The following is a 56,936-nucleotide window of genomic DNA, read 5'->3' as shown; positions in this document are numbered from 1 at the left end:
ATCCGATGTTCTCCGGGCTCTGCGGCTATCGCAGAGTGGCATGAATCGGACATCGGAACCGGTTTTCCAGCCATTTGCCGCTCGGATCGTTACCGCTCCCACCTGCGATGAGGTGGGCACACGAGCGTTTGCTGAGACGGTTGTCAGGTGTTGGTGCGGCGTTCACGAAGGCGTGTGGCGAAGTTACTCATCGGTTCCGTGTCTAAATGGTTGCCATCGACGGCGTAAGTCCATATTGTCAATGCCGTGCCGAACCCCGCTGCCAGCCGTAGCGCCACGCCGAATGTCGCCGACCGCGACCGGCTGGTGCTTCTTCCGCTCACCGCGTTGAAGGCTGCCGGTCGACTTCTCGTAGTTCTCCGCCGTAGCGGGGTCTGATTCGGACCGGCCCCCCGCTGCGGGTCGTACAGAACTTTCTGCTTTGCGCTGGTCCCCTCTGTCATCGAACACGACAAAGCCCTGGGAAGACCTAGTCAAATGACGATCACCATAGATGCACATGCCTTCATCGCCGCCGCCCCGAAGGGTCTGCGGACCGAGAGCGCGGGGCTGAGTCCCGCCGAATTCTACGACCGATACTGCGGGCACACCGGCCCCGTCAGGCTCGGTGAATGGGCCACGACCGGGCAGCAGGAGCTTCCCGCCGGGTACACCGCGACGCTCGAGTTCGGAGGCCGCCTCCGGACCGTGGTGTCGGCGGGCAACCCGGTGGCCGCGCTGACCTCGGCCCTCTACGAGGAGGGGTATCCGGTCGAGATCCTCCAATTCCACCAGCGCCGCACCGGCGACGGCACCGCCACCTTCGTCCAGTGCGAGTGCAACGGACATCGGAGCTGGGGCGCCGCAGTCGCCGACGACAGCGCCGAGTCCAGCATCCGCGCGATGATCGCCGGGCTCAGCAGCCTGTCCTGAGCCGCCGCGGCGGCACCCGCCGAAAGCAGCGCCGCACCGGATCGAGATCCGGTGCGGCGCAAGGCGGTTCGTTCGCGGTTACTCCGCGGCGCGGGCCCGCCCGGTGGGCTCCTCGGCGCCGGACTGCTCGGCGAGTTGCTTGCGCACCTCGGCCATGTCGAGCGCCTTCACCTGGGTCACCAGGTCCTCGAGCGCGGCCGGCGGCAGCGCGCCGGGCTGCGCGAAGACCAGTACTCCCTCGCGGAACGCCATGATGGTCGGGATCGAGCGGATGTTGGCCGCGGAGGCGAGGCCCTGCTGGTCCTCGGTGTCGACCTTGCCGTAGACGACATCGGAGTGCTTCTCGGACGACGCCTCGTAGGTCGGTGCGAAGGCCTTGCACGGGCCGCACCAGTCGGCCCAGAAATCGACCAGTACGACATTGTTTCCGGCGACGACCTCGTCGAAATTCTGCTCGGTCAGCGTCTGCGTAGCCATGGGGTCCTCTCGTGTCGGTGGGCTGACCGGTGCAACGCCGGACGACCCGGTTATCTTCCGTACCGGTACGTGACTGCTATCGTGCCTCGTCCCGGTCGGCGACGGGCCAATCACGGCGTCGATCGCCGTCCCATCGCCGGATACCCACAAATGTTGCCGGAAAATCGCGATCGGTGGCGACCGCATGCACGGCCTCACCGATCTGTTGTGGTTTCACCCTTCTGGCCAGGGTGACATGCGGGGTCCAGGCATCCGGCCGGACATTGGCCGGGACGCCCGGACAGGGTGCGAGCACCGAGAACACCCGCTGATGCAGATCCAGCAGCGCCTCGCTCGGCACCACCGAGCGGACCAGGATCGGATTGCGCGCGCCGAACACGAGCAACCCGCCCAGCCGCGCCGGAACCGGCCGGAACTCCAAGGCGCCCAACGCCTGTTCGATCCGCGGCCAGATCTGCCGGGCGACGCCGAGCGTGACGTGCGGTCGATGATCCGAGGCCGGGCTGTGCACCCCGGCCTCGGCGAGCAGTCGCCACTGGCGGCGGACCTCGGCCTCGGCCGCGTCGTCCAGCAGCAGTTCGACGGACTGAACCATGATCGTCGCAACATATCCGGTCGGACGGTTCCCCGCACGGATCGGGCCATGAGTGAGAATGACTCGGTGACCGGAAACGACAGCGGATTGCGGTTGGGTCTCGTCGAGGGCGACGGCATCGGCCCGGAGGTGGTGCGGGCGACCCGGGAGGTGGTCGACGAGGCGCTGGCGGCGGCCGGCGCGCCCGCGGCCGACTGGGTGCCGTTGCCGATGGGCGCGGCGGCGATCGCGGAATTCGGCGATCCGCTGCCGGAATCGACGCTGCGGGCGCTGGCCGAACTCGACGCCTGGATCCTCGGCCCGCACGACAACGCCGCCTATCCGCCGGAACACCGGCTCGGCCCGCCACCAGGCGGCGTCATCCGCAAACACTTCGGGCTGTACGCCAACATCCGTCCCGCGCGCACCTTCCCGGGGGTGCGGTCGACCGCCGGCGACATGGATCTGGTGATCGTCCGCGAGAACAGCGAGGGTTTCTACGCCGACCGCAACATGTTCGCGGGCTCCGGCGAATTCCGGCCCACCGAGGATGTCGCGATGTCGGTGGCGGTGGTGACCCGCCGGGCCAGCGAACGGATCGCGCACGCCGCCTGCCGGCTGGCCGCGAGCCGCCGCAAGCGGCTGACCATCGTGCACAAGGCGAATGTGCTGCCGATGACCACCGGCCTGTTCCGCGACGTCTGCCGGGCGGTCGCGGCCGAGCACTACCCGGCGGTGGTGGTGGACGACGAGCACGTGGACGCCACCGCCGCCCATCTGGTCCGCGCCGCCGGTGACTACGACGTGCTGGTCACCGAGAACCTGTTCGGCGACATCCTGTCGGATCTGGCCGGGGAACTGAGCGGTTCGCTGGGTATCGCCGCCTCGATCAACTGCTCGGAGACCACGGCGATGGCCCAGGCCGTGCATGGCGCGGCACCGGCGCTGGCCGGGCACAACCGCGCCAATCCGGCCGCGCTGCAGCTGTCGGCGGCGATGTTGTTGCGATGGCTGGGCACCCGGGACGACGCGGCGACCCTGCGACACGCCGCGGAACGCCTCGAACACGCCATCGCCGGGGTGTTCGCGGCGGGTGTCGCCACCGCCGATCTCGGCGGTCTGGCGTCGACCAGCGAGTTCACCGAACAGGTCCGGGCGCGGATCCATCGATGGTGAGCCGCGTGGCCCGGTGGGTCCGGGCCGGGTTATGTTCCACGCGGATCAACCTTGGGTAACCGCCCGACGCGGGCGGTCCGAATCGCCTAGATTCCAACGACGGGCGCCGGAACGTTCTCTGTCCTGCCGCTCGGATGACGATGTCAGACACGGAGGCTTGCTGTGTTCGTTCGATCCGGAGTCCGCGGGTACGCCCTGCGGGCCGCATGTGTCCTGGCCGGTGGGGTGCTGGTACTCGCCGGTTGTTCCAAGAATTCGGAGACCGGCAGCGGCCCCGCGACGACGGCCAAGGTGTCCGTCGCGAAGGTCGACGACATCGCGGCGAAACTCCCCGACAAGATCAAGCAGGCGGGCAAGCTGACCGTCGGGGTGAACCTGCCCTACGCGCCGAACGAGTTCAAGGACTCCAGCGGCAAGATCGTCGGTTTCGATGTGGATCTGATGGACGCGGTCGCCGCCGTGCTCGGCGTGAAGGCCGACTATCAGGAGTCCGAATTCGAGCGGATCATCCCGGCGATCGGCGCGGGCACGCTCGACGCCGGCATGTCGTCGTTCACCGACAACGCCGAGCGGGAGAAGACGGTCGACTTCGTGGACTACTTCTCCGCCGGCAGCCAATGGGCCCAGCAGAAGGGCAAGGCGGTCGACCCGAACAACGCCTGCGGCAAGAAGGTCGCGGTGGAGCACGCCACCGTCCAGGAGACCGACGAACTGCCCGCCAAGAGCAAGTCGTGCAAGGACGCCGGCAAGCCCGAGATCACCGCGGTGCCCTACGACGACCAGGCCGGCGCCGCGACCGCACTGGTCCTCGGGCAGGTGGACGCCTTCTCCGCGGACTCGCCGGTGACGGAGTACGCGGTGAAGCAGAATCCGGACAAGCTGGAACTGTCCGGCGCGATCTTCGACTCCGCTCCGTACGGCTGGCCCGTCGCGAAGGGCTCGCCGCTGGCCGCGGCGCTGCAGGCGGCGGCCCAGCACCTCATCGACTCCGGCGACTACCGCAAGATCGCCGAGAACTGGGGTGTGCAGGCGGGTGTGCTGCCGAAGTCGGTGATCAACGGCGCCAAGGGCTGAGATGCCGGATTCGCTGGTCACCGGCCCGGCCGCGGACACCGAGCCGGAGCCGATCAACGCCGTGCCGCTGCGGCGGCCGGGCCGGTGGCTCGCCGCCGTCGTCCTGCTGGTCCTGCTGGCACTGTTCGTCTACGGCGCGAAGACCAACCCGGCCTACCGGTGGGACACCTACCGCAAATATCTGTTCGATTCCCGGATCTCGCACGGCGCGCTGGTCACCTTCGAGCTGACCATGCTGGCAATGTCGATCGGCGTGGTGCTCGGCATGCTGCTGGCGGTGATGCGGCTGTCGCCGAATCCGGTACTGCGCGCGGTGTCCTGGTTGTATCTGTGGATCTTCCGCGGCACCCCCGTGTACGTGCAGCTGCTGTTCTGGGGCCTGTTCACCTCGCTGTACCGGACCATCGACCTCGGTGTGCCGTTCGGTCCGCAACTGCTGCACCTGAGCGTGCAGAACTGGACGCAGCCGTTCGTGTTCGCGATGATCGGCCTGGGGCTGAACGAGGCCGCCTACATGGCCGAAATAGTCAGGGCCGGTATCAATTCCGTCGGTGACGGGCAACGCGAGGCGTCCGTCGCGCTCGGGATGACGTGGGGGCAGACGATGCGCCGCACCGTGCTCCCGCAGGCCATGCGCGTGATCGTGCCGCCCACCGGCAACGAGCTGATCAGCATGCTGAAGACCACCTCGCTGGTCACCGCGATCCCGCTGACGACCGAACTGTACGGCGTCGCCCGCACCATCTCCGGCGCCAACTTCCAGCCGATTCCGCTGTTGCTGGTCGCCGCCACCTGGTACCTGGCCATCACCAGTGTCCTGATGATCGGTCAGCACTATCTGGAGCGGTACTACTCGCGGGGCGTCTCGCGACAGCTCACCGCCCGTCAGCTGCGGGCGATGACCCAGGTCCACGAGGTCGGCAAGTGAGGCGCACGCGGTCGAGAGGAGCGGTGACATGAGTTCCGCGGCAAGCACTTCGCCGTCGGAGGCGACCGCCGATACGACGGTCCCGATGATCCGCGCGGATCGGGTGTGCAAGAGCTTCGGCACGCTGCGGGTGCTGAAGGGCGTCTCGCTGGAGGTCGCGCGCGGCGAGGTGCTGTGCGTGATCGGCCCCTCCGGATCGGGAAAGTCGACCTTCCTGCGCTGCGTCAATCATCTGGAGCCGATCGACGCCGGCCGGCTGTACGTCGACGGCGACCTGATCGGTTACCGGGAGAAGGGTGGCCGGCTGCACGAGATGAGCCCGCGCGACGCGGCCCGGCAGCGTCGCGATATCGGCATGGTGTTCCAGCACTTCAACCTGTTCCCGCACCGCACCGCGCTGGAGAACGTCATCGAGGCGCCGATGCAGGTCAAGAAGCTCCGGCGGGCCGACGCGGTCGCCCGCGCCACGGAGCTGCTGACCCGGGTGGGGCTGGCGGACAAGGCCGACAGCTATCCCGCGCAGCTGTCCGGCGGCCAGCAGCAGCGGGTGGCCATCGCCCGCGCACTGGCGATGGACCCCAAACTGATGCTGTTCGACGAACCCACCTCGGCGCTCGATCCCGAACTGGTCGGCGAGGTCCTCACCGTGATGCGGGAACTGGCGGCCACCGGTATGACCATGGTGGTGGTCACCCACGAAATGGGTTTCGCCCGTGAGGTGGCGGACCAGCTGGTGTTCATGGACGGCGGCGTGGTGGTGGAATCCGGACCGCCGCGCGAGGTGCTGGCCGCCCCGAAACACGAACGGACACAGGTCTTTCTGTCTCGCATCCTGTGATCCGGTGCGCCGGGAAGTGGCCGGTTTCGCGGTGGCCCGGGATGATCAGGATCCGAGCGGTCCGGTGATCCGCGGTGGTCGCCCGGCGGCGGAACGAGAACCGCTCGGCCCCGTGGGAACCGGATCGCGGCCCGGCCGGGCGACCAGGGCGCTGCGGAGCCGCTCCAGCAGGATCTTCGCGGCCGGGTTCAGCGGCCGGTCAGTATTCCAGGCCAGCAGCAGCGTGCCGTACATCGGGGGGTCGATGGTGAGCGTGCGGACGCCGAATGCGGCCGCGTCGGCAGGGGACAGGGCCGGGACGATCGCGACGCCGAGGCGATGGGCCGCCAGCCGGATCAGCAACGGCGGGGCGACCGCCTCGTAGGCCACATTGGGGGTCAGACCCTGTGCGGCGCAAGCGGTGTCGAGAACCTTGCGGATGCCGGTGCCGAGCGGCAGGCAGATCAGGGGGTGCGCGCACAGCTCGGCCAGATCGATCCGGTCGGGGAATTCGGGTGAGTCGGCGGCGACAGCGGCCACGATCGTGGTCTCGAGGACGGTCGCGGTGGCGACGGCCGGGTCGAGTCCGGCCTCGGCGATGCTGATCAGCACGATGTCCAGATCATCCCGGCGCAGCGCGGCGTACATGACCTCGGAGGTGTTCTCCGTCATAGCGATTGCGATCTGTGGGTGGTCGCGGTGGAAGTCGGCGAGCACCTGCGCGATGTCGACCTCGGAGTCGGCGGCGCCGGAGATCAGCCCGATCCGGACCTGGCCGCGCAGCAGGCCGGTGAACTCGTCCACGGTGTGTGAGACCTGTTGTGCCGCAGCCAGAGCCGCGCGGGCGTGCGGCAGCACCGCGGCGCCGACCGCGGTGGGTGTCACGGTGCGGCCGGAGCGGTCCAGCAGCGGCTGGCCGAGTTCCCGTTCCAGTTGGCGGATCTGGGCCGAGAGGCCGGGCTGGGCCAGGTGCAACCGGGCCGCGGCTCGGGTGAAGTTCGCCTCCTCGACCACCGTGACGAAATAACGCAGCTGCCGTAGTTCCATAACTGGTCATTCTAGTAACCAGAAGAACTATCTGTTTTACTTCTCGCTCTGCGGGCGGAATCGTGGTGTTCATGACGACGACACCGCATTCGAGCACCGACCGCCTCCCGGCCAGCGGTCCGGTGTTCCACCCGGGCGAGCCGGGTTTCGACGAGGAGGTCGCCGGTTTCCAGACCGCCTACACCCACCGGCCGGCCCTCGTACTCGGCGCGGCCGATGCCGAGGACGTCCGGATCGGCGTGGAATACGCTGCGCGACAGAATATTCCGATCGCAGTACAAGCGACCGGACACGGCCTCTCGGTACCCGCCGACGGTGGACTGCTGATCGGGACCCGGCGGATGACCGAAATCACCGTCGACCCGGCGGCGCGTACCGCGCGGGTGGCGGCCGGCGCCCCGGCGAGCGCGCTGATCGCGGCCGCCGCCGAACACGGGCTGGCCCCACTGAACGGCTCCTCCCCATCGGTCGGGGTGATCGGCTACCACCTCGGCGGCGGCCTCGGCATCCTGGCCCGCGGCTTCGGCTACGCCGCCGACCACGTCCGCGCGCTCGATCTGGTCACCGCCGACGGCCGATCGCGCCGCCTCGGGCCCGGCGACGAACTGTTCGCGGCCGTACTGGGCAGCGGTGGCAACTTCGGCGTAATCACCGCGCTGGAGGTGGAACTCTTCCCGATCACCCGAGTGTTCGGCGGACAGCTGACCTTCGGCACCGCGCTGGTGGAACCCGCGCTGGAGGCATGGCGGCAGTGGAGCGCGACCGTGCCCGGCGCGATGGACACGAGCATCACGCTGATGACGATGCCCGACCTGCCGGTGATCCCGGAACCGTTGCGCGGCAGGTACATTGCCACGATCACCGTTGCCTGGACCGGCCTTCCGTCCGACGGCGAGGCGCTGGCGGCTCCGCTGCGCGCGGTCGGCCCCCGCCTCGCCGACACCCTCCGCACGATGCCGTATACGGAAACGCACACCATCCACGGCGACCCGAACTTCCCGCACGCCTACACCTCGACCAACGCGCTGGTATCCGAACTGACCGCCGACGCCACCGACACGCTGCTCGACACCTTCGGCGCCGACGCGGCGATCCCGACCGTGCTCGGACTGCGGCGCCTCGGTGGCGCGCTGCGCCGCCCCGGCCCGGCAGGGATCGCGGTCGATCACCGCGAGGCGGAGTACTTGGCCCGCGTCATCACCAGCGGGCAGCCGCCGAGCGGCTCGAGCGTGTCGCCGCGGAACGGCTCAGACCGGCATGCGCGGATCGACTCGAGTGAGCTGCCGCCGAATGGCCCGAGCGAGGCCGCCCCGAACGGCTCGAGTGGACTGCCGCGAAACGGTTCGAGCAGCCGGTCGTCGGCTGATGCTCTGCGTGCCCATCACGACGAGTTCCGGAACATTCTGTCCCCGTGGATGATCGGCCATAACCTCGCCTTCCTCTACGGCGCCGGTGACTGGGCGGACGAGGCGCAGACGCGCGACGGGTACGCGCCCGCGACCTACGCCCGGCTCGCGGCCCTCAAGGCCGAGTGTGATCCGGCAAATCTGTTCCGCCACAACCGAAACATCCGCCCGGTGAGCTGACCCGCCCGCGCATTCGGTGGCGGCGGGCCCGGCGGCTGCCGCCGGGTTGGCTGCCGCCGGGTTGGCTGCCGCTCGGTCCTGGGGCTGGACGCCGGCGGTCCCGCGTACTATCTTCGTGATATCACTTCGATATTGGGAGGATGTCATGGAGCTTCGCCCGGCCTTTCGGCTCAACGGGTTCTTCATGCTGTTGGGTCTGCTGGTGGTCGCCGTCGTCGGCGCCGCGCTGGCGGCCCTCGTACCACCGCTGGGGATCATCGTGATCGTGGCGGCGGTGCTGTTGCTGACCGGTCTGACCACGCTCGGCCCGAACGAGGCCAAGGTGGTGCAGTTCTTCGGCCGCTATATCGGCTCGGTGAGCGAGGCCGGCTTCTACTGGGTGGTGCCGTTGAGCAACAAGCGGCGAATCTCGTTGCGGGTGCGCAACTTCGAGACACAGAAGCTGAAGGTCAACGATTCCGACGGCAATCCGGTGGAGATCGCGGCGGTGGTCGTCTACCGGGTCGTGGACAGTTTCAAGTCGGCCTTCGCGGTGGACGACTACGAGGAATATGTGCAGACCCAGTCGGAGGCGGCGGTGCGGCACCTCGCCACCACCCACCCGTACGACTCCGACGAACCGCATCGCACCAGCCTGCGCAACGGCACCGAGGTCGCCGAGGAACTGACCACCGAGCTGCGCGAGCGCACCCTGCTGGCCGGCATCGAGGTCACCGAGGCCCGTATCACCCACCTGGCCTACGCGCCGGAGATCGCCCAGGCGATGCTGGTTCGGCAGCAGGCCGCGCAGGTGGTGGCCGCGCGCAGCCGGATCGTCGAGGGCGCTGTGGGCATGGTCGGCATGGCGCTGGAGCGGCTCACCGCCGAGGGCATGGTCGAGCTCGACGAGGAGCGCAAGGCGGCGATGGTGTCGAATCTGCTGGTCGTGCTGTGCGGCGATCGCTCGGCCACGCCGGTGGTCAACGCCGGGACGCTGTATTCCTGATGGTCAAGCGCGAGCCGAAGAAGGTGCTGTTGCGGCTCGACCCGGCCGTCCACGAGGCGATCGCCAAATGGGCGGCCGACGACCTGCGCAGTGTCAACGCCCAGATCGAGTACGCGCTGCGGCTGGCGCTGCAACAGGTCGGCCGCCTACCGAAAAATTGATTCCGAGAGGTCCGGCCGGGCGAGCGACCCGCGAATGTCGCTCGCCGGCACCGGAATACCGGTTATTCGGGTTTCGCTGTCACGAAGATCGCTGTTCCGGGAAAGATCTCCCCGCGCAACGGACTCCACTGACCCCATTCGCGGTCCAGCCATTCCGGCCATTCCGGTTCGATGATGTCGAGCAGGATCAGTCCCGCCGCGACGATCTCGCGGACCCGGTCGCCGAGGGTGCGATGATGTTCGGCGTAGGTGGGTTCGCCGGCCGCGTCCACCTCCACATAGGGGCTGCGGTCGAAATACGAATTGGTCGCCAGCAACCCCGCCTGGCCCGGATCGTCGAGGAAGATCCAGCGCATCGGATGGTTGACGGCGAACACCCAGCGTCCGCCCGGCCGCAGCACCCGCGCCACCTCCCGCATGACCAGCGCCGAATCGGCCACGAACGGCACCGCGCCGAAGGCCGAGCAGGCCAGATCGAAACTCTCGTCGCCGAACGGCAGCGCCTCCGCACCGGCCTGGACCAGCGGCACCCGCGGCCCGCCGCGCGCCATCGCCGCCCGGCCGCGCGCGAGCATTCCCCGGGACACGTCCAGCCCGACCGGCCGGGCGCCGTGGGCCGCGAGCCAACGGGAGCACGGCGCCGAGCCGCAGCCGACCTCCAGGATTCGTTTGTCCACGACGTCGCCGAGCAATCGCCAGTCGCCCTCGTGCAGCCCCTCCGGGCACCAGACGAACTCGCCGTCGGTGGAGTCGGCGCCGAGGAACTCTCCGTGTGTCGCGTGGTATTCGGTGGCGTCGCCGTCCCACCAGCGCCGGTTCGCGCGCTCGCTGGCCGCCGAACCCAGCCGCATCCGCGCAGGCCGGGACGTTCCGAACAGGGGATCCGGCGTGGCCGGTCGATCTTCGACATGCGCGACCGCGTGATCATGGGGCATGATGGGAGGGTATCGACTTGCCTGGGGGACCCCTTGTTTGCTTGGCACATTGCACCTCGCGTACGCTGTTTTCCGCGAGTGTCCTCAGTGCAAGCGTGTTCACACGTACGTGCTGAAACGCACGTGCTGTGAGTACGCATGCAGTGAGTACCGCGTTGTGCTGTGTCGCAGCGAATGCTGTGCAGGTCAACGTTAGTGCCACCGCTGTGACTTCACAGCAAAACCGAAAGCCCACATGTCCACTACCGACCACAATCCGTCCGGAGCAACCTCACACATGCCCACCACCGTCACCTCGCCGCAGGTAGCCGTCAACGACATCGGCTCTGCCGAGGATTTCCTCGCCGCCATCGACAAGACGATCAAGTACTTCAACGACGGGGACATCGTCGAAGGCACCATCGTCAAGGTCGACCGGGACGAGGTCCTGCTCGACATCGGTTACAAGACCGAAGGCGTGATCCCGTCCCGCGAGCTGTCCATCAAGCACGATGTCGACCCGTCCGAGGTCGTTTCCGTGGGCGATGAGGTCGAGGCTCTTGTTCTCACGAAGGAGGACAAGGAAGGCCGGCTGATCCTGTCGAAGAAGCGGGCGCAGTACGAGCGGGCGTGGGGCACCATCGAGGAGCTCAAGGAGAAGGACGAGGCCGTCAAGGGCACCGTCATCGAGGTGGTCAAGGGTGGTCTGATCCTCGACATCGGTCTCCGCGGCTTCCTCCCGGCCTCGCTGGTCGAGATGCGCCGCGTTCGCGATCTGCAGCCGTACGTCGGCAAGGAGATCGAGGCCAAGATCATCGAGCTGGACAAGAACCGCAACAACGTGGTCCTGTCCCGCCGCGCCTGGCTCGAGCAGACCCAGTCCGAGGTCCGCAGCGAGTTCCTGCACCAGCTGCAGAAGGGCCAGGTCCGCAAGGGTGTGGTCTCCTCCATCGTCAACTTCGGCGCGTTCGTCGATCTGGGCGGGGTGGACGGCCTGGTGCACGTCTCCGAGCTGTCCTGGAAGCACATCGACCACCCGTCCGAGGTCGTCGAGGTCGGCATGGAGGTCACCGTCGAGGTGCTCGACGTCGACCTGGACCGCGAGCGGGTTTCGTTGTCGCTCAAGGCGACTCAGGAAGATCCGTGGCGTCAGTTCGCCCGCACCCACGCGATCGGCCAGATCGTCCCGGGCAAGGTCACCAAGCTGGTGCCGTTCGGCGCGTTCGTCCGCGTCGAGGAGGGCATCGAGGGCCTGGTGCACATCTCCGAGCTGGCCGAGCGCCACGTCGAGGTGCCGGATCAGGTCGTGGCCGTGGGTGACGACGCGATGGTCAAGGTCATCGACATCGACCTCGAGCGTCGCCGGATCTCGCTGTCGCTGAAGCAGGCCAACGAGGACTACCACGCCGAGTTCGACCCGTCGAAGTACGGCATGGCCGACAGCTACGACGACCAGGGCAACTACATCTTCCCCGAGGGCTTCGACGCCGACACCAACGAGTGGCTCGACGGCTTCGACAAGCAGCGCGAAGAGTGGGAAGGCCGCTACGCGGAGGCGGAGCGTCGCCACAAGATGCACACCGCGCAGATGGAGAAGATGGCCGCCGACGCCGCGGCCGAGGCCGCCAAGGGCGGGGCGTCGAACTACTCCTCCGAGAGCGGTTCGCAGGCTCCCGCGCAGTCTTCTTCTTCGTCGGAGCCGGCCGGTGGTTCGCTGGCCAGCGATGCGCAGCTCGCCGCGCTGCGGGAGAAGCTCTCCGGCAACGCGTAATTCGCACGAACGACGGAGGCCCCGGTCCATGGACCGGGGCCTCCGGCCGTTCCGCTACCGAAAACCCGCTGCGCGCGAGGGAGAATCGGCGTGGGTTCGTCTCGTGTTCACCCGTCGGCCAGACCGGTCGGTCGCGGGTCGGTTACGCTCATCGGCTGTCTGTGAAAATGTGTGACTTTCACATCTGGCGAAAGGTTCGAGCGGCAGCATGGGGCTCTTCGACGGCATCAACCGGCGGGAATTCTTGGCCAAGGCGATGGCGGCCGGTGGTGTGGCGGCGCTGGCGTCCTGGGCGAATCCGATCATCGAACGGGCGCACGCCGCCGATCCGGCCGGCATGGGCGGTCTCGGCGACATCGAGCACTTCGTGCTGCTGATGCAGGAGAATCGGTCGTTCGACCACTACTTCGGCACGATGTCCGGGGTCCGGGGTTTCGACGATCCGTCCGCGGCGTGGAAGCAGTACGGCTACGAGCCCGGCACCGGCCCGACCCCCGACGGCTACCTGCTGCCGTTCCGGCTCGACACCACCCAGGGCGCGTCCCTCGACGGTGAGTGCGTCAACGATCCCGACCACAGCTGGGCGGGTATGCACGAGTCCTGGAACGGTGGCAGCAACGACCGGTGGATGCCGATGTCGATCGACAGCGTCGGCGCCGGCAACGGGCCGGCGGCGATGGGCTACTACACCCGCGCCGACATCCCGGTGCACCACGACCTCGCCGACGCGTTCACCCTCTGCGATCACTACCACTGCTCGGTGCTCGGCCCGACCGACCCGAACCGGCTGTACTGGATGTCCGCGAGCATCGACCCGGACGGCCTCGCGGGCGGCCCGCTGGTCGAGACTCCGACGCTGATCCCGCAGAACGCCTACAGCTGGCGCACCTACCCGGAGAACCTCTCCGAGGCCGGGGTGAGCTGGAAGATCTACAACAACCGCGACCTCGGCCCGATCTCCTCGGTGGTCCTGGACGGCATGATGGGCTGCTTCAAGCAGGCCGCCGATCCGAACTCCGAACTGTCGCGCCGCGGCAAGGATCCGGTGTACCCCAACGACTTCGCCGCCGATGTCGCCGCGAACCGGCTGCCGGCGGTCTCTTGGGTGATCCCGTCCCTGCTGAACTGCGAACATCCCGCGCTGCCGCCGGCTCTGGGCGCGGTCGGCATCATGCAGGTGCTCGACATCCTCACCTCGAACCCGGCGGTGTGGGAGAAAACCGCGCTGATCGTCATGTACGACGAGAACGGCGGTTTCTTCGACCACGTGACCCCGCCGACCCCGCCGCCCGGCACGCCGGGGGAATTCCTCACCGTGGATCTGGCCCGGGTGCCCGCCGCCAAGGGCGTGGCCGGCCCGATCGGGCTCGGCTATCGGGTGCCGTGCTGGGTCATCTCGCCGTATTCTCGGGGCGGGCTGGTGGCCTCGGAAACCTTCGACCACACCTCGCAATTGCGTTTGCTGGAACGGCGTTTCGGGGTCGAGGTGCCCAATCTGACGAAATGGCGGCGCGGCGTCACCGGCGATATGACCTCGGCCTTCGATTTCGGTTCCGCTCCCGACGCGGCGGCGCCGCGGGTGACCGATCCGAATTCCCGGACCGCGGAGGCGTTCGCCCAGTGCGGTCCGAACCTCGCGGCCGGCTACGCGGGTAAGGGCACCCCGTATCCGGTGCCGCCGAACCGGATGCCGGTGCAGGAGCCGGGTACTCGGCGCCGTCCCACCGGAATCGTCTGAGCCGCAACCACACTCCGTCCCGGTTTGCGCCGGGACGGAGTGGATTGCTGTTCGAAAAGTGTTGTGGCGGTAGCTGTTCCGTGCGGTCAGGCGGCGGGGACGGGGGTCCAGCGCCGGATCGGGGCGAAGGTGCGCCCGCGCAGCAGCGGGAATCGATGTCTCGCCGGACTGAGCAGAGCGGTGAGCCAGGAGCGTCGGTATTCCGCGAGAGCGGTTGCCACGGCGGGAATGTGCCGACAATGCACGGTGCCGGAAGTCCCCAGTCGGTGGCGACCCGTCCGGGTGTTGTCGATGCCCAATGCTCTTCCTTCTGCTCGCTCTGGATGGCCGGATTGCTCGGCCTGGATCGCCCGCGGCGAGAGTAGCGGAACAAAAGTGGGTTCGGTCGAAAGTTGATCAACTCTTGACCTTTCATGTCGGAAGTTTGCCGACCGAAGGTCCGGTTCGGTCGGAAAAAGTTGCGAATCGATATCGCACCGGTCACGGAACGGAATTTCCGGGCGGCGGAGGTGCAGGCGCCGGGGCGCGTGGGTACTCCCGTTCGCTCGGGCGGCGGGCGCGGGGACCATGCGCGAATCCGGACAGCGGATGCGACACTGATCCGGTGTTGCGAATGGGGCTCACCGGAGGCATGGGTGCGGGCAAGTCGACGGTGTCTCGGCGGCTGGTGGAGCGCGGCGCCGTGCTCATCGACAGCGACGCGATCGCCCGCGAGGTCGTGGAACCGGGTACCGAGGGGCTGACCGCGCTGGTCGAGGCGTTCGGGCCGGATATCCTCGACGCGGACGGCCGGCTGGACCGAGCGGAACTGGCGGCCAAGGCCTTCGCCAGCGACGAGACCCGGGCGACGCTGAACGGCATCACCCATCCGCTCGTCGGCAAGCGCGCCGCCGAACTGCTCGACGCCGCGCCCGCGGACGCGATCGTGGTGCAGGACGTCCCGCTGCTGGTCGAGAACGGCATGGGGGTGGTGCTGAACCTGGTGGCCGTCGTGATGGCCGAGGTCGACGTGCGGGTGCGGCGCCTCGAGGAGTACCGCGGTATCGCCGCCGCCGACGCGCTGATCCGGATCAAGGCGCAGGCCACCGACGAACAACGCCGCGCCGCCGCGGATGTGCTGCTGGACAACAACGGCGGCCCGGACGACCTGGCCCCGCAGGTGGCCGCGCTGTGGGAGCGGCTGGTCTCGTACGAGGAGCATCTGCGCACCCGGACCCCGGCCCCACGCGGGCCGCTGCGGCCGGTCGCGCCCGACGCGGGCCGGGCGGACGCGGCCCAGCGGATCATCGGACGGCTGTGGACCGCCGCCGGCGCCACGGCCCGGCGCATCGATCACATCGGCGGCACCGCGGTGCCGGATCTGCCGGGCCCGGATGTGCTCGACATCCAGATCACCGTCGCCGATCCCGACGCCGCCGACGCGCTGCGCGAGCCGCTGGCTACGATCGGCTTCCCGCGCGTGGACGAGTCCGCGGCGGGCACCGATTCGGCCGGAGAGCGGGTGCACGCCAACACCGATCCGGGCCGCGCGGTGAATCTGTATGTGCGCGTGGACGGTTCACCGGAGCAGCGATTCGCGCTCGATTTCCGGGACTGGTTGCGAGCCGACGCGGACGCGCGCGCGGAGTACGCCACCGTGCAACGCGATGCGGAGGCGAGGGCGGCGGGCCTGACGGGCGCGGCGGCCGTCGACGCCTACCGGGCCGTCGAGCGCGCGTGGGTCGACGAGATCCGCTCGCGGGTACCGAGCGGCGAGCGCTGAACGGTCAGCCGCGGTCCTTCCAGGTCAGCGTCATACCCTCGGACCGCAGCCAGCCGTCGAGGTCGTAACCGTGGGCGGCGAGCCCGCTGAGCGCGGCCGCCGCCGTGTCGATCGCGCGCCGGGATTCGTCCAGGCCCAGGTATCCGGCCGCGTGCGCGGCCAGCAACTCGTCGGAATCCAGCAGGTCGGCGCCACGCCCGGTGCGCAGGCTGATGTCCAGGTAATGGTCGACCGATTTCCACAATTCCGGCGTGGTCGGCCCGAATTCGCCGATGTCCAGGTAATAGTCCTGGTCGCGCGGGAACTCGGGAGTGTTGTGGAACACCGTGACCCGGATCGATAGCCCCGGTAGCAGCCAGGACTCCATGTAGTGGAATTCCGGATGATCGGCGGGGCGGCCCATGTACAGGCCCCACGGCTCGACCCGGTAACGCTCGACCGGCCGCACGAATCCCTTCGGATCGGTATTGGTGAGATCGGCCAGATCGAAGTATTCGATCTTCGGTTGATGCAGCTTCACCGTATGCGCCTGGGTCATGTTCTCAGAATCTACCGCCGGCGCCCGCGGCGCACCGGATCCGCCGGTCACAGCCAGGTCAGCCGGATGTTCTGCGCGGCCAGCCAGCGGTCGAAATTCTGCTCGTGGGCGGCGATTCCGGCGACCACGTGATTGGCGAGTTCGAAGATCCGCCGGGTCTGCTGCCGGTCGACGTAGCCGGCCGAGTGCGCGGCGAGCAACTCGTCGATGCCGCCCAGGACCGGCGGATGCCCGTTGTGCACGGTGATGTCCAGATAGTGCAGGACCGCCTTCCAGCGCTTCGGCCCGATCCGGGCGAAATCGCCGAGGTCGAGGTGGTAGGTCTGGTCGCGGTCGTGGGCCGCGCCGACGTGGTGCACGGTGGCGCGCAGCGACAACTCCGGTAGCAGCCAGGACTCGGTGTAACGGTAGGGGGCGCGGTCGGCCTTGCGCGCCACGTAGAGGCCGCGGGCGGTGGCGTGGCAGGTCTCCACGGAGTGGACGAAGCCCCGGGCATCGGTGCCGGTCAGGTCGGAGAGGTCGAAGTACTCGATGCGCGGCCGGTGTGCGGTGGTGTCCGGCTGCCCGCTGGTGTGCGGTGCGGAGATGTGCTGGATGGACATCGGTGGAGTCCTGTCAGCTCGTGGTTTCGTGGTCGTGTGAGGCACGGTAACTTCCGGTGCTGGGAATTCGCCGGGTAACGGCTCGGAATCGGCTCCGGCGGCCGGGCGCGCCGCTGGCGGCCGTGTGTCGCGCGCCACGCGAGCGGCCACGGAAGCGGTGTGTGATGTCGCGCGGTCGATGTTTCTTGTCGGTGCCTGGTCCTACCCTGGGAACATGGCTTTCGCGACCGAGATCCCCGCCGACGATTCGACCCTCGCGGAGAACCTCCCTCTGGCACATTCGGAGTTCCGTCCGATCGGCGAGATCGAGCGGGCCGACGGCCGGTTCGAGGTGATCAGCGAGTACCGGCCCGCCGGCGACCAGCCGGCGGCCATCGCCGAGCTGGAGCACCGGCTGCGCGGCGGCGACAAGGATGTGGTGCTGCTCGGCGCCACCGGTACGGGTAAGTCGGCGACGGCGGCCTGGCTCATCGAGAAGCTGCAGCGGCCCACGCTGCTCATGGCGCCCAACAAGACGCTGGCCGCGCAGCTGGCCAACGAGCTGCGCGAGATGCTGCCGAACAACGCGGTCGAGTACTTCGTCTCGTACTACGACTACTACCAGCCCGAGGCGTACATCGCGCAGACGGACACCTACATCGAGAAGGACAGCTCGATCAACGACGATGTCGAGCGCCTGCGGCACGCGGCCACCCAGAGCCTGCTGTCGCGGCGCGACGTCGTGGTGGTCGCGACGGTGTCGTGCATCTACGGCCTGGGCACGCCGCAGTCGTACCTCGACCGATCGATCCTGCTGGAGGTCGGCAGCGAGATCGACCGCGACCGGTTGCTGCGGCTGTTGGTCGACGTCCAGTACACCCGCAACGACATGGCCTTCACTCGCGGCACCTTCCGGGTGCGCGGCGACACCGTCGAGATCATCCCCTCCTACGAGGAGCTGGCGGTCCGCATCGAGTTCTTCGGCGACGAGATCGAGGCGCTGTACTACCTGCATCCGCTCACCGGCGATGTGGTGCGGCAGGTCGACAAGCTGCGCATCTTCCCGGCCACCCATTACATCGCGGGCCAGGACCGGATGGAGCGCGCGATGCACGATATCGAATCCGAGCTGGAGCACCGGCTGGCCGAACTGGAGCGGCAGGGCAAGCTGCTCGAGGCGCAGCGGCTGCGCATGCGCACCCAGTACGACCTGGAGATGATCCGGCAGGTCGGGTTCTGCTCCGGCATCGAGAACTACTCCCGGCACATCGACGGCCGCCCGGCCGGTTCGGCGCCGGCCACCCTGATCGACTACTTCCCCGAGGACTTCCTGCTCATCATCGACGAGTCGCACTACACCGTGCCGCAGATCGGCGGCATGTTCGAGGGCGACATGTCGCGCAAGCGGAACCTGGTCGAATTCGGGTTCCGGTTGCCGTCCGCCGTCGACAACCGCCCGCTGACCTGGGAGGAGTTCGCGGACCGGATCGGCCAGACCGTCTACATGTCGGCCACCCCCGGCCCGTACGAGCTCGGCCGGTCCGGCGGTGAGTTCGTGGAGCAGGTCATCCGCCCGACCGGCCTGGTCGACCCCAAGATCGTGGTGAAGCCCACGAAGGGCCAGATCGACGATCTGGTGCACGAGATCCGGCAGCGCACCGAGCGCGACGAACGCGTCCTGGTCACCACGCTGACCAAGAAGATGTCCGAGGATCTCACCGACTATCTGCTGGGTCTCGGGGTCCGGGTGCGGTACCTGCACTCCGAGATCGACACGCTGCGCCGCGTCGAACTGCTGCGTCAGTTGCGGCTCGGCGAGTACGACGTGCTGGTCGGCATCAACCTGCTGCGCGAGGGCCTGGACCTGCCGGAGGTGTCGCTGGTCGCCATCCTCGACGCCGACAAGGAGGGCTTCCTGCGCAGCACCACCAGCCTCGTGCAGACCATCGGCCGCGCGGCCCGCAACGTGTCCGGCGAGGTCCACATGTACGCCGACAAGATCACCGACTCGATGCGCAACGCCATCGACGAGACCGAGCGGCGCCGGGCCAAGCAGGTCGCCTACAACGAGGCCAACGGCATCGAGCCCGCGCCGCTGCGCAAGAAGATCGCCGACATCCTCGACCAGGTGTATCGCGAGGCCGAGGAGACGGAGGTCGAGGTCGGCGGTTCCGGTCGCAACGTCACCCGCGGCCGCCGGGCACAGGGCGAACCGGGCCGCGCGGTCAGCGCCGGTGTCTACGAGGGCCGCGACGTGAAGAACATGCCACGCGCCGAACTCGCCGACCTGGTCAAGGAGATGACCGACCAGATGATGAACGCCGCCCGCGAACTCCAATTCGAACTCGCCGCCCGCCTCCGCGACGAGATCGCGGACCTGAAGAAGGAACTGCGGGGCATGGACGCGGCCGGGCTGAAATGAGTTGCGGGGCAATCTTTTCCGCGTCGGCGATGCGGACGGGAGCGTCCTTGCGGGTCGCGATCGGCCGCCGATCCCGTAGCGCACCGGCACGGGGATGCCGCGGCCGGGCTGAAATGAGTTGCGGGGCACGCTTTTCCGCGTCGGCGATGCGGACGGGAGCGTCCTTGCCGGTCGCGATCTGCCACGGGTCCCGTAGCGCACCGGAACGGGGATACCGCTGCCCGCCCGGCCGAAGACGCCGCAGCGTGGCGGGCTGGGCACACCACGGGGCGGCGGGCCGCATCCTGGGCCGGGAAGTTGGCATCGGGACTGTCGGCACGGAGGGAACGGGGCTGGGCGGGGGACTCGGCATCGGGATTGTCGGCACGGAGGGAACGGGGCTGGGCGGGGGACTCGGCATCGGGACTGTCGGCACGGAGGGAACGGGGCTGGGCCGGCCCGCCGCTCCGGGCACACCGTCCGGAGTCATCGATGTGGGCCGGTCCCCGGGCCGCTCAGCTCTGGGTCGCCATCCATTCGTTGACGCGGCGCTCGGCCTCCTCGCGGGGGACGTCCTCGACCCTCGTCATGATCACCCAGCGGTGGCCGAAGGGGTCCATCACCAGGCCGTAGCGATCGCCGGTGACGAAGGTTTCGGGGTCCTCGGCGCGGCGGGCGCCGTGCTCGCGGGCCAGCTTGATCACGGCGTCCGCGTCCGGGCAGTAGTGCACGATGCTGGTGTGCACCCAGTCGTCCGCCGGTGCACGCAGGCCGTGGTCAGGGATCGGCAGGCCGAGCTGGATGGTCGAATCGCCGATCAGCAGTTCGGCGTGGGCGGGCTGGCCGTCGGGCATGTCGTTGCGGCTCAGCACCTCCGCGCCGAAGACCGCGCGATAGAACTCGATGGCCTTGTTGCCGTCGGGGACAGCGAGGAAGCAGGTGATGCTGTGGTAGCCCTCGGGGATCGGATTCACGGTGTTGGTCATGGCATCCACTCTCGTCGGATGCGGACCGGAGGTCTTGGAAGAACGCGACAGCGCACCGGCGCGGGGGGAGTGGGTCGTGGAATCCACCGGCCGTGACATGCCGGGACCACGGCCGGAGAGCCGTGACGGCGTGAAAAGTGTTGTCCCGGAGGTAGTTCCGGTGCGGCCACCGGACGCTTCGAAGGCCATCCTGCATCCCGTCGAGCAGGAGCGGCACCGCAGCCTGCAACGGCTGCCGCCCGGCTCGGAGCTGGCCCGATTCCTCGACTGGTACTGGGCGGTGGCGTGGGACCTGCGAGGCCGGCCGGATTACGAGGCCGAGGTGCTCCCGTATCCGTGTGTCAACGTCACCTTCGAGGCCACGCACAGCCGCAGCGGCGGGTTCGTCAACGGCGTGTGCACGGCGAAGTTCGTGCGACCGTTGTCGGGAGTCGGTGAGACGTTCGGGATGAAGTTCCGGCCCGGCGGTTTCGGCGCCTTCACCGGCCTGGATGTCGGCGCCTTCCGGGATACCGCCGTGGAACTCACCACCGTCCTGCCCGATGCGGTCGGACTGACCGAGAAGGTCCTCGCGGCCGTGACCATGGCCGAGCGCCGGGAGATCGTCGAGGCGTTCTTCGCCGACGCGGCCGAGCGGGCCCCGGACGACCCCTCGTACCGGCTGGTGCTGCGGATCGTCGACGCGATGGAGCACGATCGCGAACTCACCCGGGTCGATCAGGTCACCGAACGCTTCGAGGTGCCGATGCGGACCCTGCAGCGGCTGTTCCGCCGGTACGTCGGGGCCGGGCCGAAATGGGTGCTGCGGCGTTATCGCCTGCAGGACGGGGCACACCTGCTCGCCGGTGGCCGCACCGACGACGTCGCGGCACTGGCGCTGGAACTCGGCTACTACGACCAGGCGCACTTTGCCCGGGAATTCGCCCGGGAGGTCGGGATGCCTCCGGTCGCGTATGCGCGGCTGGTCGATAACGACCTCTAGCGAACGCTTCGCTACGGACTTAGCCTCACAGGAACGCATCCGCGCAAAGCCCGAGACGCCGCCGGGAACACGGCGCCGACAACGGAGGTCCTGGCGATGAGTGTGGTGGTGCTGATCGGGCGGATCCTGTTCGCCCTGCTGTTCATTTTGTCCTCGTTCGGGCATTTCGCCCAGTCGGAGGGGATGGCCGCGTACGCGACGGCCAAGGGCGTACCCGCGGCGAAGGCGGCGGTCGTGGGCTCGGGCGTCCTGGCGCTGGTCGCCGGATTGATGGTGCTGCTCGGCATCTGGGCGGACCTGGGCTGTCTGCTGATCCTGGTGTTCCTGATCCCGACCACCTTCATGATGCACACCTTCTGGCAGGAGTCCGACCCGCAGGTGAAGCAGTCCGAGATGATCAACTTCAACAAGAACATCGCCCTGATGGGCGCTGCCCTGGCGCTGTTCGCGTTCTTCGCCCACGAGCGGCATCTCGGCCTGATGATCACCGGTCCGCTGTTCACCCTGCACTGATTCCGCGACCGGATTCGCTTTGTGCCATATCGGGAATGGCACTCTCCGAAGGGCCTTCGCGGTGTGCGACAAGGAACGTACCGTCGCCATTGTGAGTGTTCACGACGAGTGCCGATCCCGGGCGGTGCACGACGGTTTCACTTTTTCCCGGCCGGTGCGCCGGGATGTGACGGAAATCCCAGGGACACAATACCGTTCGGGTTTGCGACGAAACTCTCCTCGCTCCCGGAATCCGCGCAGGTGATGCGGTCGCGCCGCGATTCCGCGACACGAATGCGGCGGTGCGCTTTACGGCATACGGGTGTGATGTCGTGCATTCCGAGTTTCACCCTGCGCCGGGCGGCTATGGTTTAGCGCAGTGCCGCCGGTGGGGGAAACGCACCGGCACCGAAGAACCGTACATTTGGAGGACACATGACCGCCTACCGGACCATCGTCGTCGGTACCGATGGGTCGGACTCGTCGTATGTCGCCGTCGACAAGGCGGCTTCGCTGGCCGCGGACGCGGGCGCCACCCTGTATGTGGTCTGTGCGTTCTACCCGACCGACGACCGGGACGTCGCCGCCGCGGCCGACGTGCTCAAGGACGAGGCTTACCAGGTGCGTGGTTCCGCGCCCACCAACGAGATCCTGCGGACCGCGCGGGACCGGGCCCAGGCGGTGGGCGCCACCGACGTGGTCGACCGCGCCATCGTGGGCGAGCCGGTGGAGTCGCTGCTGAACCTGGTGAAGGAACTCGACGCCGACCTGCTGGTCGTCGGCAACCGCGGCCTCAACACGCTCGCCGGCCGATTGCTGGGTTCGGTGCCCTCGGACGTCGCCCGCAAGTCGCGCACCGACGTACTGATCGTCCACACCGTCCGCTGATATACGTCCACCCGCTGCGGCCCCGACCTGCTCAGGTCGGGGCCGCACGCATGCCGGACCGCCGGGCCGCCGGGCCGCGTTCGGTGCGGGCTGCGCGATGTCGGATTGCTCGCCCGGGCGGTTCAGTAGCGGAATCCGCTGCCGGGCCGCCGATCGGGCTGCACGCTGCCGGGCCGCCGATCGGGCTGCGCGCTGCCGGGGCCGCCGATCGCGCTGCACGCTGCCGGGCCGCCGATCGGCCTGCACGCTGCCGGGGCCGCCGATCGCGCGCGGCCCCCGACACCGGTCCCGGCCGATGCGGGCGCTAACCCAGCCGGTGCAGAACCTCCGGCAGTTCGCCGGTGTGCACCACGGTCAGGCGCTGGGTGGCGCGGGTGAGTGCCACGTAGAGGTCGTTGAGCCCGCGCGGCGATTCGGCGAGGATCTCGCGCGGCTCCACCAGGATCACCGCGTCGAACTCCAGCCCCTTGGCGTCGTGCACGGTCAGCACCTGCACGGAATCGTCTGCGAGCGCGGACAATTCGCTGATCAGTGAATGCGGTGCCAGGACCGCGGCGATCCCCGGCCGTGGTGCCTCGTCGGCCACCAGCCGCTTCGCCTCCGCGGCGATCCCGTCGGCCGCGACCCGGATCGCGGTGGGCGGGTGGCCGGATTCGCGCACCGACCGCGGCTCCCCGGCGGCGGGGTCGATGGCGGCCAGCACATCCCCGGCGACGGCCATGATCTCGGCGGGCGTGCGGTAGTTGACGGTCAGCTCGGTGAGCTTCCAGCGTTGTGCCACATAGGGTTCCAGCACTCGCTGCCAGGACGACGCGCCGGCCGGATCGCCGGTCTGCGCCACGTCGCCGACCACGGTCATCCACCGATTCGGGATGCGCCGCATCACCATTCGCCACGCCATCTCGGAGAGCTCCTGCGCCTCGTCGACGATGACGTGCCCGTAGGTCCAGGTGCGGTCGCCGGCGGCGCGCTCGGCGGTGGTCTGCCGGTCCCGCACATGCTGCCGCTCGGCCAGCTGGCTCGCGTCGATGAGGTCGTATGCCATCAGGATCTCCGGATCCAGATCGTCCTCCAGATCCTGTGGCGCGGAACCGGTCAGGATGTCGAGCGCGTCCTGCGCCTCCTCCAGCTGGGCGCGCCACCGGCGCCGGGACCGTTCGCGCTCCTCGGAATCATCGATGCCGAGCAGTTCGGCCAGCTCGTCCAGCAACGGCGCGTCGCCGGCGCTGAACGCGCCGGTATCCGCCCGGTGCAATTCCTTGCGGTCCTCCGGAGACAGGGCGCCGCCGGCTCGGGCGAGCCGATCCGGATCGGCCCAGAGCCCGGCCAGCACCTCCTGCGGCGTCAGGATCGGCCACAATCGCGCGATGACCGCCTGGATGTCACGATCGGCGCGCATCTCGTCGCGGATCTCGGTCAGATCGGTCTGGCTCAGCAGATTCTTGCCGCCGGTGAGGTCCTTGCCCATCGTGTCGGCCAGCTGATCGGTGAGCGCGTCCACCACCGAGGCCGCGAAGATCGGCCGTGCCAGGTTGTGCGGCCGTCGCGACGAGCGGGCCCGGCCACGGGCCTTGGTGACGATCTTCCGGTCCAGGATCAGCTGATAACCGTCGAACGACAGCCGGACCGGATCCGGCGGCACCTCCTGCCGGTCGCGGACAGCCTGCTTGAGGACCTCCAGGATCGCGGTCGAACCCTTCAGCTCACCGGCGCGCAGGCTGTCCTCCAGGGTGGCCCGTACCCCCGGGTACAGGTTGCCGACCGTCGACAGCAGCACCCCGGTCTCGCCGAGCGAGGGCAGCACCTGGCCGATGTAGTCCAGGAAGGTGCGGTTCGGGCCGATGATCAGCACGCCGGCCTTGTCCAGTTGCCGGCGGTACGTGTAGAGCAGGTAGGCCGCGCGGTGCAGCGCCACCGCGGTCTTGCCGGTGCCCGGCCCGCCCTGCACCACCAGCACACTCTTGTGCTCGGAGCGGATGATGGCGTCCTGCTCGTGCTGGATGGTCTCGACGATGTCGGTCATGTGACCGGTGCGGGCCGCGTTCAGCGCCGCGAGCAGCGCGCTCTCGCTGCCCACCCCGCCGTCGGCGGATTCGGCGCCGGCCGCGCGGGCGGTGTCCAGATCCAGGAATTCGTCCGTGACCGAGGTGACCGCGCGATTGCGGGTGCGGATGTGCCGCCGCCGGATCACGCCGTCGGGCGCGGCGGTGGTGGCGAGGTAGAAGGGCCGGGCCAGCGGAGCCCGCCAGTCCAGCAGCAGCGTGGCGTAGTCGTCGTCCTCGTCGAGGATGCCGAGGCGGCCGATGTAGCGGCGGCCGCCGTCCGGATCCGCGGGGTCGCCGTCGCCCGGGGTGAGGTCGATGCGGCCGAAGCACAGCCCGTGCTCGGCGGCATCGTATTTCGCCAGGTCCTCGCTGTACAGCTGGGTGAAGGACTCGCGCTCGCTGCGGGCCTGCGGGGTGCCCCCGGTCTCCAGCAGCACCTCGCGCAGCCGGCGCTGCGCATAGGCGCGCATCTCGTCCAGCCGTTGGTACAACCGGCTCACGTGGGTCTGCTCCTGCTCGAGCTCGGCCGCACGATCGGTCGTCACATGCTCCTCGGTGAGACGGTCGGGCACAGCGGAACTCCTTGTCACCACGGGGTGCGTGTCCGGACCGGCAGGGTCGATCCGTGCTGAGAACAGAGTTGTCGAGTTTAGTGGGATATTCCAGGCAACGTCGTAGCCGCAGGTGAGCGGGTTGCGCCGAGGTGTCGATTCACGAGGCGTGGGTGGTGTTCGAGCGCCGTGGCCGGACGTCGCCGTCGCGGCGGCTCGCCGGCTTCGCGCGATACATGGCCAGGTCGGCATCGTGCAGGACGGCCTCGGGGGACCGCGTCTCGTTGGCGTTCAGCTCGGTGACCCCGATGGTGGCGTCGACCCGGATGCGATGCCCGCGGGCGATGATCGGCTCGGTCATGGTTCGTCGCAGCCGGGCGACCAGCGCGTCCAGATCGTCCGCCCGGACCTGGCCCGACAGCAGTACCAGGAATTCGTCGCCGCCGATGCGGCCGAGCGTGTCCTCCTCTCGCAGCCCCCGCTGCAGGCGCTGCGCCGCGATCTGCAACACCGTGTCGCCGACCGCGTGGCCGAGCGTGTCGTTGATCTTCTTGAATCCGTCCAGATCGATGAACAGCACGGCCGCGACCGGTTTCCGGCCGGTGCTGCCCAGGGCGGCGGCGAGCCGGGCCAGCACGAGCGAGCGGTTGGCCAGGCCGGTCAGCGGGTCGTGGGTGGCCTGGAATTCGAGCTGTTTGCGGCTGGCCCGCTGATCGGTGATGTCGTTGAACGAGCACACCGCGGGCGATTCGGGGTCGTCGGCGATCAGGCGGCGGGCCGACGCCGAGATCCAGCGTCGCTGCCCGTCGGTGCGGTCCACGCCGAAGACGTAGTCGGTGATCGGCTCGCCGGTGGCGATGGTGTGGAACACCGGATATCGCGACAGCGGTAGCGGCTGGCCGTTCATGTCGAGGAACTGTATCGGCAGGGTGAGAATGGACACGCCGACCAGGTCCGCCCCCTCGTTGCCGAACATGCGTTTCGCCGCCGGGTTGACCGATTCGATGCGGCCGTTGCGGTCGATCACGGTCACGCCCTCCTCGAGCTGCTCCACCACGGCGGTGAAGTACATCTCGGCGCGGCGCTGCGCGGCCTCGGCGTGGCGCTGCGCGCTCATGTCGTAGACGACCACCTGGTAGGCGCGGCGGCCCTGCCAGACGGTGAGCACCGCGACGGCCTCCACCTCGACGGTGTCGCCGTCGTCACGCACGATGGTCAGTTCGGTCCGTTCGGACGTGTCGCCGGTCTCTTGCAGTTCCAGCAACCGCCGCCGCATGTCGGGAAGGTAGGCGGGCGCGATGAAATCGGTCACCTCCCGGCCGATCAACTGATCCGGCTCGGTGGCGCCCAGCAGCCGCTCGGCGGCGGGATTCATGAAGACGATGTACCGGCCGTCGTGCATGATGAGCGATGACGGGCTGTGCTCGACGAGATCGCGATACAGCAGCGCGAGCTGCTCGACGTCGGGCGCGCCGGGGATCCGGCCGTCCTGGTCGTGAACCACGTGCACCTCCCGTCCGTCGGAGACTCACGTCACTGGAATGCCGTGCGGGACCGCCACCGCGGCTGCCGGGGTCGCGTCCCGCGGCCTACGATCGTCGATCATTACAGGTGAGCGGTTCGCGCGGCAACGTTGCCGACGATGTTCACACCGTACTCGGAGGTTGGGTCCCGCTGCCGTCCCGCCTGGTGTGACCTGGTCGAATCGACCTCCGCCGATTTTTGTCGGTGGGTGTGCCTAGCATGGCGGCGGGGTAGTTCTGATTGCCGAAATTACGTGGGAGAAGGGACGGCCAGTGTCGGATCGCCTGACGGTGCGCGGAGCGCGGGAGCACAACCTCAAGGGGGTCGACCTCGACCTGCCCCGCGACAGTCTCATCGTGTTCACCGGGTTGTCCGGTTCGGGCAAGTCGAGTCTGGCCTTCGACACCATCTTCGCGGAGGGTCAGCGCCGGTATGTCGAATCGCTGTCGGCCTACGCGCGGCAGTTCCTGGGCCAGATGGACAAGCCCGACGTCGACTTCATCGAGGGCCTGTCGCCGGCGGTATCGATCGACCAGAAGTCCACCAACCGCAACCCGCGGTCCACCGTGGGCACCATCACCGAGGTCTACGACTATCTGCGCCTGCTCTACGCGCGGGCGGGCACCCCGCACTGCCCGGTCTGCGGTGAGCTGATCGCCAAACAGTCCCCGCAGCAGATCGTCGACCAGGTTCTCGCCATGCCGGAGGGCACCAAATTCCAGGTGCTGGCGCCCGTGGTGCGCACCCGCAAGGGCGAGTTCGTGGACCTGTTCGACCAGCTCAACGGCCAGGGCTACTCCCGGGTCCGGGTCGACGGCGTGGTGCATCAGCTGACCGATCCGCCGAAGCTGAAGAAACAGGAGAAGCACGACATCGAGGTCGTCATCGACCGCCTCACCGTCAAGCCGAGCTCCAAGCAGCGCCTCACCGATTCCATCGAGACGGCGCTGCGCCTCGCCGACGGCATCGTGGTGCTCGACTTCGTCGACCGCGACGAGCACGCCCACGACCGGGAGCGCCGCTTCTCCGAGAAGCTGGCCTGCCCCAACGGCCACCCGCTCGACATCGAGGATCTCGAGCCGCGGTCGTTCTCGTTCAACTCGCCCTACGGCGCCTGCCCGGACTGCACCGGTCTCGGCATCCGCAAGGAGGTCGACCCGGATCTGGTGGTGCCCGATCAGGACCTGAGCCTGGCGGAGGGCGCCATCGCGCCGTGGTCGCGCGGGCAGACCGCCGAATACTTCCTCCGCCTGCTGTCGGGCCTGGCCGACGCGCTGGGCTTCTCCCTCGACACCCCGTGGCGGCAGTTGCCGGCGAAGGTCCGCAAGGCGGTGCTGGAGGGCAGTTCCGAGCAGGTGCACGTGTCGTACACCAACCGGTACGGCCGCAAGCGTTCGTACTACGCCGATTTCGAGGGCGTCATGCCCTTCCTGCAGCGGCGGCTCGACAACACCGAGTCCGAGCAGATGAAGGAGCACTACGACGGCTACATGCGGGACGTCCCGTGCCCCGTCTGTAGTGGCGCCCGGCTGCGCCCGGAGATCCTCGCCGTCACCCTGAACAGCGAGGCGGGCCGCAAATCCATTGCCGCCGTGTGTGATCTGTCGATCCGCGAGTGTTCCCGCTTCCTCCACACGCTCGATCTGGGCGAGCGCGAGGCGGCCATCGCCGGTCAGGTGCTCAAGGAGATCCAGGCGCGGCTCGGCTTCCTGCTCGACGTGGGTCTCGAGTACCTGACCCTGTCCCGGGCCGCCGCCACCCTGTCCGGCGGTGAGGCCCAGCGCATCCGGCTGGCCACCCAGATCGGCTCGGGTCTGGTCGGCGTGCTGTACGTGCTCGACGAGCCGTCCATCGGCCTGCACCAGCGTGACAACCGACGGCTCATCGAAACCCTCACGCGCCTCAAGAGTCTCGGCAACACGCTGATCGTCGTCGAGCACGACGAGGACACCATCCACGCCTCCGACTGGGTGGTGGACATCGGCCCGCTGGCCGGCGAGCACGGCGGTCAGGTGGTCTACAGCGGACCGTATCCCGGCCTGCTGGCCGACCCGAATTCGCTGACGGGAGCGTACCTTTCGGGCCGCGAACGCATCGAGGTCCCGATGGTCCGCCGTCCGGTGGACAAGAAGCGCCAGCTCACCGTCATCGGCGCGAACGAGCACAACCTCCGCGACATCGACGTGAACTTCCCCCTGGGTGTCCTGACCGCCGTCACCGGCGTCTCCGGCTCGGGCAAGTCCACCCTGGTCAACGACATCCTGGCCACCGTCCTGGCGAACAAACTCAACGGCGCCCGCCAGGTGCCCGGCCGCCACACCCGCATCAACGGCCTCGACCACCTCGACAAACTGGTCCAGGTCGACCAGTCGCCGATCGGCCGCACCCCCCGCTCCAACCCCGCGACCTACACCGGCGTCTTCGACAAGATCCGCACTCTCTTCGCCGCCACCACCGAGGCGAAGGTGCGCGGCTATCAGCCGGGCCGCTTCTCGTTCAACGTCAAAGGCGGCCGCTGCGAGGCCTGTTCGGGCGACGGCACCCTGAAGATCGAGATGAACTTCCTCCCCGATGTGTACGTCCCCTGCGAGGTCTGCCACGGCGCCCGCTACAACCGGGAAACCCTGGAAGTCCACTACAAGGGCAAGACCATCGCCGAGGTCCTCGACATGCCCATCGACGAGGCCGCCGACTTCTTCGAACCGGTCACCTCGATCCACCGCTACCTGAAAACCCTGGTGGACGTCGGCCTCGGCTACGTCCGCCTCGGCCAGAGCGCCCCCACCCTCTCCGGCGGCGAGGCCCAGCGAGTGAAACTGGCGGCCGAACTCCAGAAACGCTCCACCGGCCGCACCGTCTACATCCTCGACGAGCCCACCACCGGCCTTCACTTCGAGGACATCCGCAAACTCCTCGGCGTCATCAACGGCCTGGTCGACAAGGGCAACACGGTCATCGTCATCGAACACAACCTCGACGTGATCAAAACCTCGGACTGGGTCATCGACATGGGCCCGGAGGGCGGTTCCGGCGGCGGCACCATCGTCGCCCAGGGCACCCCGGAAGAGATCGCCGCCGTCCCCGGCAGTTACACCGGCCAATTCCTCTCCGGAGCGTTGACCCCTGCCGAACCGTCGGCCTCGGCCCGCCGTACCACCACCTCTTCATCCGCCAAACCCACCGCCAAGAAAACAGCAAAGAAGGCCGCCACCAAGAAGCCTCCCGAAGCCGACCCGAAACGCGCCGCCGCCGCCCGGCGCCGCGCCGCCGCTCTCCGCTGAGCCACTACTCGCCGGAAATGACCGGTCGCCGAGCATCCGGTTGCCGAGCGCATCCGGATGCCACGCGGCCGCGGCATCGGCGAGCGAGTTGGTCTGGGCCACAAGCCGACATCACAGCATGGACGGCGATCGGAATATTGTGCCTGATCTACGCGCCCATGGTGATCGAATGCAGCGCCGGAATCGGCTGTGGTGCACCGGCTTTCGGGCCGATCATGCTCATCGTCGTTCCTTCAGCCCACGCGCACAACGTATTACAGCGTAGGGCTTATCGTGCTGGCTGCACTGCGGGAGATTTGTAGTATCGGAACGTGGCAGCGTTGTGTGTCGTCCGGCGGGCACATTTCGCCCTGTTTTGTGCGGTGATACCGACGGCCGCCGGGGCGCCGACTATGTTGCCCTGTCGACGGCTCCGAAAGGTGCCTACCCCGGCGGTGTTCATGTTTCCGGTCGATGGCGTTGCGGGTGACGAGCGAACCGGATCAGCGGACCAGGCGGAGGGTGTCGGGGGTGAGGTCGGCGAGGGTGGGGTAGCCGTCGACGGCCATGATCAGGTCGGTTTCGGCGAGGAGGGCGCGGAGGACGTGGACGACGCCGTCGGTGCCGGCGAGGGCGGCGCCCCAGACGTAGGGGCGGCCGATGCCGACGGCGGTGGCGCCGAGGGCGAGGGCCTTGACGATGTCGGCGCCACTGCGGATGCCGGAGTCGAACAGGACGGGGAGGCCGTCGGCGGCGGCGACCACCTCGGGGAGGACGTCGAGGGCGGGCAGGCCGCCGTTCGCTTGGCGCCCACCGTGATTGGAGCAGTAGACGGCGTCGGCGCCGGCGTCCTTGGCGCGGCGGGCGTCCTCGGGGTGGTTGATGCCCTTGACGATCAGTGGCAGGTCGGTCAGGGAGCGCAGCCAGGGCAGGTCGTTCCAGGTGAGCGGGTTGCCGAAGGTCTGGACCCAGGCCAGCATCGCCGCGCGGGGGTCCTCCTCGGGAGTCTTGTCGAGGGTGGCGCGGAAGACCGGGTCGCTGGTGTAGTTGGCCAGGCAGTGGCCGCGGAGTTGGGGGAAGTTGCTGGCGCCCAGGTCGCGGGGTCGCCAGCCGGTGATCCAGGTGTCGAGGGTGACGACGATGCCCTGGTAGCCGGCCTGTTCGGCGCGGTGGACCAGGCTCGCGGCGAGATCGCGGTTCTTCGGTGTGTACAGCTGGAAGAAGCCGGGGGTGTCGCCGAATTCGGCGGCCACCTGTTCCAGCGGGTCGACCGTCAGCGTGGAGGCGACCATCGGGACGCCGGTGCGCGCCGCGGCGCGCGCGGTCGCCAGGTCGCCGTGGCCGTCCTGGGTGCACAACCCGATCACGCCGACGGGGGCGAGGAAGAGGGGGGAGGGCAGCGTCAGGCCGAACAGGTCGATCGACAGGTCCCGTTCCGCCGCGCCGACGAACATCCGCGGCACCAGGCCCCAGCGGTCGAACGCGGTGACATTGGCGTTCTGCGTCCGCTCGTCGCCCGCGCCGCCCGCGACGTAGGACAGCACCGACGGTGGCAGCGCCTGCCGGGCGCGTTCCTCCCATCCGGCGTAACTCATGGGCAGGGTCGGCTGGATCCCGAGCAGGCCGGCGAAGTAGATCTCGTTCTGGAAGTCGGCGAATGCCACTGGCTGTCCCTTCTCGCGGCACGGTAAGTGCAGGATTCTGCCAAATCGCCCACCGCCGGGGGCGTCAACGGTCCGGGTGTCGCGACAAGAACGTGCCCGCGACGGCCAGTGCCGCCGCGACTCCGGCCGCGACCAGAAAGACGAGGTCGTAGCCCGAGGCGAGGGCAGCGGTCGTGCCGGAGGCGCCGGTTCGCGTGCTCGCGACGGTGGCGAGGGCCGCCAGCGCCACCGCGCCGCCGACCTGGCTCGCCGTGTTGGCCAGGCCGCCGGCGATCCCGGCGTCGGCCTCGGGGGTGTCCGCGGTCGCCACCGCCATGAGAGTGGGGAACACGAGTCCGATTCCGGTCGCGACGAGCAGAGTCGGGCCGAGGACGGCGGTGAGATAGCCGCTCCCGGCGTGCGTCCGGGCCAGCAGGCCGAAACCGGCGAGCAGGAAGCCGCTGCCGATCGTCACCGGAACCCTTGCGCCGCAACGGGTCAGCAGGAGCGCGGCCCAGCGCGCGACGATCACGAAGGTGACCGCGGCGGGCGTCTGGCCCAGCCCGGATCGCAGCGCGTCGTACCCGAGTACCTCCTGCAGGAGCAGGGAAGTGAAGTACCACATCGCGATCGGAACAGCGCCGAACCACAGCAGCATGGCATTTCCCGCCGCTGTCCGGCGAATTCCGAACAGCCGCAACGGCATCATCGGCGACGTGGCGAGATATCGCTCCGCCGTGAGGAATCCGAGCAGCAATACGACTCCGGCCCCGATCGGCACCAGCGTCTGTCCCGATGTCCAGCCGTGCTCACCGCCGCGCATCACCCCGAAGACGAGCGCACCGAGACCCGCCGTCGCGGTGATCGTGCCGATCGGGTCCAGCCGCCCCCGCCGTTCGCGCGGCGTGCCGGGCAACGCGGTCGCGGCCACGGCGATCAGCACCGCGCCGATCGGCACGTTGATCGGGAACACCCACCGCCAGGAGAGCGCGCCGGTGATCACGCCGCCCACGATCGCCCCGGCCATCCCGCCCGCACCACCGGCGGCGGACCAGGCGCCGAACGCCCGGGCCCGGTCCGCGCCCGCGGCGAATCCGGTGTTGATCACCGCCAGCGTCGCCGGGGCGAGCAGGGCCGCGCCCGCGCCCTGCGCCACCCGGGCCGCCACCAGCACCGCCGCGCCGGTGGCCAGCCCGCCGACCAGGCTCGAGGCGGAGAACAGCATCAGCCCCGCGACGAACATCCGGCGTCGTCCGAAGAGGTCCACGGCCCGCCCGGCCGAGAGCATGAGCCCGGCGAAGGCGAGCAGATATCCGTTGACCACCCAGGTCAGGCCGCCGGGGGAGAATCCGAGCTCCCATTGGATCGACGGGAGCGCGACGTTCACCACCGACGCGTCCAGGATCACCATGAACTGCCCGGCGCAGGCCAGCGCGAGCAAGCGGCCGGAACCGTGCCGGGACAGGGGATTCGCCTTCGATTCGATCACCACGAGCACTCCCCGGAGACAAGCGGAATAGTTACGTGCATAATGTTATGTGCGTAACCAATTCGTCAAGGGAGGGCCGTGGACTTCGATCGAGCCGACGCCGTCAACCAGGCCGTTCGCCTGCTGAGCCTGCGGCACCGCGCCCGCGCCGCCGCCCTGCTGGCGCCGCTGGGCCTGCATCCCGGTCAGGAGGTGCTGCTGCTGGAACTGGCTCGCCACGGTCCGATGATCCAGGCGCAACTGAGCGAGGCGCTCGGTTGTGAGCCGCCCAGCGTCACCCTCATGGCCCGCAAGCTCGAGGCCTCCGGCCACCTCCGCCGCACGCCGGCGCCGGCCGACAAACGCGCCAGCGTCGTCGAACTCACCGACGCGGGCCGGGCGCTGGCGGACGAGGTGAAGGAGATCTGGTGCGCCCTCGCCGACGAAACCGTCGCCGGCCTGCCCGCCCGGACCGTCGCCGAACTCCCCGGCCTGCTGAACACCTTGACCGCGAACGTCGACACTCGCCGTTCCCGCCGTGGTACCCGATGATCACTTGGTCCGGCCGTCCCGGCCGCACCGATCATTGTCACCGGTCACGACGAGGACAACGCCGGATTGCCTTCGGCCGGTTCGTGTTCCGGCGAGGCCGCACCCGAGCCGCAGCCCACTGCGGCCGCGCCGCCGCCCCGGACGCGGCCCGTTCAGCCGAGTTTCCAGTCCTCCTCGGGCCCGCGATGGCGGCCCATGCGCCGGCGCCGGAAGAACACCTCTTCCACCGACATCGGTTGCCCGGCGGCGGTGATCGCGGCGAGCCGGTTGTCCATCTGGTACTCGTGGATGTGCCGTTGCAGCCCGGCCTGTCGTTCCGGCGGCAGGGTCGCCCACACCGCGCCGAACCGGTTCTGTACATCGGTGTCCGCCACGGCGACCAGGCGCAGCAGCGAGGGCCACAGCTCGGTCTCGGTGGCGTGGGTCGGCAGTTCGCGGACCGCGTCGTCCGGGAGTTCGGAGATCCAGCGGGCGACGTAGCGGCGGGTGTCGACATCCATCCGCATCGACAACTCGCCGAGTCCGCGCCAGCTGTCGGCCCGGCTGTTCGTGGCGAGCGTGCCGACCAGGGTCGGCAGTACGGCGCCGTCGTACAGCACCGGGTTGCCCGCGAGTTTGCGCAGCGCGGAGGGGCTGAGCCGGCCCGCGAAGGTCAGCAGTTCGGCGCCCGCGCCGCCGCGGACCGCCGCGATGATCAGCGCGCCGATCCCGGCGGTGGGTGCGAGGTCGAACAGGATATCGCCGACGGCCGTCACCACATCGGGTTCGCAGCGGGAGAACACGGTGATGGCCGCCGCCTGCAGATCGGGCGGACCGTTCAGCACCGTGTGCACCATGCGCGGAATGCGCCGGCCCGTCAGGAACTGCCGCACGATGGCGCTGACCGCCGTCCCGGAGTACGCGAAGGCCGCGGAGAAGATCAGCCCCGCGTCGTCGGGCACGCCGCGTTCGACGGCCTCGATCAGCGCGGGTGTGGCATAGGCGAGGAACGGTCCCGCGGTGATGTAGTCCCGTCGGCGCAGCAATTCGTTGACAACCTCGAGGACCGGTTCGGGCGGCGCGATGTCGGCGAGTTGCCCGACGGTCTGCGGGTCCATGTAGGGGGCGCAGTCGGCGGCGTAGAGCGGATGCAACATGGTCATCGTCTCCGCGGCCTTGCGCGGATGTTCGACACCCACCGCGCCGGCTGCCCGGCCGGTCAGCATCGGCGGAATCAGCTTCTGTACCAACGGAATCGAGATACCCAGTGGGATCAGCGGCACCAATCGGCTGATCCGGGTGAAGGTTTCGCCGTGATGCTCGAACAACGCCGCGCTCGCGCGTTGCTGCAACTCGTGCAGCCGGTCCGGGCCCAGGCGTTCGAGATGGGCCAGCCGCTCCGGGGCCACGTGCAGGGTGCGCGCCAGCAGGATGATCTGCGCGCGGACGATCAGGCTGCTCATCGATCGAGCGAGTGGCCGAACATGATCCGCTTCGTCGTCGGTCCCAGTGGCCAGGGCAGTGCGTGCACCATCCGATCCACCGCCTCGGACAGCGCGGCGACCTCACGCTGCCGGGCGCCCTCGAACAGCTCGAGGAGATCCGCGGTCTCGGCTTCGGACAGGAAGTCGAGCGCGGCAACCGGGCCGTGTAGTGCCTCTTCGAGCTCGCGTCGGGCAGTCATGGTGCTCCTGGATCGGGTACTCCTTCGCCAGCCTCTATTACCCCTCGAATGGGCGGGCAAATCCTGGCATTCGCCCAAATCTGTGCACCGGGCCAGCCTTCCCGGGGTTCGAATTGGCGGTCGCCACCAAGAGTGGCCCGCTCACGATGATCGCGCCACTCCCGGGTTACCCGTGCCGGGAGGCATTTCAGTACACCGGACCGGTGTATTTCTCGCCCGGCCCGGTCCCCGGCGCGTCGGGATGCGCGGAGGACTCCCGGAACGCGCGCTGCAGGGCCTGCAGTCCCTCGCGCAGCGGGCCGGCGTGCGGGCCGAGGTATTCGACCGAGGCGGTGATCAGGCCGGCCAGGGCGGTGATGAGGCGACGCGCCTCATCCAGATCCAGATGCGGGCTGGCCTGCGGGTCGTCGTCGGCGAGGCCGAGCTTCTCGGCGGCCGAGCTCATCAGCATCACCGCCGCCCGGCTGATGACCTCCACTGCGGGGATCTCGGCCAGCTCGCGCACGGTCTCCGACGGATTGCTCATGCCGGTAGCATGGCACCGACGTCGATATGCCTGGTCGCGGGGTTGCCCGATTGGGATGATGGCGCGCGGGGGTGTTAAGCTGTACGGCGACGACCGCCCCGGTCCAGTCATAGTGTCGCATCAGCAGCACTTCTGTGGCAGGTCCGGGGCCATAAGTGGAGCCCGACTCCCACCGTTCGCCGGTTCACACCAGGCCGGACGGTCCGGTCGCCCGTCCGATACGGACGGGTTCCTGCGCGGGGCGATATGCCCGCGGAGGGTCGACGCGTGGGTTCGCGTCGGTGACCGGTCGACATCGGGCCCCGTGGCGGTGAAATACCGCAGCGGGGCTTTCGTGTTGGATATGGGGTTGCAGTTATAGCTTGCGGTCGTTGGACGACACCGCTTGACCTAGGAGGCCCCATCAGCACTGAGACCCGCATCAACGATCGTATTCGTGTTCCCGAGGTTCGACTCATCGGACCGGGCGGTGAACAGGTAGGGATCGTGCGTGTTGAAGATGCACTGCGCGTCGCGCAGGAAGCCGATCTCGACTTGGTCGAGGTCGCGCCGGACGCGCGACCGCCGGTCTGTAAGATCATGGACTACGGCAAGTTCAAGTACGAGACGGCGCAGAAGGCACGCGAGTCCCGGAAGAACCAGCAGCAGACCGTGATCAAGGAGCAGAAGCTCCGTCCGAAGATCGACGACCACGACTACGAGACGAAGAAGGGCCATGTCCTTCGCTTCCTGCAAGCAGGCTCGAAGGTCAAGGTGACGATCATGTTCCGTGGTCGCGAGCAGTCGCGACCCGAGCTGGGCTTCCGGCTGTTGCAGCGGCTGGCTTCCGATGTCGCCGAATTCGGCTTCGTCGAGACGTCGGCCAAGCAGGACGGCCGGAACATGACCATGGTCCTCGCGCCTCACAAGGGCGCGAAGACGCGGGCGAAGGCACAGCAGACGGTTTCGCACCGGGAATCGGCCGCCAACGGCGTTCCCGACGTGGCGCCGGAGCAGGTGCCTGTGACGGTGCCCGACGCGGTCCCCGCGGAAGCGGACAGCCCGCAGTAACCGATACCACTGACGGCGGGCCTCGCGTGTCGCGAGGCCGCCGGCAATGAGACAGATTGAGGAATCCATGCCGAAGATGAAGAGCCACAGCGGCGCCTCGAAGCGATTCAAGGTGACCGGTCGCGGCAAGCTGCTGCGTGAGCAGGCGAACCGTCGCCACCTGTTCGAGCACAAGTCCTCCCGCCGGACTCGTCGTCTGGAAGGCACGGAGGTCGTTGCGGCCCCCGACGTCCGCCGCGTGAAGAAGCTGCTCGGTCTCTGAGCCCGCTCTCCTCGAGCTACCCACCGACCCCCGGGCGCCTCGCGCGCCCCTCGATCGAACAAGGAACTGACAAGTGGCACGCGTCAAAAGGGCCGTCAACGCTCAGAAGAAGCGCCGTACCGTTCTCGAGGCCTCCAAGGGCTACCGCGGACAGCGCTCCAGGCTGTACCGCAAGGCCAAGGAGCAGCAGCTCAAGTCGCTGACCTACGCGTTCCGCGACCGCCGGGCCCGGAAGGGTGACTTCCGCCAGCTGTGGATCACCCGCATCAACGCGGCCGCCCGCGCCAACGACATCACCTACAACCGCTTCATCCAGGGTCTGAAGGCCGCGGGTGTCGAGGTCGATCGCAAGATCCTCGCCGAGCTCGCCGTCTCCGACGCCGAGGCGTTCGCCGGTCTGGTCGCGGTCGCCAAGGCCGCCCTGCCGGAGGATGTCAACGCGCCGGCCGCCTGAGCCGGGTGACACCGAAGCATTTCGCAACGACCCGCGGACGCGCTTTCCGAGCGCAACCCGCGGGTCGTTGCGTGCTGTCGAACGGTCGGAGGTCATGAGCGCCGACGCCATCGACTGGCGCAATCCGCGAGTCGTCTCCGCCGTCAAACTCCATCGTGCGCCGCAGCGCCGCAAGACCGGCCGGTTCCTCGCGGAGGGGGCGAACTCGGTCGAGGCGGCGCTGGACACCGAGCGGGTCGAGGAATTGTTCTACTCGGCGCGCGCCGCCGAACGCGAGCATGCCCTGGTGGCGAGTGCCGCGGCGCTCGGGGTGCGTACCACCCAGGTCAGCGAGCGGGCCGCCGAGATGCTGGGGGAGACGGTAACCCCGCCCGGCCTGGTCGCCGTCTGCCGCACGGTGGACGTGCCGTTGCAACGGGTGCTCGACGGGCGGCCCCGGACGCTCGCGGTGCCGGTCGAGATCGCCGATCCGGGTAACGCTGGAACCCTGATCCGGGTGGCCGACGCCGTCGGCGCGGATGCGGTCGTGCTGGCCGGGGATTCGGTCGATCCGCACAACGGCAAATGTGTACGCGCTTGTGCCGGAAGCCTTTTCCACGTCCCGGTCGCCCGGGAACGTGATGTGGACGTGGTGCTCGCGGCCCTGCGTGAAGCCGGTGTCGCGGTGCTGGCAACCACGGCTCGCGGCGAGGTCGATCTCGACGACGCCGATGAGATCCTCGCCGGTCCGGTGGCGTGGCTGTTCGGCAACGAGGCGCACGGCCTCGATCCGGAGATCGCGCGCCGGGCCGACCATCGGATCCGTATCCCGATCCACGGGCGCGCCGAGAGCCTGAATCTCGCTGCGGCAGCGGCGATCTGCCTCTACGCCGGCGCCCGGGTACAGCACCGGGAGTAGCCGGGTCCGGTGCCGTGCGGCACCGGGAGCGGGCGGATCCGGCGCGGTGCGGCATCGGGAGTCGGCGGATCCGGCGCGGCGGCTCGCCGCCGATGTGCGGTCCGGGCCGCACGCTTATTCGTCGACCAAATTTTCGAGGAGCTCCGTGGCCCAGTCGCAGACCCGGGCGCCGGGCCCGAGCACCTGCATCGCGGCCAGCACGGTGAGCAGCATGCCCTTGGCCATGAAGTCGCGGGCCTCCTCGGCGGAGGCCCCGGTGAGATCCCGTACCAGCCGATAGATGCGGCCGAAGCGATCCCGAGTTCGGTCGCCGATCACCGGGTCGCCACTCGCGGCAAAGCCGTGCAGGAGCAGCATCAGGAGTTCGCGTTCGGTCAGGAATACGTCGTAGGCCGCGCCCAGCGAATGCAGTCTGTCCTCCGGGCTCGCGTCCGGGCCCACGTCGGCGGCCGCGGTCCGGAAGATCTCCTCCACGCGGTCGCAGGCCCGCTGCACGCTCTCCACGAACAGTTGCTGCTTGCTGCCGAACAGCCGGATCACATACGGCTGGGAGACCCCCGCCAGACGCGCAATCTCATCGGTTTTCGTTGCGGCATAACCGGATTCGGCGAAGGCGACCACCGCTGCCGTGAGCACCTGCTCACTGCGTTCGCCGGCGGTCAGACGGGTGCGCGGCGCTGCCATCTCGTCCTCCTTCTCGCTGCCGGGTCTTCCGATATCCGCGATCAGATCCTGCCACCGGGTGTGGCGCGACCCGTCTCCCGGGATGCCGGACCCGGCGTCCATTGACATGTTATCAGTCAATGCATACTCTGGCAGGCGGCAAGTTATCAGTGGATAACAACAAAGGATCTCGGTCATGACCACAACCCTCGACTCCGGGTCGTCCGCCACCGCCGCGCGCCCTCGTGCGCCCCGATCTCTCGCTGCCGTGCTGCTCGCCGTCGGCATCCCGATGTTCATGGTCACGCTCGACAATCTGGTCGTGACCAACGCCCTGCCGGTGATCAAGCAGGAACTCGATGCCTCGCTCGCCGATCTGCAGTGGTTCGTCAACGCCTACACACTGTCGTTCGCCTCGCTGCTGCTCACTGCCTCCGCGCTGGGGGACCGGATCGGCCGCAAGCGCATGTTCCTGATCGGCATCGCGGTGTTCACCGCCGCCTCCGCCGCGTGTGCGCTCGCCACCGAGCCGTGGATGCTGATCACCGCGCGAGCGGTGCAGGGCTTCGGCGGCGCCGCGGTCATGCCGCTGTCGCTGACCCTGCTCTCGGCCGCGGTCCCGGAGAAGATGCGCAGCGCGGCCATCGGCATCTGGGGCGGCCTGTCCGGCCTCGGCGTGGCGCTCGGCCCGGTGATCGGCGGGGCCGTGGTCAACGGGCTGAACTGGCAGTGGATCTTCTGGCTGAACGTGCCCATCGGCATCCTCGCGCTGCCGTTCGTGGCCCGGGTGCTCTCCGAATCCTACGGTGGCACAGGACGTTTCGACCTGCCCGGCCTGGTGCTCGGATCGACCGGCGTGCTGGCGGTGGTCTGGGGCATCGTGCACGGCGCCGACGACGGCTGGACCGCCGGCCGGGTGCTCGTCGCGCTGATCGCCGGCGTCGTCCTGCTGGCCGGGCTGATCGCCTGGGAGCTGCGCACCCCGCATCCGCTGCTGCCGCTGCGGCTGTTCCGGTCCCGGGCCTTCGGCATCGCCAACATCACCACGTTCACGTTCGGGGTGGGAGTCTTCGGCTCGATCTTCCTGCTGGCCCAGTACTTCCAGGTGGTGCAGCACCTGGATCCGTTGCAGTCGGGAATCCGCACCCTGCCCTGGACGCTGGCGCCGATGGTTGTGGCCCCGATCGCGGGGCTGGTGGTCGATCGCGTCGGTGCGCGCACTTTGATCGTCGCAGGTCAGGCGTTGCAGGCGATCGCGCTGGGCTGGATTGCCGCGGTGGTGACGGTGCACACCACCTTCGGCGCCTTCGTCGGCCCGTTCGTGCTCGCCGGGATCGGCATGGGCCTGACCTTCGCACCGGGCGCCACGGTCATCATGTCCAGCGCCGCGCCGCAGGACCAAGCCGTCGCCTCCGGGACCAGCAACACCCTGCGCGAGGTCGGCGTGGCTCTCGGCATCGCGGTCCTGGCCTCGGTGTTCGCCTCCTACGGCTCGTACCTGGGCGGTGAACAGTACGTCGACGGGCTGCGGCCCGCGGTGACGGTCGGCGCGGTGATCGTCGCGGTCGGCGCGGTGCTGGCGCTGCTGCTGCCGCGCCGGATCGTCGCCGCGCAGTAGTCGCGACGTGCCCGTACGCCCCATCCGACGCCGGTCGGGTGGGGCGTACGCTGTCCCGGGCCGAACGCGCGCGGCCCACCGAGTGGCATGCGGAGACCCGTCCCGGAACCGGTCGTGAAAACCGGATGAGGCGGCCTGATTGGATTGTCTACGATGCGACCGGCAAGAATGAGGCAGACAACCAGCCGGACGTGTACCAGTCAGGGAGACGAACCATCGTGGCCGACGACAACGCACCAGCGGATCCGACAGCGGCGCTGACCGAGGAGGCGCTCGCCGCCGCGGCCGACGCGGCGCAGCGGGCGTTCGCCGCGGCCGCCGATCTGGATGCGCTGGCGGCCGCGAAGACCGAGTACATGGGTGGCAAGTCGCCGATCGCGCTGGCCCAGCGCTCCCTGGGCACGCTGCCCAAGGAGGAGAAGGCCGACGCGGGCAAGCGGGTCAACGTGGCCCGCGGCCGGGTGTCCGACGCCTACGAGACCCGCCGCGCCGAGCTCGAGGCCGCCCGCGACGCCGCGGTGCTGGTATCCGAGACCATCGACGTCACCCTCCCGGCCGGCCGGGCCCCCGTCGGCGCGCGGCACCCGATCACCGTGCTGTCCGAGCGCATCGCCGACGTGTTCGTCGGGATGGGCTGGGAGGTCGCCGAGGGTCCCGAGGTCGAGACCGAGCACTTCAACTTCGACGCGCTCAACTTCCTGCCGGATCATCCCGCGCGGACCATGCAGGACACCTTCCACATCGCGCCGGAGGGGTCGCGGCAGGTGCTGCGCACGCACACCTCGCCGGTGCAGGTGCGCTCGATGCTGGAGCGCGAGCTGCCGATCTACGTGGTCTGTCCCGGCCGCACGTTCCGCACCGACGAACTCGACGCCACCCACACCCCGGTGTTCTCGCAGGTCGAGGGCCTGGCCATCGACAAGGGCCTGACCATGGGTCACCTGCGCGGCACCCTGGACGCCTTCGCCCGCGCGCTGTTCGGGCCCGATACCCGGACCCGTATGCGGCCCAGCTTCTTCCCGTTCACCGAGCCTTCCGCCGAGGTCGACGTCTGGTTCCCGGACAAGAAGGGCGGCGCCGGCTGGGTCGAGTGGGGCGGCTGCGGCATGGTCAACCCGCGGGTGCTGATCGCCAGCGGCATCGACCCCGACGTGTACACCGGATTCGCGTTCGGCATGGGCATGGAACGCACCCTGCAGTTCCGCAACGGCCTGACCGACATGCGCGACATCGTCGAGGGCGACGTGCGATTCACGCTGCCGTTCGGCGTCCAGTCCTGAACCAACCTGCTCGATTCGAAGGAAAGCGAAACGTCACGTGCGAGTAGCGCAGTCCTGGCTGACGGAGATCCTGCAGCGGGCCACCCCCGAATGGTCGGTGACCCCGGCCGAACTCGAGGCCGGTTTCATCCGGGTCGGGCTCGAGGTCGAGGAGATCGACACCCTCGAGCGCATCACCGGTGACCTCCCGCATCCGCTGGTGGTCGGCCGGGTCGCCGAGATCACCGAGCTCACCGAGTTCAAGAAGCCGATCCGATTCTGCAGGGTGGACATCGGGATTCCCGATCACCTCCAGGAAATCGTCTGTGGCGCACGGAATTTCGCGGTCGGCGATCTGGTCGTGGTGGTGCTGCCGGGCGGTGTGCTGCCGGGCGGATTCGCGATCAGCTCGCGCAAGACCTACGGGCAGGTCTCCAACGGGATGATCTGCTCGGTCGCCGAACTCGGGATCGGCAGGGACCACTCCGGCATCCTGGTGCTCGAGCCCGGCACCGCGCTGCCCGGCGCCGACGCCAACCTGCTGCTCGGTCTCGACGACACCGTCGTGGAACTCGCGATCACGCCGGATCGCGGCTACGCGTTCTCCGTGCGCGGTCTCGCCCGCGAGCTGGCCTGTGGCTTCGACCTCGAATTCGTCGATCCGGCGGCGCGCACCCTGCCCGAGGTGGCGGCCGAGGCGTGGCCGGTGCGGCTGGAGCCGGAGTCGCTGTGCACCCGGTTCGCGATGCGACGGGTCACCGGCATCGATCCGGCCGCGGTCAGCCCGTGGTGGCTGCAACGGCGGCTGCTGCTGTCCGGCGTGCGGCCGATCTCCCCGGCGGTCGACGTCACCAACTACGTCATGCTCGAACTGGGCCAGCCGCTGCACGCCTTCGACGCCGCGAAGGTCCGCGGTGGGCTGGTGGTGCGCCGTGCCCACACCGGCGAGACGCTGCGCACGCTGGACGGCAGCGAGCGCACCCTGCACGCCGAGGACGTGGTGATCGCCGACGACAGCGGCGTCGTCTCGCTGGCCGGTGTCATGGGCGGCGCGAGCACCGAGGTGGGCGCGGCCTCCACCGACATCCTGCTGGAGGCCGCGACCTGGAATCCGGTCGCGGTGGCCCGCACCACGCGGCGGCACAAGCTCTCCTCGGAGGCGTCGCGGCGGTTCGAGCGGATCGTCGACCCCGCGGTCAACGTCGCCGCCCTCGATCGGGCCGCGACCCTGCTCGCCCGGATCGCGGGCGGCACGGTCGAGCCGGTCCTCACCGATGTCCAGGTGCCGGTCCCGGCGCCCGCGCCGATCCGCATCGATATCGATCTCGCCGACCGCATCGCCGGCGTCGTCTACCCGACCGGCACCTCCGCGCGCCGGCTCACCCAGATCGGCTGCACGGTCGAGGTCGGCGTCGACGAGACGTCCGGCCACGCCCAGCTGGTGGTCACCCCGCCGACCTGGCGGCCGGACCTGACCCAGCCCGCCGACCTGGTCGAGGAGGTGCTGCGACTGGAGGGTCTCGAGCAGATCCCGTCGGTGCTGCCGACCGCGCCCGCGGGCCGCGGCCTCACCGCCGCCCAGCGCCGCCGCCGCGCGGTCAGCCGGGCGCTGGCCTTCGCCGGTGCGGTGGAAGTGCCGTCGCCGGTGTTCATGCAGGAAGGTGTCTTCGACACCTGGGGCCTGGACCCCGACGACCCGCGTCGCGACACGCTGCGCGTACTCAACCCGCTCGACGCCGAGAAGGCTGAGCTGTCGAGCACGTTGCTGCCCGGCCTGTTCGAGATGGCCGTGCGCAACCTGTCGCGCGGCGAGCGTGATCTCGCGCTCTACGCGATCGGCCAGGTCGTGCTCGCCACCCCGAACACCGCCCCGGTCCCGCCGCTTCCGGTCGATCGGCGGCCCAGCGACGAGCAGGTCACCGCCCTGCTGAATTCCCTGCCGGAACAGCCGGTGCACGTGGCGGCCGTACTCACCGGCCGCCGCGAACCGCGCGGACCGTGGGGGCCGGGCCGGATCGCCGAGGCCGCCGACGCGTTCGCACTCGCCGACGCCGTCGCCGACGCCGCCGGGGTCACGATCGAGCGCCGGGCCGCCGCGCATCTGCCGTTCCATCCGGGCCGCTGTGCCGAACTGAGCGTCGAGGGCACGGTCGTCGGATACGCCGGTGAGCTGCATCCGGCGGTGCTGGAACGCTCGGGTCTGCCGCTGCGGACCTGCGCACTCGAAATCGACCTGGACGCGTTGCCTGTGCGTGAATCCCGGCCGGCGCCGGTGATCTCCGCCTTCCCGGCCGTCCTCCAGGATGTGTCGGTGAGCGTCGAGAAGGCCGTACCCGCGGCCGCGGTCGAGACGGCCCTGCGTTCCGGCGCCGGTGATCTGCTCGAGCACATCACGCTGTTCGACGTGTACGAGGGCGAGCAGGCGGGTGCGGGCCGCAAATCCCTCACCTATGCCCTGCGCTTCCGCGCCACCGATCGCACCCTGACCGAGGACGAGGCCAGCGCGGCCCGCGACGCGGCGGTCGCCTCCGCCGCCACCGCGGTCGGCGCGTTGCTGCGGAGCTGACGACGAAAACCGCCGCCGAGCGTGTGCTCGGCGGCGGTGCGAGAAGACCGACGCCCCACAACCGCCTCTCGGCGAGTGGTCGCTCGTAGCGACAAAGGGTGCGGCCCGGGGGTGTTCGGGCGCCGGCAGTCATGGTCAACGGGACTTCCGCGCGTTCTATTCCGATGTCCGCCTTGTGATGTGGGTCACCATCATCGCGCGTCGTTCAGTTCAGCCGATGTTCCTCGACCGGGGTGCTCAGGTCGCTGCCGTTGATGTCCAGGTACAGCGACCGTTCGGTGACGGACAGCGCGGCGGTGTTCCGCCGGTCGAGCACCGCGACCGCGGCGTCGACGAACGCCCGGTCGAAGCTGTACAACGGAATCTCCCCGGCCCGGTGGATCCGCTTCCCGGCCAGCCCGGCGAGCACCTTGGCCGGATCGCGATGGGTGTAGATCGCGATGTCGTCGGCCAGTTTGCTGCCCCGGTGCACCCGTTCCGCGTCCGGTGCGCCGACCTCGATCCACCCGGTGAGACGGCCGGTCAGATCCCGGACCAGCACCGCGGGCTCGTCGGCCGACGACACACCGCCGTCGCTGAACGCGATGCCCTCCCGGTACTCCAGGCAGTACGCGAGCAGCCGGGTGACCATGAACTCGGCGCTCTCCGACGGATGCCGCGCGACCCGCAGATCCAGCTCCTCGTACACGCCGCGATCGACATCGGCGAGTTGGACGGAGAAGTTGTACACGGTTGCGCTGAGGGCCATAGGAGTAGGACCCTATCGACCGGATCGGCCGGTGGAACGCCGGGGTCGGCGACATGGCCCGGGTGATCACCGCCGCTCGATGCGGGCGACTTCTACCGTGTCCTGCGACGTCTCGGGGACCGGTGATGCCGGGCCGCCCCGGGCAGCCGGGTGTGGCAGGGTGTGGGCATGCGAGTAGCGGTGGTGGCGGGACCCGATCCGGGGCATGCGTTCCCGGCGATCGCGCTGTGCCTGCGACTGCGCGCGGCGGGCGACGATCCGGTGCTGTTCACCGGGCCGCGCTGGTTCGAGGCGGCGGAGGGCGCCGGGATCGAGGTACGGCGGCTGAAGGGCCTCGCGCCCCGGGCCGGGGACGACGACGCCGATGCCGGGCAGCGGATCCACGACCGTGCCGCGCACATCTCCACCGAGATCCTGCCGGACCTGCGGGAGTGGGGGCCGGACCTGGTGGTGTCGGATGTGCTCACCGTCGGCGGAGGAATGGCCGCCGAACGGCTGGACATTCCCTGGGTGGAGCTGTCACCGCACCCGCTGTACCTGCCGTCGAAGGGGTTGCCGCCCATCGGAAGTGGACTCGCGCCCGGAGTGGGACTGCGCGGCCGGGCCCGAGATGCGTTCCTGCGCAGGATGACCGCGCGTGCGATCGCGCTCGGCGATCGGCAGCGCGCGGCCGCGCGTGCGAGTATCGGACTGCCCGAAGCGGATCCGGGCCCCGCGGCTCGCCTGATCGCCACGCTGCCCGCACTGGAGTCGCCACGCCCCGATTGGCCGGCCGAGGCGCGGCTGATCGGCCCGCTGCTGTGGGAGCCGACCGACGCTGTCCTACCTCTGCCTCCCGGTGACGACCCCTTGGTCATGGTGGCGCCGTCGACCGCCGCGACCGGCGTGGGAAGTATGGCCGAGACGGTCCTGGCCGCCCTGGACGGAGCCGGTGTGCGGGTGGTGGTGTCGATGCTGGACACCCCGCCGGTCGAGATTCCTCCTTGGGCCACAGCGGGACTCGGCCGACAGGACGAGCTGCTCCGGCATGCCGACGTGGTTGTCGGCGGCGGCGGCCACGGGCTGCTGGCGAAGACGTTGTCCGCCGGCGTTCCGATCGTCACGGTTCCCGGCGGTGGCGACCAATGGGAGCTCGCGAACCGTGCTGCCCGCCAAGGCGGTTCGGTGCTGGTGCGGCCCTTCGACGGTCCGGCGGTCCGAAATGCGGTGCAGCGCATTCTTGGTGACCCGGCCTACCGCCGTGCCGCCGGGGCCGCCGCGGCGACCGCTGCGGAAGTTTCGGATCCGGTCGAGATCTGTCACCGCGTCGCGGAAACCGTGCGGGCTCGTTAGCGGATTGTCTGCGACGGGCCGGTGCGACAGATGAAGGGCGCGCTGACGGCCGGGCTTCGTGACGGGCGCGCTGACGGCGGGGGCTGCGTGTCGGGCGCGGCTGACGGCGGGGCTTCGTGACGGGCGCGCTGACGGCAGGGGCTGCGTGTCGGCACGCTGACGGCGGGGGCTTCGTGTCGGCACGCTGACGGGGGCTTCGTGTCAGGGTGGCGCGACGGTGCGGAAACACTCGCTGTGACAGCAGGCTCGCGTGGCTGTCGGCCGAAAGTTCCTTCTCCGGTACAACATTCGTGATCGCTTATGCTCGCGAGCGGGGTGCCGGTGGCAACCGGGCCCACGGCGACCGCGTCCACCTCGCTCTGTGATCACCGAGCGAGGAAATGCCAGCCCAGTACGCCCCACAGCGCTACGGCTACCAGCCGCAGAGTGCGCGGGCCGGTGAGGTTGTCGACCACTTCGCCGAGCGAGGCCACCTTGGCTCGTTGCCACCGTGACACGACGGCCGCGGCCACGGCAACGATCAGGACGGTGACGAATCCGGCGATGACGAGTTGCCGGTCACTCACCGCTGTGACTTTCGGCGTCCCGATCGTTGCCGTGAATCGAATCTGGTTGTGCGACAGTGGAATTACCGATCCGGGGTCGCGTCAGGAGCCATCCGGCGGCGAGCCAGGCGCACCATCCGGCGATCCGGAAGGGACCGTGGTCGAGGTAGGGGCCGAGCAGAGTCGAGATCGTGGGGTGCGCGGGGTCCGGAACGGACCAGCGTGCCTGATGCGCCCAGGCGAACACCTCCCAGGTCAGCAGAGCTACCGTGAGCACGGTCCAGAGCCCGAGGCCGCGACGTGTCCGGGTATCCGCGCGCATGGGCCGGCCGGGGGTACGGAACGCGCGGACCAGAGCGGCGAGGGTGCAACCGGCCACCAATACCGTCGCCATCCGGTCGAAAGGATGTGTGGTCGCGCCCAACCCCGCCACCGCGATCGCGATCACGATCAGGCCGACACGGTGTCCGGCACGGGCGGATCCGGTGACCGGCTCAAAGGTCATGGGGGCAGGATAGGGCGTCTGCCGGTGTGCGCCGATCATCGAACGCAGGTGTCGAGTGTCGTCGACCGAGGGCTGCCCACCTCGACATCGTCGGCCTGTGGACGCCGACCCTCTCCGCAGCGCAGGGGCAGCGGACCGCGTGTGTGGCCGGCCCGAGACCTCAGGGTCCGGCTGCGTCTGGTCGGCGTGGACCAGCGATACCTCCGCGCCGGTGCCGCGCGAATCGGCTGCGGAATCGGGGTGCCGCAGCCCCGGCGCCGATACTCCGCTGTGGGGCCGAGGGCGATCCCGGGGTAAGGCGCGGATTCAGGTCTTCTTCGCCTGGTGCCGGGCGGCTTTGACCCGGTTGCCGCAAGTGGACATGGAATGCCAGCGCCGGGTGCCGTTCTTCGAGGTGTCGTAGAAGAACAGGATGCAGCGGGGGTGGTCGCATTTCTTGATGCGGTGCGGGGCGTCGGCGAGCAGGTGGAGCAGGTTGTCGGCGGCCAGCCAGCCGGGTAGCCACTCCGTAGCGGGGACCTCGGGAACGTCGACGGGTCCCGTGGCGGTGAGGGTGCGGCGGATATGGGCATGGGCGAGCACGTCGTTCAGGTCGTCGAACTCTGTGGATCCGATCCGGACGGCCGTCAGGATCGCCTCGCGAGCGTGCCGCAATGCGCGCAGCGTCGGCTCGTCGCTCCGGCAGCGGTCTGCGAGTGTGTTGGTGGTGAGCCAACTGTCCAATCCGGCCACATCATGCAACAGATCCTGCGGCTCGTCGGCGGTCATCCATCGGGTGTTGAGCAGGTCCAGTGCGAGTGGTTCGCCGAGGTGCGGGCGGGGATCGAGCACGCCTGACATTAACCGCAGACGCCGGGTGGCAGGGGCATGCGCACCATACTAACCAGTGAAAGTAATTGAGTGGTTGGGAATGGGTCCCGATCCGACAGCGCCCGGCAACGGTCCGATTCGGGGTTCGAGATCGCGGCGAGTACCCTGGCGCGGTGCGCTTGACCGAATTCCACGAGTTGTTGCACACCGAGTTCGGCGTCGCCCGAGGCGACGCTCTGCTCGCCGACCACACGCTGCTGTCCATGAACGGCCGCACCGGCGCGCAGGCCATCGAGGCGGGCGTCGATCCCCGCGACGTGTGGCGCGCCCTCTGTGCCGAGTTCGACGTTCCCCGCACCCGCTGGTAGCGCCCCCCATCGCAACCGCAGGTGACCCGGCGCGAAGATCGTCGCGGCCACCGCCGCGGTGACAAGCCGGTGCGGGACCTTCCCGAGCGCATCGCGCCGGAACCCGTAGAGGCCTACGCGGCCGGTCGACCGGGTGAAAGGCTCGGGTCCGGTGCGGGGCCGAAGCGGTGGCGGTATCCGGACGGGGTGAGGCCGGTGTGCCGGCGCATGACCGTGCGCAGGTGGGCGGCGGTGCCCAGGCCGGTGCGGCGGGCCACGACCTCGAAGCGGTTCTCGCCCTGTTCGATCAGCCTGCAGGCCAGTGTGATTCGCTCGGCCAGTAGCCAGGCCAGCGGGGTGGTGCCCAGTTCGGCGCGGAAGCGGCGGTGCAGGGTGGCGGGGCTGACGGCGGCTCGGGTCGCGAGATCCGCGACGGCGAGCGGGGTGTCGAGCCGTTGTTGTGCCCAGGCGAGGACCGGTGCGAGGGAGCGGTCGGGGATGTGCGGGACGGGGCGTTCGACGAACTGCTTCTGGCCGCCGTCGCGATGACTGGCGAACACCAGCCGACGGCCCACGGCATTGGCGATCTCCGCGCCGTGGTCGCGGCGCACGATGTGCAGGCCGAGATCCAGTGCGGCGGAACTGCCTGCGGCGGTGAGGATGTCGCCGTCGTCGACGAAGAGCACATCCGGTTCGAGCCGGACCGCGGGGAAACGGGCGCGGAATCGGTCCGCCCACATCCAGTGGGTCGCGGCCCGTCGCCCGTCCAGTATCCCGGCCTCGGCGAGAGTGAAAGCGCCGCTGCAGAATCCGACCAGCCTGGCGCCACGGGCGTGAGCGCGGCGGATGGTGGCCAGCACCGCGGGCCGTCGTGGCACCTCTACATCCGGGCGATTGGGGACGATCAGGATGTCGGCGTCCTCGGCCGCTCCGAGATCCGCGACCTGGGTGAGCGTGAAGAAGCCGTCTCGCATCGGCGTCTCCGATTCGGGTGCGCAGAGCCGGAATTCGTACAGCTCGCGGCCGAGCTCCGGGCGGCGCAGCCCGAAGATCTCGGTGGCACAACCGAGTTCGAACGGATTCGAATTCTCGTCCACGATCACCACCACCCGCGGCGGCCGGACATGCGAGAAATCATGCGGCATGTGCGATTCCTAGCACTCACCGGCGGTGCGGACAACCGGTCAGGATGCTCCCATGAGTACCGAACCGATCACCCTCACCGCCGCCCTGGCCTCGTTCGACGCGCTGTGGAGCCCGCGCATCGTGACCCGGGTCAACGACTACGACGTGCGTATCGCCAAATTGCGCGGCGAATTCGTCTGGCATGTCCACGAATACACCGACGAGTTCTTCCTGGTGCTCGACGGGCACCTGGACATCGGCCTGCGGGAACCCGCGGGGGAGCGCACCGTGCACCTGCCGACCGGTGCGGTGTTCACGGTGCCGCGCGGCGTCGAGCACAAGCCGTCCGCCCCGGCCGGTGCGTCGATCCTGCTGTTCGAACCGACCGGCACCTCCACCGTCGGCGACCGGCACGAGGCGGTACCCGCATACGTCGACGTGACCACCGGGCATGCGCTGGATCGGTGACGAGTGGCCCCCGGCGGATTCGCGTAGCCGGTGTGCCGCCCGCAGAACTAGGCCGGCGTGATGTCCGAGGGTGTCGAGTCCGGACGACTCGGCCTGCCCGCCTTGATGTTTCGGAGGGGAAGCGATGATCCCGATCAGAGCGGCGTACCTGGAAGCGGCGGGGTCGGCGGCGGCGCTGCTGGGTGACCCCGCGGTCGCCGCGGCGTGGGATCGGCCGAGCGTATTGCCGGAGTTCGGGGTGCACGGGCTGGCCGGGCATCTGGGATCCCAGGTGCTCCAGGTGTCCCGTGCGCTCGCGGCCGAGGTTCCGGACGAGATCCCGGTATCGGTTCCCGAATTCTTCACGCACGCCGCCGCATTCCACACGGATCTGGACGGGGAGAGCAATGTGCGGATCCGGCACGGCAGCGCGGCCGCGGCCTCCGGCGGTGTCGGAGCGCTGGTGAGCCAGGTCGACACGGCGCTGGCCGGTCAGCAGGTGGCGCTGGCCGCCGAACAGCTGAGCCGGGTCGTCCCGACTCCCGGCGGCATGCCGATGCTGCTCGATGACTTCCTGCTGACCCGGATCATGGAGATCGCCTTGCACTCCGACGATTTGGCGGTCAGCGCCGAGATCCCGACCCCGTTGCTGCCTGCGGAGGCCTTCGAGCCCGTGCTCGACCTGCTGTCGAGGCTGGCGGTCGTGCGGCACGGACAGGTGGCGGTGCTGCGTGCCCTGAGCCGCGCCGAACGCGCTCCCGGCACCATCGCAGGCATCTGAGCAGCGCTCGCCGACGCCGAGCCCGGCTTTCGATTCGGCCCCCCGCGCAGTGGTGGCATGCGTCGAAACCTCGAATGCGAACCGGTGTCGGCCAACCCGATTCGACGCCGCCGACCGCGCCACCACTGTCACCGTGCGAGTGGTGCGCCACTACTGTCACCGTGCGAGTGGTGCGCCACTACTGTCACCGTGCGAGTGGTGCGCCACTACTGTCACCGTGCGAGTGGTGCGCCACTACTGTCACCGTGCGAGTGGTGCGCCACTACTGTCACCGTGCGAGTGGTGCGTCACCGCTGTCACCGTGCGAGTGGTTCGCGCCCATAACGACATCCAGGTGCACGCGTCGCGGCCGGCCACCGCACCGCGTGGGAGAAACCGCCGACGGTCCCGGCCTGTTCGCGTGGCCCCGGTCCGCCCGGACCTCGGATTCGAAACCGGCTCGGCAGCGGATGTTACTGTCGAGTCGGAGGCGCTCCGGGGTCCGGGGTGGGGGAGGGAATCGTTGTGGTTCACAGTGTTCGGCGTGTATTGCCCAGGGTCGGTCTGATCGTCGCCGCCGTGACGGCCATCGCGCTCACGACCGGTTGCGGCGCCGCGGTCCGGCCGCGGATCGACAGTTTTCCGGCGGATCTCGCGACCAGGGTCGATGCGATCGTGCGTTCTGATATCGACGCCGGTCTGATCCCGGGGGCGGCCGTGGCGATCAGCGACCCCCGCCACGGGACATTCACGCGCGCATACGGTGTGGACGATGTCGCCACTCGGCACCCGGCCGACGCCGGCGATCACTTCCGCATCGGCAGCATCACCAAGACGTTCACCGCGACGGCCGTGCTGCGGCTCGTCGATGCGGGCGAACTCTCGGCGGATGATCGGCTGAGCAGATATGTCGACGGAATTCCCCACGGGGACACCATCACTCTGCGCGATCTGCTCGGAATGCGCGGCGGGGTGTACGACTACAGCACCGATCCGGAGTTCGCCTCGCAGGTCCGGGCGAAGCCCGCCGATCGAGCCTGGAGCATCGATGACGCGTTGCGGGTTATCCGGGCCCATCCGGAGAAAGCTCAGCCGCCGAAAGTCCGGACGGTGTATTCGAATTCGGAGTTCTTGTTGCTGGGCCTGGTGCTGGAGAAGGTGACCGGGCGGCCGATCGGTGCGGTGCTCGACGAGGTCGTCGCCGAACTCGGGCTGCACCGGACGGAATATCCCGCGGACGCCACCATGCCCGTTCCGTCGAGCGCCGGGTACGCCTACGACGGTGATGTACTGACCGAGGTCACCGCGCGGACCACGCCGTCGACCTTCGGCGCGGCCGGGTCCATGGTCTCGACCATCGGTGACCTCGCCATCTACGCGCGCGCACTGGGCCGCGGTGCGTTGCTGAAACCCGAGACATTCCGCCTGCGAACGCAATTCACCCCGATGAGCGGGGGCGAGTACGGACTCGGACTGATGCGTGAAGGGTCCTGGATCGGGCATGGAGGAGCCGTTCTCGGCTACCTCACCGCCGTGCGGTATCTGCCCGATCGTGACGTCGCGATCGCGGTCGCGATCAACCTGAACACGCCGGAGCTGACGCCCGTATTCCCCGTCAACGCGGACTTCATCTGGGCCGATCTCGTGGCCGAACTGTATCCGGGCACCGTGCCGGGGCTCACCGACGGCAGGGGAGCGACACCGCCGGTCCCCAGCTCCGCGGTGCTGACCGAGCAGTTGCGGCAGACACTGGATCCGGCGACTCCGCCGACGGCGAAACCCCTGCACGTCCTCGGCGAGGAGCGCGACCCGGACCTGCTCATCAAGGTGGCCCACGCGTTCACGCACACCACCGTGACCGTCGACCGGGTCACCGACGTGGGCCGCGGCCGCATGGCCGCAGCCCTCACCTTGAGGGATCCGAACACCACCGCACCCATGGTGATGATGTTCGGCGATCGGGACGGCGCGTGGCGGATCGCCGACACCGGCTGGATGTGCCCGTTGCTCGCTGCCATCGGTGATCAATCGGCCTTTTGCGCCGCGGGGTCGTGACGCTTCGGCCGGGGGCGGTCTCACCGCCCGAGATATCCGGACTATTCCGGAGCGTGGCAGACGGCTTCGACGTTGTTGCCGTCGGGGTCGCGGACGAAGGCGCCATAGTAGGTCGGGTGATACTCGGGCCAGAGGCGGGGCTCGTGCAGTACCTCGGCGCCGGCTGCCACGGCGGCCTCGAAGAACGCGCGCACGGCGGCACGGTCCGGTGCGGCGAAAGCGATATGCGATTCGCGGAAGTCCGCACCGGTGCTGGGACCCAGCCAGAAATCGGGCCGATCGTCGCCGTATCCGATGACCGGCCCGAATTCCAGTTTCCGGGAGCCGCCCAGAGCGGCCAGCACGCCGTCGTAGAACGCGGCGCTGGCGGCGACGTCAGCGCATTGAATGGCGAGATGGTCCAGCACTGAGAGCTCCTGCTCGGTCAATTGATGGGTTGATCGCCGGGATCCTCGCCCCGGTGATTCAGTTCGTCGAACACCACGGAATACGCGATGGTGGCGGAGATGCCGCGCCGCGCGAGCAGACCGACCAGCTGCGAGACGGCCTTGTCCCGTCCCCGATCGGCGGACATCGTCCGAAGCTTCTTGCGTACCAGCTCGACAGCACGTTCCCGCTCGGGATCGGCGTCGGAATCCTCGTCGTCGCTGGGGGCGGCGGGATGGTCAATCGTTCTGCCGCGTGGGGTTTCCGCTCGGCGCAACGAATCCCGGGCCGCCGGCGGATCCTGGTTGCCGTTGCCGTTGCCGTTGCCGTTGCCGTTGCCGTTGCCGTTGCCGTTGCCGTTGCCGTTGCCGTTGCCGTTGCCGTTGCCGTTGCCGTCCGGCTCGGTACGAGCTTGCTGTAGTTCGGCTTTCACGAGCGAATAGGCCGCGGACTGGTTGTAGCCGCGCCGGGCCAACATGCCGACCAGCCGGCGCAATGCGGTCTCGTGCGGAAGATCCGGCGAGAGCGTCCGCAGCTTGCGCCGCACCAATTCGACAGCGGCGTCGGTATCGATGTCCTGGGATCGACCCGAGCCCATACGGCCGGATGCACCTGCACCGATCTCGCTGTCGACACCACCGTGATCGTCGGCGACTCCATCAGTGCCAGCGCCAGTGCCAGTGCCAGTGCGGGCGCCAGTGCTAGTGCGGCCGCCGGTGCCGGCGCGGCCGGCAGTGCCGGTGCGGGTGTCCCCGTCGGCATCGTCGTGCTCGAAATGTTGTGCGGCAGTGGTCAATTCGGCCGTAACAGCGGCGTATGCGGTGGACTGGTTGTAGCCGCGCCGCATCAGCATGGAGACGAGGCGGCGAATCGCCTTGTCACGGTCGAGGGAGTCCGGCTGGGTGCGCAGCTTGGTGCGGACGAGTTCGATCGCGCGGGTGTATTCGTCGTCGGTGGTGATGGCCGTCAGTGCCGCTTCCGCGTCCGTATCGGCCACGCCTTTGCGGCGCAACTCTTGGACGAGGGCTTTCTTCCCGAGGCCGGAGTAGGTGTGCCGGGAATGCACCCACTGTTCGGCGAACGCGGCGTCGTCGATGAGGCCGACCTCGGCGAGCCGATCCAGCACGCGATCGCATACTTCTGGAGTGAATCCCTTGTCCGCCAACTTCTTCGCGAGCTCCGCCCGGCTCCGGGCGCGGTCGGTGAGCAGTCGCAGGCAGATGTCCTTCGCCTGTGCATCGCTACCGCCTCCCGGCGCACCCTTCTCCCCGGGGCTGCCGCCCGCACTTCCTCGCCGTCCGGACCGATCACCCCGTCCCCGACGCTTCGCACCGCCGGACCGTCCCGACGACTCATCCGACCGCGCCGAATCGGCACGCCGCCGCACGGCCGCGCCGATCGGCCTGGATTCCTCGTCCGGGAAACCGCGCTCGGCAAGAGAATCTGCCTCGTCCGGCCAGGTCGTATCGTCTTCGCGCTCAGTCCTGCTCGATCGAGTCGCGTTGCGCGATCGGGTCTTCGTATCCGGCTGAGCAGTCTCGATACTTCGGATCGCTTCACTCAACTTGGCCAGTTCGGCCTGTCTACCAGCCCCAGCGGACCGAGGCGACTCGCTCTGCCGGTCTGCGGGCGGCAGCGGAGTTGCCTCGGTCTGCTGAGCTGGCTCCGGCGGGACCTTTTCGGATCGCCGGTCCGCCACGGTCCGTCGGTATTCCTCGACGGACCAGGCCGGTTCGGGTTGGTGTGATGTTCCGGTTCCCCATTCACCGTGCGGAAGAACCGAATTCGCGGACTCGGGGGCGAGGGGCCCGTCGTCGGAGCGCCAGATGCCCTGGGGGCGTTCGGGATCTCCGGGGTGTTCTTTGCGCTTCGCCCGGTGGGTGGAGCGGACTCGTTTGGGGCGGAGTCCCTCTTCGGCCCCGGTCGGGCGGGCGCCGGTGGATTCCGATTGCTCGGTCTGCCGGCGCAGCCGCTCGACCGCGTCGAGACGAGTTGCGTCAGGGCCCTGGAGGGGGGTCGGCCCCGGCGCTTCTCGGTCCGGCATCGGCTAGAACTCGACGGGCGCCTCCACGCCCGCCTCTGCGGTGACATCCGCACCGATACCGAGCTTCTCCTTGATCTTCTTCTCGACCTCGTCGCGCACGTCGGTGTTCTCCAGCAGGAACTTTCGCGCGTTTTCCTTGCCCTGGCCGAGCTGGTCGCCCTCGTAGGTGTACCAGGAGCCGGACTTCCGGATGAATCCGTGCTCGACACCCATGTCGATGATCGAGCCCTCCTTGGAGATGCCGAACCCGTACAGGATGTCGAACTCGGCCTGCTTGAACGGCGGGCTCACCTTGTTCTTGACGACCTTGACCCGGGTGCGGTTGCCGACCGCGTCGGTGCCGTCCTTGAGGGTCTCGATGCGACGCACGTCCAGGCGGACCGAGGCGTAGAACTTCAGTGCCTTACCGCCGGTGGTGGTCTCGGGCGAACCGAACATGACGCCGATCTTCTCGCGCAACTGGTTGATGAAGATGGCGGTGGTGCCCGAATTGTTCAGGGCGCTGGTGATCTTGCGGAGGGCCTGGCTCATGAGGCGGGCCTGGAGGCCGACGTGGCTGTCGCCCATCTCGCCCTCGATCTCGGCGCGGGGGACCAGGGCGGCGACGGAGTCGATGACGATGATGTCGAGGGCGCCGGAACGGATCAGCATGTCCGCGATCTCGAGCGCCTGCTCGCCGGTGTCGGGCTGGGAGACCAGCAGCGCGTCGGTATCGACACCGAGCTTGGCGGCGTAGTCGGGGTCGAGGGCGTGCTCGGCGTCGATGAAGGCCGCGACGCCACCGTTGGCCTGTGCGTTGGCGACCGCGTGCAGGGCGACCGTGGTCTTACCGGAGGATTCCGGACCGTAGATCTCGACGATGCGGCCGCGCGGCAGGCCGCCGATGCCCAGCGCCACATCCAGTGCGATGGAACCGGTGGGGATCACCGAAATGGGCTGGCGGGCCTCCTCGCCGAGGCGCATGACGGCGCCCTTGCCGAAGCTCTTCTCGACCTGGGCG

The 56,936-nt window shown here is 69.0% G+C and carries 52 protein-coding genes and 1 pseudogene (1 of these 53 running past the window's edge); 29 read left to right on the top strand and 24 right to left on the bottom strand.

The annotated features are described in order from the left end of the window. Positions 1-477: 477 nt before the first annotated feature. Positions 478-912 (top strand): alpha-isopropylmalate synthase regulatory domain-containing protein, encoded by a 435-nt coding sequence (locus NRB56_RS04710; protein WP_153339259.1) that lies wholly within the window; start codon positions 478-480, stop codon positions 910-912. Between the two features lie 78 nt (positions 913-990). Here the strand turns inward: NRB56_RS04710 and trxA are convergent, their stop codons facing one another. Both trxA and NRB56_RS04700 read right to left on the bottom strand, forming a co-directional pair. Beyond that, complete coding sequence (gene trxA / locus NRB56_RS04705; RefSeq protein ID WP_153339258.1) at positions 991-1,389, bottom strand: thioredoxin; 399 nt, start codon at positions 1,387-1,389, stop codon at positions 991-993. Positions 1,390-1,465: 76 nt separating this feature from the next. Beyond that, complete coding sequence (locus tag NRB56_RS04700; RefSeq protein ID WP_153339257.1) at positions 1,466-1,984, bottom strand: 2'-5' RNA ligase family protein; 519 nt, start codon at positions 1,982-1,984, stop codon at positions 1,466-1,468. 48 nt (positions 1,985-2,032) lie between these two features. Here NRB56_RS04700 and NRB56_RS04695 point away from each other — a divergent pair, with 48 nt between their 5' ends. The 4 genes from NRB56_RS04695 to NRB56_RS04680 all read left to right on the top strand — a co-directional run bounded on the left by NRB56_RS04695 (position 2,033) and on the right by NRB56_RS04680 (position 5,979). After that, positions 2,033-3,139, top strand: a complete 1,107-nt coding sequence (locus tag NRB56_RS04695; protein WP_153339256.1) for an isocitrate/isopropylmalate dehydrogenase family protein — start codon at positions 2,033-2,035, stop codon at positions 3,137-3,139. Positions 3,140-3,301: 162 nt separating this feature from the next. Continuing rightward, positions 3,302-4,213 (top strand): ABC transporter substrate-binding protein, encoded by a 912-nt coding sequence (locus tag NRB56_RS04690; RefSeq protein ID WP_319942555.1) that lies wholly within the window; start codon positions 3,302-3,304, stop codon positions 4,211-4,213. Position 4,214: 1 nt separating this feature from the next. Beyond that, positions 4,215-5,141 carry an amino acid ABC transporter permease gene (locus tag NRB56_RS04685; RefSeq protein ID WP_153339255.1) on the top strand — a complete coding sequence of 309 codons (927 nt, stop codon included), beginning with the start codon at positions 4,215-4,217 and terminating at the stop codon, positions 5,139-5,141. 28 nt (positions 5,142-5,169) lie between these two features. Further along, positions 5,170-5,979 (top strand): amino acid ABC transporter ATP-binding protein, encoded by an 810-nt coding sequence (locus tag NRB56_RS04680; protein ID WP_319942554.1) that lies wholly within the window; start codon positions 5,170-5,172, stop codon positions 5,977-5,979. 45 nt (positions 5,980-6,024) lie between these two features. Here the strand turns inward: NRB56_RS04680 and NRB56_RS04675 are convergent, their stop codons facing one another. After that, the gene (locus tag NRB56_RS04675) at positions 6,025-7,005 is read right to left on the bottom strand and encodes a LysR family transcriptional regulator (protein ID WP_153339254.1); all 981 of its coding nucleotides are present in this window, start codon (positions 7,003-7,005) and stop codon (positions 6,025-6,027) included. A gap of 71 nt (positions 7,006-7,076) precedes the next feature. Here NRB56_RS04675 and NRB56_RS04670 point away from each other — a divergent pair, with 71 nt between their 5' ends. The 3 genes from NRB56_RS04670 to NRB56_RS38215 all read left to right on the top strand — a co-directional run bounded on the left by NRB56_RS04670 (position 7,077) and on the right by NRB56_RS38215 (position 9,737). Then, positions 7,077-8,591 (top strand): FAD-binding oxidoreductase, encoded by a 1,515-nt coding sequence (locus tag NRB56_RS04670; protein ID WP_153339253.1) that lies wholly within the window; start codon positions 7,077-7,079, stop codon positions 8,589-8,591. A gap of 145 nt (positions 8,592-8,736) precedes the next feature. After that, a complete protein-coding gene (locus tag NRB56_RS04665) occupies positions 8,737-9,576 on the top strand; it encodes an SPFH domain-containing protein (protein ID WP_153339252.1) in 840 nt (279 codons plus the stop codon). Further along, on the top strand, positions 9,576-9,737 hold the full coding sequence (locus NRB56_RS38215; RefSeq protein ID WP_194290725.1) for a hypothetical protein: 162 nt from the start codon (positions 9,576-9,578) through the stop codon (positions 9,735-9,737). The genes NRB56_RS04665 and NRB56_RS38215 overlap by 1 nt, the downstream gene beginning before the upstream one ends. 62 nt (positions 9,738-9,799) lie before the next feature. Here NRB56_RS38215 and NRB56_RS04660 read toward each other — a convergent pair whose 3' ends face one another. Further along, entirely contained in the window at positions 9,800-10,672 is an 873-nt protein-coding gene (locus NRB56_RS04660; protein WP_194290724.1) for a class I SAM-dependent methyltransferase, read from the bottom strand. A 277-nt stretch (positions 10,673-10,949) separates the two neighbouring features. Here NRB56_RS04660 and rpsA point away from each other — a divergent pair, with 277 nt between their 5' ends. Both rpsA and NRB56_RS04650 read left to right on the top strand, forming a co-directional pair. Then, a complete protein-coding gene (gene rpsA / locus NRB56_RS04655) occupies positions 10,950-12,422 on the top strand; it encodes a 30S ribosomal protein S1 (RefSeq protein ID WP_153339251.1) in 1,473 nt (490 codons plus the stop codon). A 208-nt stretch (positions 12,423-12,630) separates the two neighbouring features. Continuing rightward, positions 12,631-14,160 carry a phospholipase C gene (locus NRB56_RS04650; protein ID WP_153339250.1) on the top strand — a complete coding sequence of 510 codons (1,530 nt, stop codon included), beginning with the start codon at positions 12,631-12,633 and terminating at the stop codon, positions 14,158-14,160. Positions 14,161-14,246: 86 nt separating this feature from the next. Here NRB56_RS04650 and NRB56_RS40410 read toward each other — a convergent pair whose 3' ends face one another. Next, positions 14,247-14,381, bottom strand: a complete 135-nt coding sequence (locus NRB56_RS40410; protein WP_406603431.1) for a hypothetical protein — start codon at positions 14,379-14,381, stop codon at positions 14,247-14,249. Between the two features lie 383 nt (positions 14,382-14,764). Here NRB56_RS40410 and coaE point away from each other — a divergent pair, with 383 nt between their 5' ends. Beyond that, positions 14,765-15,922, top strand: a complete 1,158-nt coding sequence (gene coaE, locus NRB56_RS04640; RefSeq protein ID WP_406603430.1) for a dephospho-CoA kinase — start codon at positions 14,765-14,767, stop codon at positions 15,920-15,922. A 4-nt stretch (positions 15,923-15,926) separates the two neighbouring features. Here the strand turns inward: coaE and NRB56_RS04635 are convergent, their stop codons facing one another. After that, the gene (locus tag NRB56_RS04635; protein WP_153339247.1) at positions 15,927-16,460 is read right to left on the bottom strand and encodes a DUF402 domain-containing protein; all 534 of its coding nucleotides are present in this window, start codon (positions 16,458-16,460) and stop codon (positions 15,927-15,929) included. A 47-nt stretch (positions 16,461-16,507) separates the two neighbouring features. Beyond that, entirely contained in the window at positions 16,508-17,062 is a 555-nt protein-coding gene (locus tag NRB56_RS04630; RefSeq protein WP_153339246.1) for a DUF402 domain-containing protein, read from the bottom strand. A 214-nt stretch (positions 17,063-17,276) separates the two neighbouring features. On the opposite strand from NRB56_RS04630, the gene uvrB reads away from it, so the two are divergent. Next, positions 17,277-19,463 (top strand): excinuclease ABC subunit UvrB, encoded by a 2,187-nt coding sequence (gene uvrB / locus NRB56_RS04625; RefSeq protein WP_153339245.1) that lies wholly within the window; start codon positions 17,277-17,279, stop codon positions 19,461-19,463. A gap of 494 nt (positions 19,464-19,957) precedes the next feature. Here the strand turns inward: uvrB and NRB56_RS04620 are convergent, their stop codons facing one another. Continuing rightward, on the bottom strand, positions 19,958-20,428 hold the full coding sequence (locus tag NRB56_RS04620; protein ID WP_153339244.1) for a VOC family protein: 471 nt from the start codon (positions 20,426-20,428) through the stop codon (positions 19,958-19,960). A 160-nt stretch (positions 20,429-20,588) separates the two neighbouring features. Between NRB56_RS04620 and NRB56_RS04615 the strand changes: the two genes are divergently transcribed. The 3 genes from NRB56_RS04615 (at position 20,589) to NRB56_RS04605 (ending at position 22,790) form a co-directional block, all read left to right on the top strand. Further along, positions 20,589-21,410 (top strand): AraC family transcriptional regulator, encoded by an 822-nt coding sequence (locus tag NRB56_RS04615; protein ID WP_319942553.1) that lies wholly within the window; start codon positions 20,589-20,591, stop codon positions 21,408-21,410. Between the two features lie 96 nt (positions 21,411-21,506). Next, entirely contained in the window at positions 21,507-21,923 is a 417-nt protein-coding gene (locus tag NRB56_RS04610) for a DoxX family protein (RefSeq protein WP_153339242.1), read from the top strand. Between the two features lie 414 nt (positions 21,924-22,337). Continuing rightward, positions 22,338-22,790, top strand: a complete 453-nt coding sequence (locus NRB56_RS04605; protein ID WP_153339241.1) for a universal stress protein — start codon at positions 22,338-22,340, stop codon at positions 22,788-22,790. Positions 22,791-23,094: 304 nt separating this feature from the next. Here NRB56_RS04605 and NRB56_RS04600 read toward each other — a convergent pair whose 3' ends face one another. Continuing rightward, the gene (locus NRB56_RS04600; protein WP_319942552.1) at positions 23,095-25,407 is read right to left on the bottom strand and encodes a HelD family protein; all 2,313 of its coding nucleotides are present in this window, start codon (positions 25,405-25,407) and stop codon (positions 23,095-23,097) included. A gap of 139 nt (positions 25,408-25,546) precedes the next feature. Further along, a complete protein-coding gene (locus NRB56_RS04595; RefSeq protein WP_319942551.1) occupies positions 25,547-26,890 on the bottom strand; it encodes a diguanylate cyclase domain-containing protein in 1,344 nt (447 codons plus the stop codon). 292 nt (positions 26,891-27,182) lie between these two features. On the opposite strand from NRB56_RS04595, the gene uvrA reads away from it, so the two are divergent. Further along, on the top strand, positions 27,183-30,191 hold the full coding sequence (uvrA, locus tag NRB56_RS04590) for an excinuclease ABC subunit UvrA (RefSeq protein WP_319942550.1): 3,009 nt from the start codon (positions 27,183-27,185) through the stop codon (positions 30,189-30,191). A gap of 482 nt (positions 30,192-30,673) precedes the next feature. On the opposite strand, the gene NRB56_RS04585 is transcribed toward uvrA, so the two are convergent. Together NRB56_RS04585 and NRB56_RS04580 are read right to left on the bottom strand one after the other, a co-directional pair. Further along, positions 30,674-31,834 (bottom strand): alpha-hydroxy-acid oxidizing protein, encoded by a 1,161-nt coding sequence (locus NRB56_RS04585; RefSeq protein ID WP_319942549.1) that lies wholly within the window; start codon positions 31,832-31,834, stop codon positions 30,674-30,676. Between the two features lie 64 nt (positions 31,835-31,898). Continuing rightward, a complete protein-coding gene (locus tag NRB56_RS04580) occupies positions 31,899-33,305 on the bottom strand; it encodes an MFS transporter (protein WP_319942548.1) in 1,407 nt (468 codons plus the stop codon). A gap of 75 nt (positions 33,306-33,380) precedes the next feature. Between NRB56_RS04580 and NRB56_RS04575 the strand changes: the two genes are divergently transcribed. Continuing rightward, entirely contained in the window at positions 33,381-33,833 is a 453-nt protein-coding gene (locus NRB56_RS04575; protein ID WP_319942547.1) for a MarR family winged helix-turn-helix transcriptional regulator, read from the top strand. Positions 33,834-33,985: 152 nt separating this feature from the next. Here NRB56_RS04575 and NRB56_RS04570 read toward each other — a convergent pair whose 3' ends face one another. The 3 genes from NRB56_RS04570 to NRB56_RS04560 form a co-directional block, all read right to left on the bottom strand. Continuing rightward, a complete protein-coding gene (locus NRB56_RS04570; RefSeq protein WP_153339238.1) occupies positions 33,986-35,275 on the bottom strand; it encodes a hypothetical protein in 1,290 nt (429 codons plus the stop codon). Then, the gene (locus NRB56_RS04565; protein ID WP_153339237.1) at positions 35,272-35,496 is read right to left on the bottom strand and encodes a hypothetical protein; all 225 of its coding nucleotides are present in this window, start codon (positions 35,494-35,496) and stop codon (positions 35,272-35,274) included. Before NRB56_RS04565 ends, NRB56_RS04570 begins: the two co-directional genes overlap by 4 nt. Positions 35,497-35,683: 187 nt before the next feature. Next, complete coding sequence (locus NRB56_RS04560) at positions 35,684-36,022, bottom strand: DUF1844 domain-containing protein (protein WP_153339236.1); 339 nt, start codon at positions 36,020-36,022, stop codon at positions 35,684-35,686. 357 nt (positions 36,023-36,379) lie between these two features. On the opposite strand from NRB56_RS04560, the gene infC reads away from it, so the two are divergent. The 4 genes from infC to NRB56_RS04540 all read left to right on the top strand — a co-directional run bounded on the left by infC (position 36,380) and on the right by NRB56_RS04540 (position 38,686). After that, the gene (gene infC, locus NRB56_RS04555) at positions 36,380-37,072 is read left to right on the top strand and encodes a translation initiation factor IF-3 (protein ID WP_319942645.1); all 693 of its coding nucleotides are present in this window, start codon (positions 36,380-36,382) and stop codon (positions 37,070-37,072) included. A 67-nt stretch (positions 37,073-37,139) separates the two neighbouring features. Next, complete coding sequence (gene rpmI / locus NRB56_RS04550) at positions 37,140-37,334, top strand: 50S ribosomal protein L35 (protein ID WP_153339235.1); 195 nt, start codon at positions 37,140-37,142, stop codon at positions 37,332-37,334. Between the two features lie 73 nt (positions 37,335-37,407). Continuing rightward, the gene (gene rplT, locus NRB56_RS04545) at positions 37,408-37,788 is read left to right on the top strand and encodes a 50S ribosomal protein L20 (RefSeq protein WP_019928060.1); all 381 of its coding nucleotides are present in this window, start codon (positions 37,408-37,410) and stop codon (positions 37,786-37,788) included. Positions 37,789-37,882: 94 nt separating this feature from the next. Beyond that, the gene (locus tag NRB56_RS04540; protein WP_153339234.1) at positions 37,883-38,686 is read left to right on the top strand and encodes a TrmH family RNA methyltransferase; all 804 of its coding nucleotides are present in this window, start codon (positions 37,883-37,885) and stop codon (positions 38,684-38,686) included. A 114-nt stretch (positions 38,687-38,800) separates the two neighbouring features. On the opposite strand, the gene NRB56_RS04535 is transcribed toward NRB56_RS04540, so the two are convergent. Then, positions 38,801-39,478 (bottom strand): TetR/AcrR family transcriptional regulator, encoded by a 678-nt coding sequence (locus NRB56_RS04535; RefSeq protein ID WP_227837173.1) that lies wholly within the window; start codon positions 39,476-39,478, stop codon positions 38,801-38,803. Between the two features lie 67 nt (positions 39,479-39,545). On the opposite strand from NRB56_RS04535, the gene NRB56_RS04530 reads away from it, so the two are divergent. From NRB56_RS04530 to pheT, 3 genes are all read left to right on the top strand, one after another. After that, a complete protein-coding gene (locus NRB56_RS04530) occupies positions 39,546-40,967 on the top strand; it encodes a DHA2 family efflux MFS transporter permease subunit (protein WP_153339233.1) in 1,422 nt (473 codons plus the stop codon). A 218-nt stretch (positions 40,968-41,185) separates the two neighbouring features. Beyond that, positions 41,186-42,247 carry a phenylalanine--tRNA ligase subunit alpha gene (pheS, locus tag NRB56_RS04525; RefSeq protein WP_319942546.1) on the top strand — a complete coding sequence of 354 codons (1,062 nt, stop codon included), beginning with the start codon at positions 41,186-41,188 and terminating at the stop codon, positions 42,245-42,247. A gap of 37 nt (positions 42,248-42,284) precedes the next feature. Next, positions 42,285-44,792, top strand: coding sequence for a phenylalanine--tRNA ligase subunit beta (gene pheT / locus NRB56_RS04520; RefSeq protein WP_319942545.1), 2,508 nt, complete (start codon positions 42,285-42,287; stop codon positions 44,790-44,792). 205 nt (positions 44,793-44,997) lie between these two features. Here the strand turns inward: pheT and NRB56_RS04515 are convergent, their stop codons facing one another. Next, positions 44,998-45,540, bottom strand: coding sequence for a YaeQ family protein (locus NRB56_RS04515; protein WP_153339232.1), 543 nt, complete (start codon positions 45,538-45,540; stop codon positions 44,998-45,000). 168 nt (positions 45,541-45,708) lie between these two features. Here NRB56_RS04515 and NRB56_RS04510 point away from each other — a divergent pair, with 168 nt between their 5' ends. Beyond that, entirely contained in the window at positions 45,709-46,872 is a 1,164-nt protein-coding gene (locus NRB56_RS04510; protein ID WP_153339231.1) for a glycosyltransferase, read from the top strand. Between the two features lie 365 nt (positions 46,873-47,237). Here the strand turns inward: NRB56_RS04510 and NRB56_RS04505 are convergent, their stop codons facing one another. The 3 genes from NRB56_RS04505 to NRB56_RS04495 form a co-directional block, all read right to left on the bottom strand. Beyond that, entirely contained in the window at positions 47,238-47,438 is a 201-nt protein-coding gene (locus NRB56_RS04505; RefSeq protein WP_153339230.1) for a DUF6186 family protein, read from the bottom strand. After that, positions 47,431-47,922, bottom strand: coding sequence for a hypothetical protein (locus NRB56_RS04500; protein WP_153339229.1), 492 nt, complete (start codon positions 47,920-47,922; stop codon positions 47,431-47,433). Before NRB56_RS04500 ends, NRB56_RS04505 begins: the two co-directional genes overlap by 8 nt. 306 nt (positions 47,923-48,228) lie before the next feature. Next, on the bottom strand, positions 48,229-48,753 hold the full coding sequence (locus NRB56_RS04495) for a CGNR zinc finger domain-containing protein (RefSeq protein WP_319942544.1): 525 nt from the start codon (positions 48,751-48,753) through the stop codon (positions 48,229-48,231). A 152-nt stretch (positions 48,754-48,905) separates the two neighbouring features. On the opposite strand from NRB56_RS04495, the gene NRB56_RS04490 reads away from it, so the two are divergent. Further along, positions 48,906-49,100 carry a DUF3046 domain-containing protein gene (locus NRB56_RS04490; RefSeq protein WP_319942543.1) on the top strand — a complete coding sequence of 65 codons (195 nt, stop codon included), beginning with the start codon at positions 48,906-48,908 and terminating at the stop codon, positions 49,098-49,100. A gap of 113 nt (positions 49,101-49,213) precedes the next feature. Here NRB56_RS04490 and NRB56_RS04485 read toward each other — a convergent pair whose 3' ends face one another. Then, on the bottom strand, positions 49,214-50,224 hold the full coding sequence (locus tag NRB56_RS04485; RefSeq protein WP_153339227.1) for a GlxA family transcriptional regulator: 1,011 nt from the start codon (positions 50,222-50,224) through the stop codon (positions 49,214-49,216). A gap of 52 nt (positions 50,225-50,276) precedes the next feature. Between NRB56_RS04485 and NRB56_RS04480 the strand changes: the two genes are divergently transcribed. From NRB56_RS04480 to NRB56_RS04470, 3 genes are all read left to right on the top strand, one after another. Beyond that, positions 50,277-50,672, top strand: coding sequence for a cupin domain-containing protein (locus NRB56_RS04480; protein WP_153339226.1), 396 nt, complete (start codon positions 50,277-50,279; stop codon positions 50,670-50,672). A gap of 124 nt (positions 50,673-50,796) precedes the next feature. Continuing rightward, positions 50,797-51,432, top strand: a complete 636-nt coding sequence (locus NRB56_RS04475) for a maleylpyruvate isomerase N-terminal domain-containing protein (RefSeq protein ID WP_153339225.1) — start codon at positions 50,797-50,799, stop codon at positions 51,430-51,432. A 558-nt stretch (positions 51,433-51,990) separates the two neighbouring features. Further along, a complete protein-coding gene (locus NRB56_RS04470) occupies positions 51,991-53,466 on the top strand; it encodes a serine hydrolase domain-containing protein (RefSeq protein ID WP_194290723.1) in 1,476 nt (491 codons plus the stop codon). Positions 53,467-53,507: 41 nt separating this feature from the next. On the opposite strand, the gene NRB56_RS04465 is transcribed toward NRB56_RS04470, so the two are convergent. The 3 genes and pseudogenes from NRB56_RS04465 to recA all read right to left on the bottom strand — a co-directional run. After that, the gene (locus NRB56_RS04465; RefSeq protein WP_319942644.1) at positions 53,508-53,873 is read right to left on the bottom strand and encodes a VOC family protein; all 366 of its coding nucleotides are present in this window, start codon (positions 53,871-53,873) and stop codon (positions 53,508-53,510) included. A gap of 782 nt (positions 53,874-54,655) precedes the next feature. After that, positions 54,656-55,279 (bottom strand): annotated as a pseudogene (gene recX, locus NRB56_RS40405) (recombination regulator RecX); the annotation flags it as partial. Positions 55,280-55,939: 660 nt separating this feature from the next. Continuing rightward, positions 55,940-56,936, bottom strand: partial view of a recombinase RecA gene (recA, locus tag NRB56_RS04450; RefSeq protein ID WP_153339222.1) — the 3' portion only. It continues 47 nt past the right edge of the window; only the last 997 of its 1,044 coding nucleotides appear in the window; its start codon lies beyond the right edge, outside the window; the stop codon is at positions 55,940-55,942.

The sequence above is a fragment of the Nocardia aurantia genome (genome assembly GCF_009604425.1).
Taxonomy (GTDB): Bacteria; Actinomycetota; Actinomycetes; order Mycobacteriales; family Mycobacteriaceae; genus Nocardia; species Nocardia aurantia.
The sequence above is the reverse complement of the archived record's forward strand: the minus strand, read 5'-3'. Positions and strand labels throughout refer to the sequence as shown.

Bases quoted from the DNA above. Each gene is read 5' to 3' on its own strand.
- NRB56_RS04710 (WP_153339259.1), top strand. From the start codon at position 478: ATGACGATCACCATAGATGCACATGCCTTCATCGCCGCCGCCCCGAAG.
- trxA (WP_153339258.1), bottom strand. From the start codon at position 1,389: ATGGCTACGCAGACGCTGACCGAGCAGAATTTCGACGAGGTCGTCGCC.
- NRB56_RS04700 (WP_153339257.1), bottom strand. From the start codon at position 1,984: ATGGTTCAGTCCGTCGAACTGCTGCTGGACGACGCGGCCGAGGCCGAG.
- NRB56_RS04695 (WP_153339256.1), top strand. From the start codon at position 2,033: ATGAGTGAGAATGACTCGGTGACCGGAAACGACAGCGGATTGCGGTTG.
- NRB56_RS04685 (WP_153339255.1), top strand. From the start codon at position 4,215: ATGCCGGATTCGCTGGTCACCGGCCCGGCCGCGGACACCGAGCCGGAG.
- NRB56_RS04680 (WP_319942554.1), top strand. From the start codon at position 5,170: ATGAGTTCCGCGGCAAGCACTTCGCCGTCGGAGGCGACCGCCGATACG.
- NRB56_RS04675 (WP_153339254.1), bottom strand. From the start codon at position 7,005: ATGGAACTACGGCAGCTGCGTTATTTCGTCACGGTGGTCGAGGAGGCG.
- NRB56_RS04670 (WP_153339253.1), top strand. From the start codon at position 7,077: ATGACGACGACACCGCATTCGAGCACCGACCGCCTCCCGGCCAGCGGT.
- NRB56_RS04665 (WP_153339252.1), top strand. From the start codon at position 8,737: ATGGAGCTTCGCCCGGCCTTTCGGCTCAACGGGTTCTTCATGCTGTTG.
- NRB56_RS38215 (WP_194290725.1), top strand. From the start codon at position 9,576: ATGGTCAAGCGCGAGCCGAAGAAGGTGCTGTTGCGGCTCGACCCGGCC.
- NRB56_RS04660 (WP_194290724.1), bottom strand. From the start codon at position 10,672: ATGCCCCATGATCACGCGGTCGCGCATGTCGAAGATCGACCGGCCACG.
- rpsA (WP_153339251.1), top strand. From the start codon at position 10,950: ATGCCCACCACCGTCACCTCGCCGCAGGTAGCCGTCAACGACATCGGC.
- NRB56_RS04650 (WP_153339250.1), top strand. From the start codon at position 12,631: ATGGGGCTCTTCGACGGCATCAACCGGCGGGAATTCTTGGCCAAGGCG.
- NRB56_RS04635 (WP_153339247.1), bottom strand. From the start codon at position 16,460: ATGACCCAGGCGCATACGGTGAAGCTGCATCAACCGAAGATCGAATAC.
- NRB56_RS04630 (WP_153339246.1), bottom strand. From the start codon at position 17,062: ATGTCCATCCAGCACATCTCCGCACCGCACACCAGCGGGCAGCCGGAC.
- uvrB (WP_153339245.1), top strand. From the start codon at position 17,277: ATGGCTTTCGCGACCGAGATCCCCGCCGACGATTCGACCCTCGCGGAG.
- NRB56_RS04620 (WP_153339244.1), bottom strand. From the start codon at position 20,428: ATGACCAACACCGTGAATCCGATCCCCGAGGGCTACCACAGCATCACC.
- NRB56_RS04610 (WP_153339242.1), top strand. From the start codon at position 21,507: ATGAGTGTGGTGGTGCTGATCGGGCGGATCCTGTTCGCCCTGCTGTTC.
- NRB56_RS04605 (WP_153339241.1), top strand. From the start codon at position 22,338: ATGACCGCCTACCGGACCATCGTCGTCGGTACCGATGGGTCGGACTCG.
- NRB56_RS04570 (WP_153339238.1), bottom strand. From the start codon at position 35,275: ATGAGCAGCCTGATCGTCCGCGCGCAGATCATCCTGCTGGCGCGCACC.
- NRB56_RS04565 (WP_153339237.1), bottom strand. From the start codon at position 35,496: ATGACTGCCCGACGCGAGCTCGAAGAGGCACTACACGGCCCGGTTGCC.
- NRB56_RS04560 (WP_153339236.1), bottom strand. From the start codon at position 36,022: ATGAGCAATCCGTCGGAGACCGTGCGCGAGCTGGCCGAGATCCCCGCA.
- rpmI (WP_153339235.1), top strand. From the start codon at position 37,140: ATGCCGAAGATGAAGAGCCACAGCGGCGCCTCGAAGCGATTCAAGGTG.
- NRB56_RS04540 (WP_153339234.1), top strand. From the start codon at position 37,883: ATGAGCGCCGACGCCATCGACTGGCGCAATCCGCGAGTCGTCTCCGCC.
- NRB56_RS04535 (WP_227837173.1), bottom strand. From the start codon at position 39,478: ATGTCAATGGACGCCGGGTCCGGCATCCCGGGAGACGGGTCGCGCCAC.
- NRB56_RS04530 (WP_153339233.1), top strand. From the start codon at position 39,546: ATGACCACAACCCTCGACTCCGGGTCGTCCGCCACCGCCGCGCGCCCT.
- NRB56_RS04515 (WP_153339232.1), bottom strand. From the start codon at position 45,540: ATGGCCCTCAGCGCAACCGTGTACAACTTCTCCGTCCAACTCGCCGAT.
- NRB56_RS04510 (WP_153339231.1), top strand. From the start codon at position 45,709: ATGCGAGTAGCGGTGGTGGCGGGACCCGATCCGGGGCATGCGTTCCCG.
- NRB56_RS04500 (WP_153339229.1), bottom strand. From the start codon at position 47,922: ATGACCTTTGAGCCGGTCACCGGATCCGCCCGTGCCGGACACCGTGTC.
- NRB56_RS04485 (WP_153339227.1), bottom strand. From the start codon at position 50,224: ATGCCGCATGATTTCTCGCATGTCCGGCCGCCGCGGGTGGTGGTGATC.
- NRB56_RS04480 (WP_153339226.1), top strand. From the start codon at position 50,277: ATGAGTACCGAACCGATCACCCTCACCGCCGCCCTGGCCTCGTTCGAC.
- NRB56_RS04475 (WP_153339225.1), top strand. From the start codon at position 50,797: ATGATCCCGATCAGAGCGGCGTACCTGGAAGCGGCGGGGTCGGCGGCG.